The sequence below is a fragment of the Mycoplana dimorpha genome, assembly GCF_003046475.1.
Classification (GTDB): Bacteria; Pseudomonadota; Alphaproteobacteria; order Rhizobiales; family Rhizobiaceae; genus Mycoplana; species Mycoplana dimorpha.
This window is the reverse complement of sequence record NZ_PZZZ01000009.1, coordinates 1-55343: the sequence shown is the minus strand read 5'-3', so window position 1 is coordinate 55343 and position 55343 is coordinate 1. Positions and strand designations below refer to the sequence as shown.

Here is a 55343-nt window from a genome sequence, read left to right as displayed (position 1 = left end):
CGGGCCAGTCGGTGATCTTCCCGGAAGGCGACGTCACCGTCGTCGGCTCGGTCGCCTCGGGGGCGGAAATCATCGCCGGCGGCTCGGTGCACATCTATGGAACGCTGCGGGGGCGGGCTCTGGCCGGCTCGGTCGGCAACGCCGCGGCGCGGATCTTCTGCCGCAAGCTCGAGGCGGAACTGCTGGCCATCGACGGGGTCTACAAGACTGCTGACGACATGGCGCCCAACCTTCGCGGACAGGCCGTCCAGCTCTGGCTCGAAGGCGATTCAATCATGGCAGAGAGACTGATGTGAGCAAGCGGGCCGGTCAGGACAAGGAGAGCGAGATGGCGAAAGTAATCGTGGTAACATCGGGCAAGGGCGGCGTCGGCAAGACGACCTCGACGGCCGCCCTCGGCGCCGCGCTGGCGCAGCGCAACGAGAAGACGGTCGTCGTCGACTTCGACGTCGGGCTGCGCAACCTTGACCTCGTCATGGGCGCCGAGCGCCGGGTCGTCTACGACATCGTCAATGTCATCCAGGGCGACGCCAAGCTGCCGCAGGCGCTGATCCGCGACAAGCGGCTCGAAACGCTGTTTCTCTTGCCGGCCTCCCAGACCCGCGACAAGGACGCCTTGACCCCGGAGGGTGTCGAGCGGGTGATGGCGGACCTGAAGCGCCATTTCGACTGGATCATCTGCGACAGCCCCGCTGGCATCGAGCGCGGCGCGACGCTCGCCATGCGCCATGCCGACGTCGCCGTGATCGTCACCAACCCGGAAGTCTCCTCGGTGCGCGATTCCGATCGGATCATCGGTCTGCTCGATTCCAAGACGGCCAGGGCCGAGATCGGCGAGCGGATCGAAAAGCACCTGCTCCTGACCCGCTATGATGCCCAGCGCGCCGAGCGCGGCGACATGCTGAAGGTAGACGACGTGCTGGAGATCCTGTCGATCCCGCTGCTCGGCATCGTGCCGGAAAGCTCGGACGTGCTGCGTGCCTCCAACCTCGGCTCCCCGGTTACGCTCGCCGATGCCCGCAGCGCCCCGGCGCTCGCCTATCTCGATGCCGCCCGTCGGCTCGCCGGCGAGACCGTGCCGATCACCATTCCGAACGAGAAGCGCGGAATTCTGGGCAAGATTTTTGGACGGAGGGCAGCATGAGCATATTCCGTTTCTTCAACAAGCAGAGCTCGGCGCCGCTGGCGCGCGAGCGCCTGCAGATCCTGCTCGCCCATGAGCGCGCCACCGTCGGCGGCCAGTCGGACCTGGTGGCGAAACTGCGCGAGGAGATCCTCGCCGTCATCGCCAAGCATGTGCAGATCGACAGCGACAAGGTCGTCGTCAAGATGGATCGCGGCGAGAACGTTTCCACCCTCGAGGTCGACATCGAGATCCCGCTCGACGCCAACGTCAAGGCGGCCTGAATTTCGCCGAAGAACTGCGGGCGCCCTCCGGGGCGCCTTTTTCGTTGGTGCGCCCCGGGCTCTGCGCTGGTAGAGCGCTTGGCGGCGGGGGGCGCCAACACCGTGCCGGTGGCTCTCGCCTGCCTCTGCTTTCCGGTTACCATGAGCTGCCGCATCCGCGCGTAACCAACCGTCTCGCTATGCTGCCGCCCGATCGGCCTCGCGTAGCATCTCGATGATGGCGGAGAAATCGCGGTTGCCGTTGCCCTCCGCCTCGAAGTTCTTGTAGAGCGCCGTCGCGGCGGCGCCGAGCGGCGTTGCGATCCCGCTTGCCGACGCAGCCTCCTGCGAGAGGAGCAGGTCCTTCAGCATCAGCGCCGCGGCGAAGCCCGGCTTGTAGCCGTTGTTGGCGGGCGAGGTGGGGACAGGTCCCGGAACCGGGCAATAGCTCGAGATCGACCAGCACTGGCCGGACGAGGTGGAGGCGACGTCGAACAGCGCCTGGTGCGACAGGCCGAGCTTTTCGCCGAGCGCGAAGGCTTCGCAGACGGCGACCATCGAAATGCCGAGGATCATGTTGTTGCAGAGCTTCGCCGCCTGGCCGGCGCCGGCGGCGCCGCAGTGGACGATCTTCCTGCCCATTGCCTCCAGTAGCGGCCTTGCCCTGGCGAACGCCGCCTCACTGCCGCCGGCCATGAAGGTCAGCGTGCCTGCCGCAGCTCCCCCCGTGCCACCGGAGACCGGCGCATCAAGCGCCGCGCAGCCTGCATCTACCGCCATTGCATGGGCCTTTCGGGCGCTTTCGACGTCGATCGTCGAGCAGTCGATGAGGAGCGTGCCGGGCTTCACCAGGCCGACGAGCTCCCGCCAGACGGCGACGACGTGCTCGCCCTTCGGCAGCATGGTGACGACCGCTTCGGCGTCCTTTACCGCCGCGGCAAGGCTGGCTGCACGGCCCACTCCGGCATCGGCAGCAGCCGCGAGGGAGGGCTCGGAGAGATCGAAACCGGCAACCCGATGTCCCGCCTTGACGAGGTTCGCGGCCATGGGACCGCCCATGTTGCCGAGGCCGATGAATGCGATGCGGGTCATGCGGTTTTCCTTACTGGCGATGATGGCAGCGACGGGCCGCCGCCTTGAAGATGGTACCCCGGGGCGGCAGCCCTGCGGGAAGCAGCCACCGGGAACGGCGGCATGGGCAGGCGAGCCGGATCAGCGGGCGTCCGACAGGATCATCGAGGCAGCTTTCTCCGCGATCATGATCGTCGGTGAATTGGTGTTGCCGGAAGTGATGCGCGGCATGACCGAAGCGTCGGCGATGCGCAGCTTCCCAAGAGCTCGCATCCGCAGCTGCGGGTCGACGACGCTCTCCGGATCGGCGCCCATGCGGCAGGTGCCGGTGGGATGGAAGATCGTCGTGCCGATGTCGCCTGCGGCCCGCTCGAGATCGGCATCGGTCTCGAAGGCAGGGCCGGGCTTGTATTCCACCGGCTTGAACCGGGCAAAGGAGGGCTGCTGCACGATGCGGCGGGTCAGCCGGATCGCATTGACCGCAACGTCGCGATCGCCCTGCTCGCTCAGATAGTTCGGGCGGATCATCGGCTGCATGGCGAAGTCGGGGCCTTTCACATGCACGGAGCCGCGGCTGTCCGGCCGCAGGTTGCAGACGCTGGCCGTGATCGCCGGAAAAGGATGCACGCTGTCGCCGAACTTCTCCAGGGACACCGGCTGGATATGATACTGCAGGTCCGGCGTCTCCTTGTCGGGGCCGGAGCGGGTGAAGATGCCGAGCTGGCTCGGCGCCATCGACATCGGCCCCGAGCGCTTCAGAAGATACTCGAGCCCGATCGAGGCCTTTCCGAGGAGGGTGCTCGCCTTCTCGTTCAGCGTCGGAACACCAGATACTTTGTAGATGAGGCGCAGTTGCAGATGGTCTTGCAGGTTCTCGCCGACGCCGTTCACCTCCTTGACGACTTCGATTCCGGCTTGCTGCAGGACGTCGCCGCGGCCGATGCCGGACAGTTCGAGCAGGTGAGGGGAGCCGATTGCGCCGGCGCTGAGCACGGTCTCGCGGGCCGCATAGGCCTTCTTCGCCACACCGTCGTGCTGGAATTCGACACCCTTTACTTCGCCGTTCTCGATCAACAGCCTCCGGGCCTGGGCCTTGGTGAGCACGGTGAGGTTCGGACGCTTGCGCGCCGGCCGCAGAAACGCCTTCGAGGCGTTCCAGCGGATGCCGGAGCGCTGGTTGACGTCGAAATAGCCGGACCCCTCGTTGTTCCCGCAATTGAAGTCTTCGGTGCGCGGTATGCCGGCTTCGCTGGCCGCCTGCTGAAAGGCATCCAGCACGGCCCAGCGCACGCGCGCCTTCTCTACCCGCCACTCGCCGCCCGCGCCGTGCATGTCCCCGGCGCCTTTGTAGAAATCTTCGCACTTCTTGAAGAAGGGCAGCACGTCGTCCCATCCCCAGCCGGTACAGCCGAGCTGGCGCCACAGGTCGTAGTCGCGGGCCTGGCCGCGCATGTAGATCATGCCGTTGATCGAAGAGCAGCCCCCGAGCACCTTGCCGCGCGGATAGTTGAGCGCCCGGCCGTTGAGGCCGGCCTCCTTCTCGGTGGTGAAGCACCAGTCGGTGCGCGGATTGCTGATGCAGTAGAGATAGCCGACCGGAATGTGGACCCAGTGGTAGTTGTCGCTGCCGCCGGCTTCCAGGAGAAGAACCCGGTTGTTGCGATCGGCAGAAAGCCGGTTTGCCAGGACGCAGCCGGCGCTGCCGGCACCGATGACGATATAGTCGAACTGATCCATCTCGAACTCCGTGCGAGACCCTTCCTGCGCGCCGGCCGCGCTGCAGGACGGTTTCACCATTTCTTCAGTATTGAGCCGCCGGCCGGATTGAAGGCCGGTTCGGCATGCAGATCACCCTGGAAACCGTTTCAGGCCGGTCCCTCCAGCCCTAGAACCCGAGCTTCTTTCCAAGCCGCGAGGCATAGAACTCGCCGACGATGCCACGGCGGAACAGCAGAACGCAGGCCATGAAGACGATGCCGGTGATGATCGTGACCGGGAAGTCGGAGGTCGCCAGGTAGTTTTGCAGCGTCACCACCAGTCCGGCGCCGACCATCGGGCCGATCAGCGTGCCAATGCCGCCGAGCAGCGTCATCAGGATGACCTCGCCCGACATGTGCCAGCCGACATCGGTGAGCGTGGCGAACTGGAAGACCAGGGCCTTGACGCTGCCGGCAAGGCCCGTCAGGGCCGCCGACATCACGAAAGCGCCGAGCTTGTAGTTGCCGACCGAATAGCCGAGCGAGATGGCGCGGGCCTCGTTCTCGCGGATCGACTTCAGGATCATGCCGAAGGGCGAGTTGATGAAGCGCCAGATGATCGCGATGCCGATCACGAAGAGGGCCAGCACGAAGTAGTACATGTTGCTCGGGTCGTTCAGGTCGATCAGGCCGAACAGGTGGCCGCGCGGCACCGACTGGATGCCGTCCTCGCCATGGGTGAACGCCGCCTGCAGGCAGAAGAAATAGAACATCTGCCCGAGCGCCAGCGTGATCATGGCGAAATAGATGCCCTGCCGACGGATGGCGAAGAACCCGACCACCAGGCCCAGAAACGCAGCGCCGGCAACGCCGATCAGCACGCCGATCTCGGGGGTGACGCCCCATTCCTTCATCACGTGGGCCGTGAAATAGGCCGCCCCGCCGAAGAAGGTGGCGTGGCCGAAGGAGAGTAGCCCCGTGTAGCCGAGCAGAAGGTTGAAGGCGCAGGCAAACAGGGCGAAGCACAAAAGCTTCATCAGGAAGATCGGGTAGAGGAACATCGGCGCCACGAGCAGGCCGCCGACGGCCACCACCAGGATCGCGGTCTGCACCGTGGAGGCGCCTTTTTTCGTATTCATATTCTCGGAAAGCTCCACCATGTCACGCATCCCGTCCGAAGAGGCCGGCCGGCCGAAGCAGAAGCACGATCGCCATGATGACGAAGATCACGATGTTTGATGCTTCCGGATAGAACACCTTGGTCAGGCCCTCGGCGATGCCGAGCATGTAGCCGGTGAGGATCGCCCCCATGATCGAGCCCATGCCGCCGACCACCACCACCGCGAAGACGACGATGATGAGATTGGTGCCCATCAGCGGCGAGACCTGGTAGACCGGCGCGGCAAGCACGCCGGCGAAGGCGGCAAGGCCGGCGCCGAGCGCGTAGGTGAAGGTCAGGAGCAGCGGCACGTTGACGCCGAAGGCCTGCACCAGCACGGGGTTCTCCGTCGCCGCCCGCAGGTAGGAACCAAGCTTGGTCTTCTCGATCAAGAGCCAGGTGCCGAGGCAGGCGAGCAGCGAGACCACCACCACCCAGCCGCGGTAGTTCGGCAGGAACATGAAGCCGAGATTGGTGCCACCCGCAAGCAGCGGCGGCGCCGCATAGGGCTGGCCGGAGGCGCCGTAGAGATAGCGGAACGTGCCCTCGATGGTCAGCGCCAGGCCGAAGGTGAAGAGCAGCCCGTAGAGCGGGTCGAGATTGTAGAGCCGGCTCAGCATGGTCCGTTCGATCACCGCGCCGAAGAGGCCGACGACCAGAGGCGCGACGACCAGCGCTGCCCAGTAGCCGATGCCGAGATACTGCAGCAGCAGGTAGGCGACGAAGGCGCCGAGCATGTACTGCGCCCCGTGGGCGAAGTTGATGACCCGCAGCAGGCCGAAGATAACGGCCAGCCCGAGGCTCAGCAGCGCATAGAATGAGCCGTTGATGAGGCCGATGAGCAACTGCCCGAAGAGCGCCTGCATCGGAATTCCGAAAATCATGGTCATGGCGCGGTCAGACCCCCAGCACCTTGTGGAGCATCGGCATTTGGTTCGGCAGCTCCGCGACAGGGAAGTCCGCTACCATCTGGCCGTGGTCCATGAGATAGAAACGGTCGGCGATCTTGCTGGCGAAGCGAAAATTCTGCTCGACCAGCAACACGGTCATGCCGCGTTCCTTCAGTTTCTTCAAAACCTCGCCGATGCGCTGCACGATGACCGGGGCGAGGCCCTCGGTCGGCTCGTCGAGCAGCAGCATCTTGACGCCGGTGCGCAGGATGCGGGCCATCGCCAGCATCTGCTGCTCGCCGCCGGAGAGCTTGGTGCCCGGGCTGGTGCGGCGCTCGAGAAGGTTCGGGAACAACTCGTAGATCTCGTCGAGCGACATGCCGCCCCTGGCGACCACCGGCGGCAGCATGAGGTTTTCTTCCACCGTCAGGGTGGCGAAGATGCCGCGCTCCTCCGGCACGAAGCCGATGCCGGCATGCGCCGTCCTGTGCAGCGGCACGGTCATCATGTCGCGGCCGTCGAACAGGATCTGGCCCTTGCGCTCGCGCAGGATGCCGACGATCGTGCGCAGCGTCGTCGTCTTGCCGACGCCGTTGCGGCCGAGGATGGTGACCGTCTCGCCTTCGCCGACGGTCATGTCGACGCCGTGCAGGACGTGGCTCTCGCCATACCAGGTGTTGAGGTTCTTGACCTGAAGCATCGGTTTCATCTCAGGCCTCCTCCGTCCCCATGTAGGCGACGCGGACCTGCTCGTTCCGGCTGACGGTCGCGTAGTCGCCTTCGGCGAGGATCTCGCCGCGCTGCAGCACGGTGACGTGGTGGCAGATGTTGGCGACGACCTTGAGGTTGTGCTCGACCATCAGGATGGCGCGATCCTTCGCAAGATCGGTGATGAGATTGGCGATCACGCCGACGTCCTCCTGACCCATGCCGGCCATCGGCTCGTCGAGCAGCAGCACCTTGGGATCGAGCGCCAGCGTGGTGGCGATCTCGAGTGCGCGCTTGCGGCCGTAGGAAAGGTCGGCGGCAGTGTCGTTGCGCCATTTTTCCAGCCCGACCATCGCGATCAGTTCGTCGGCGCGCGCGTTCAGGCGGTTCAGCGACGACATCGGCCGCCAGAACTGGGTGGCCAGATTGTTGGGGCGCTGCAGCGCCACGCGCACGTTGTCGAGCACCGTCAGGTACGGGAACACCGCGGAGATCTGGAAGGAGCGGACCAGCCCCATGCGCGCCACCCTGTCCGGCGGCGTCCGGGTGATGTCGGTTCCGAGCAGGTTGATCGTGCCGTCCGTCGGCTGCAGGAATTTTGTAAGGAGATTGAACACGGTCGTCTTGCCTGCGCCGTTCGGCCCGATCAGGGCGTGGACGCGGGCATGATGGACGTCGAGGTCGACGTTCTTCACCGCGGTGAAGCCGCCGAAATCGCGGCGGAGGCCGCGGGCGGTCAAGACCACCCGCGGCTCCGGCTGCGCCTGTCGTTCAGACATCGCCATGGCTGTTTCCGGGACTTACTGCGTCACCAGATCGCAACCGCTCTTGGCAGGATCGATGAAGGCGTCCTTGCCCGGAATGGTTGCCAGCACCTTGAAGTAGTCCCAGGCGACATCGCTTTCGCCCGGCTTCTTCACTTCCAGAAGATACATGTCGTGGATCATACGGCCGTTCGCAGCGACCGTGCCGTTCTCGGCGAAGACGTCGCTGACCGGCATCTCGTGCAGCGCCTTCGAGACCGCGTCGGCATCGTCGGTGCCGGCCTTGTCGATCGCCTTCAGGTACTGGGTGACGGCCGAGTAGGTGCCGGCCTGCACCATGTTCGGCATGCGGCCGGTGCGCTCGAAGAAGCGCTTGCCGAACTTGGCCGACTCCTCGTTGCGGTTCCAGTAGAAGCCTTCCGTCAGCGTCAGGCCCTGTGCGGCTTCGACGCCGAGGCCGTGCACTTCGGCGAGCGTGAACAGAAGCGCGGCGAGGCGCTGGCCGCCGGCCACGATGCCGAATTCGGCCGCCTGCTTGATGGCGTTGGAGGTGTCGAGGCCGGCATTGGCGAGGCCGATCACCTTGGCGCCGGAGGACTGGGCCTGGAGCAGGAACGAAGAATAGTCGGTCGTTGCGAGCGGGTGGCGGACCGAACCCGCGACCGTGCCGCCGTTCTCCTTGACGAAGTTGGAGGTGTTCTCCTCGAGCGAATAGCCGAAGGCGTAGTCGGCCGTCAGGAAGAACCAGCTGTCGCCGCCCTGCTTGACGAGCGCGCCGCCGGTGCCGACGGCGAGCGAGTGGGTGTCGTAGGCCCAGTGGAAGCCGTAGGGGCTGCACTGCTTGCCGGTGAGCTCGGTCGTCGCCGCACCGGTGTTGATGGTGATCTTCTTCTTTTCCTTCGACAGCGCCTGCACCGCCAGTCCGACCGACGAGGAGGTCAGTTCCATGATGCTGTCGACCTGCTCGGTGTCGTACCACTGGCGGGCGATGTTGGAGGCGATGTCGGCCTTGTTCTGGTGGTCGGCGGTGACGACCTCGACCGGCGCGCCGGCAGCCTTGCCGCCGTAGTCCTCGACGGCCATCTTCGCGGCCTCGTAGGACCACTTGCCGCCGAAGTCGGCATAGACGCCCGACTGGTCGTTGAGAATGCCGATCTTGACCTTCCCGTCGGAAACGTCGGCGGCATAGGTCGCGGTGCTGGCGGCCAGCAGGATCGCCGTGGACGCAATGAGGCGGTTACGCATGTCTTTCTCCTCCCAGAGATAACAGAAGTGCAGATCTGTTCAAAAATTGGCCGATCCTCCCCAAGGTTGCGGCCATTCCTGCCAAGTTTCCCAAAAAGGGTGATTGACGCAAGGGCTGGGCCAAACTAATTCCAAACAGGGTCTGTTCATTTTTGAACAGAAGGAGCCTCGTGAGCACGAATCCGCACTTTACCTGGGACGACCTGATGTACTTCCTGGCCGTCGCCAGGACGGGGCAGCTGTCGACTGCAGCCCGGCATTTGCGGACGAGCCACGCCACGGTGTCGCGCCGCATCGACCGCCTCGAATTCGCGCTCCAGGTGAAGCTTTTCGAGCGCAATCCGCGCGGCTACGTGCTGACGGCAGTCGGCCAGCGGTTCATCGAGACGGCGGAGAAGATCGAGGCCGAGGCAGAACGGCTGCAGGCGGAGATCTCGGGGGGCGCCACGGCCCAACGCGGCGTCATCCGAATGAGTGCGCCGGAGGGTTTTGCGAATTTCTTCCTGACCCACCGGCTCGGCGACTTCGCCGCCGCCTATCCGAACCTGGCGCTGGAACTGGTGACGATCCAGCAGATCATGTCGCTGTCGCGCAAGGAGGCCGATCTTGCCGTGTCGCTCGACCCGCCGAAGGCCGGGCCGTACGATTGTGAGAAGATCGCCGACTACAGCCTGCACATCTACGGCTCGCGGCGCTATCTCGAACGGCATGGGCCGGTGCGCAGCCGCGACGAGCTGCTGCAGCACCCTTTCATCGGCTACATCGAGGACATGATCTTCGCGCCGGGCCTTGATTATCTCGGTGACGTACACCGCGGCATCAAGGCGCGCTTCCAAAGCTCCAGCATCTTCGCCCAGCTGACGGCAACGCGCAACGATCTCGGTCTCGGCATCCTGCCGCACTTCATCGCCAAGCAGTATCCGGAACTGGAGATCGTGCTCGCCGACGAGATCGAGCTGCGCCGCAGCTATTGGCTGGTCTGCCACCACGACCTGCGCAGCCTGCCCAGGGTGCGCATGGTGATCGATTTCCTGTTCGATACCGTCCGTTCGAATATGCCGAGCTTTCTGCGCGAGCTGGACGACAGGACGGTCAACATGCCGGCGGTCAACCAGTTGGAAAACGCCCAGCGGGGTCCCTAGGTCTTGGCGTCATCCCGTGCGGCCTCGGTGTCGGCGGCGATCGAGCCCGGAACGGTCGGGTCGCCCTCGGCGCGGTCACGGTGAAGTGCGGCCTGGGCGAGCAGCATGAGGGTGACCGGCGTCGTGACTGTCACGAATATGCCGACCAGCAGTTCGTGAAAAACCGGCCGCCCGCCGACGACGGAAAAGTAGATCATCGAGGCCATCACCACGCCGCCGGTTCCCCAACTGGTGCCGAGCGTCGGCGCATGCAGGCGCTGGTAGAAGCTCGGCAGGCGCGTGAAGCCAATCATGCCAATCAGTGCCAGCCCGGAGCCGAGCAGGAGAAAGGCCGAAACGGCGATGGCCGCCCACAGGGGCAGGTCCGCAGCATGGCTCATTCGATCACCTCGCCACGCATGAGGAACTTCGCCAGGGCCACCGTCGATACGAAGCCGAGCAGGCCGATGATCAATGCTGCCTCAAAATAGATCGTCCGCCCGCTGCCGATGCCGAACACCAGCAGCAGGAGCATTGAATTGAGGTAGAGGGCATCGAGTCCGAGTACGCGATCCTGCGCCCGGGGCCCGAACACCATGCGGAGCATGGCGAGCGCCATGGCGATCGAGAGCATCACCTGGGCGCAGGTCAGCGACCAGTAGAGGATCGTTGCGCTCATTCGAAGATCTCCCTCAACAGCCTTTCATAGCGGTTCTTGACGATGTCGATCCATTCGGTCTCGTCCATGACGTCGAGAATGTGCATCAGCAGCGTTCCCTCGGAAGAGTTGTATTCGATCCAGGCGGTACCGGGCGTGCTCGTGATGATCACCGCAAGTAGCGCCAGTCCGGTCGGATCCTTCAACTCGAGGGGGACCGCGAGAAACGCGGAGTGGTGCCCGGGCCGCCGGCCGGTGAGGATGAGCCGGACAACGGCGATGTTCGACTGGATGATGTCGTAGAGCACGATCACGAGCAGCCGCGCGAGAAGGTCCCAGCGGCGGATGCGCGGCTTGCTCGGCCGCAGGGCCGCCATCGACCAGGATGCGAAGACCGCGATGGCGCTGCCGAGGAGGAGATGGCCGACCGAGAAACTGTTGAGGATCAGCCACATCAACAGCAGCGACAGCGCCAGCAGCGGGTAGGGCAGAACGCTCATTGCTGGACCTCCGCGCTGGCGGGCCCGACCTGGCGGGCATTTCTCACGGCGTCGATATACTGGTGGGGTGCGCTCAGTGCGCGCGCCGTCGCGTCCATGTAGCGCATGGCCGGGCCGGCCTGCACCGTCAGGAGCAGGGTTGCCAGCAGCAGCAGCAGGACGGGCGCCACCTCGATCACGAGCACGCGGGGCTTGGTTCCTTCCATCGATGCCCAGAAGGTGCGGATGCCGGAGCGTGTCATCGCGATCAGCGCCGAAAGCCCCGACAGGATGATGAGGAAAACGACCAGCCACATGATGGCCGGCACGACGGCTGCGCTGCCGCTGCCGGTGGGCTCGAGCATGGCCGACAGCATGGCGAACTTGGCCACGAAGCCGGAGAGCGGCGGAAGCCCGGCGAGCAGGATGCCGCAGGCGGCAAAGCAGATGCCGAGCACCGCCATGGTGCCGGGCAGGGCCACGCCCTCACCGCCTTGCTCCGGTTCGTCCTCATCCGCATCGCCGTAGACTTCCATCGTCACGGCCAGCACGCTCGCGCCGGCGTCCTGTCCGCGCTCGACGAGTTCGATCAGCATGAAGAAGGCGCTGATCGTCAGCGTCGAGCTCGCAAGATAGAACAGCGCCCCGGTCGTGATCGCGCCGCTGCCGAGGCCGATGGCCATCAGCAACGTGCCGGAGGAGACCAGCACCGAGAAACCAGCGAGCCGGCCGAGTGCCTGCGAGGCGAGCACGCCGATGGCGCCGAAGGTGATCGTCGCCATGCCCCCAACCAGAAGCACCTGCAGTCCGAAGCCCGACGAGGTCGACGTGCCTTCGCCGAACACCAGCAGCGATAGCCGGAGCACGACGTAAATGCCGACCTTGGTCAGGATCGCGAAAATGCCGGCGACCGGCGCTGCGGCCGCGGTATATGCCGGCGGCAGCCAGAAGTTCAGCGGCCACATGCCGGCCTTGATCAGGAAGGCCACTCCGAGAATGCCGGCACCGGCTTCAAGTAGCATTCGCTTCTGGGGTTCGACGCTTGCCACGCGCTCGGCGAGGTCGGCCATGTTCAGGGTACCGGTGACGCCGTAGATGAGGCTGACGCCGATCAGAAAAAGCAGGGCGGCGGCGAGATTGACGGCGATGTAGTGCAATCCGGCCTTGACGCGCAAAAGCCCCGACCCGTGCAGCAGCAGGCCGTACGAGGCTGCCAGCAGCACCTCGAAGAAGACGAAGAGATTGAACAGGTCGCCCGTCAGGAACGCCCCGTTCAGCCCCATCAGCAGGAACTGGAACAGGCTATGGAAGTGCGAGCCGGCCGTGTGCCAGCGGGCAAGCGCGAAGATCAGCGCCGGCAACCCGAGGGTCGCCGTCAGGACCAGCATGAGTGCGGAAAGCCGGTCGACCACCAGCACGATGCCGAAGGGAGCGGCCCAGTTGCCGAGAAGATAGACGCCTTGACGGGCTGTTTCCGGACCGTCGATGCCGTCGGCAAAGCGGAAGAGCGCGACCGCAACGACGAGCAGGATGATGGTGGAGGCGAGGCCGATCATCGCCTTCTGGGACCGCCGGCGTTCGTCGATCAGCAGCAGCAGGGCTCCCGTGACCAGCGGAACCAGAATCGGGGCAATGATGAGATGCTGCCCGAAGCTCATTGCGACTGCTCCCGGCCGTCGACATGGTCCGTCCCGGTCAGCCCGCGCGCCGCGAGCAGCACGACGAGGAAGAGTGCGGTGGTGGCAAAGCCGATCACGATTGCGGTCAGCACCAGCGCCTGCGGAACCGGATCGGCCAGCGCGGCAGTCTTGGACCCGTCCGCCAGGATGGCGGGTGCGTTGACCTTCAGACCGCCGACCCCGAAGATGAAGAGGTTCACCGCATAGGAAAGAAGCGAGAGCCCGACGATGACCTGATAGGTGCGCGGCCGCAGGATCAGCCATACGCCCGATCCGGTCATGATGCCGATCCCAAGCGAAAGAACGAGTTCCATTATGTGTCCTCCGGCTTCGGCTCGGTCCTGATCCGGTAGGTGCGGATGGACTGGTGGGCGATCGCGATCAGGATCAGCACGGTTGCGCCGACGACGAGGCTGAACACGCCGAGGTCGAAGAGCAGGGCGGATGCGGTCGGGATCTTTCCGATCAGCGGCAGTTCCAGATATTGCGAGTGGGACGTGAGGAATGGATAGCCGAAGAACCAGGATCCCACGCCGGTCGCAACCGCGATGAGCAGCCCCAGTGCGATCCAGCGCAGCGGCAGGATCCGCAGGCGATCTTCCGCCCAGCGCGTGCCGCCGCCGAGATACTGCAGCAGGAAGGCGATCGCCATGGTGATGCCTCCTGCAAACCCGCCGCCCGGCAGGTCGTGGCCGCGCAGGAACAGGTAGATGGCGAAGGTGATGATCACCGGGAACATCCACTGCATGACGACCGAGGGGACCAGCAGGTAGTCCCTGACCGTGTCGCCCGGCTTGCGATCAGGCTGTGCCTTGTCGAAGGCATCCTGGAGCTCCTGCTGCTCGGTGGTCCCGATGCTTTCCGGCGCCGGCCGGAAACGGCGCAGCAGCGCAAAGACGGTGAGCGCGACGATGCCGAGCACGGTGATTTCACCCATCGTGTCGAAGCCGCGGAAGTCCACGAGAATGACATTGACCACGTTCTTGCCGCCGCCCTGCGTGTAGGCATTGTCGAGGAAGTAGTTGGCGATGGTGTCGGGCACCGGCTGCATCATCACCGCATAGGCGAGGATCGACATGCCGGCTCCGCAGATGACTGCGAGCGCGAAGTCGCGCAGGCGGCGCAGGCGGGCGGCGAGGGCGGTGCTCTCGTCGATCTTGCCGATACGCTTGGGCAGCCACCGCAATCCGAGCAGCAGCAGTACCGTCGTGACGATCTCGACCACCAGTTGGGTAATGGCGAGGTCCGGTGCCGACAGCCAGGCGAAGGTGATGCAGGTGACGACGCCGGACCCGCCGAGCAGCACCAGCGCGGCGACGCGATGATACTTGGCCAGAAGCGCGGCGCTGACCGCCGAAACCATGCCGATGACCCAGATCATCGCGAATGCCGGATCGACCTGCGCCAAGGGCGGGAGCTTCGCATCGAAGCCGGCGAGATAGAGCGGAACGGCGGCCGCAAGAAAACTGAACCCCGCGACGAGGCGCAACTGCGGCTGCAGCCGTCGGGTGCCGAGATTGGCTTCCACCCACCGCGCCCACTTCCACGACACGGTGACGAGGATGCGCTCGAAGATGCGCTGCCCGCGAAGATGCCGAAAGATCGGCGGTCCGTCCTCGCAATGGGAGAGGTATTTCTGCAGGGCGGAATAGAGGATCGTGCCGCCGACCATGGCGACCACGCTCATCAGGAGCGGGAGCGTCACCCCGTGCCAGACTGCCAGGCTGTATTGCGGCATGTCGGTGCCGAGCACCGAGACCACCGCGGTGCTGAGGAACGGACCGATAGACATGCTCGGCACGATGCCGACGATCAGGCAGGCCAGCACCAGGAACTCTACCGGAAAGCGCATCCACCGCGGCGGCTCGTGCGGGTGCGGATTGGGAATGTCGGACGGTGGCGGGCCGAAGAAGACCGTGTGGATGAAGCGGATCGAGTAGGTGACGCTGAAGGCGCCGTAGATCGTCGCGATGTAGGGCAGGGCGCGATCGAGGATCGAATCCGCATGGGTCTCGACGGCTTCGGCAAAGAACATCTCCTTCGACAGGAAGCCGTTCAAGAGCGGCACGCCTGCCATTGCGGCGCAGGCCACCATCGCCAGCGTCGCCGTGTGGGGCATGAAGCGGTAGAGCCCGCTCAGCTTCTGCATGTCGCGCGTACCGGTCTCGTGGTCGATGATGCCGGCCGCCATGAACAGCGACGCCTTGAACGTGGCATGGTTGACCATGTGGAAGATCGCCGCCACCGCTGCCAGCGGACTGCCGAGGCTGAGCAGCGTCACGATCAGCCCGAGGTGGCTGATCGTCGAATAGGCGAGCAGTCCCTTCAGGTCGCGCTGGAAGATCGCGAAATAGGCGCCGAGCACGAGCGAGGTGATGCCGGCAAGCCCCAGCAGCCAGAACCATTCGAAGGTCCCGGACAGCGTGGGCCAGAGGCGCGCCAGCAGGAACACACCGGCCTTCACCATCGTGGCGGAGTGCAGGTAGGCCGATACGGGCGTGGGCGCCGCCATGGCGTTGGGCAGCCAGAAATGGAACGGAAACTGTGCGCTCTTCGTCAGCGCGCCGATGAGGATCAGGATCAGCGTCGGAAGGTAGAGCGGATGGGCGCGCACCACGTCGCCTGCGGACAGGACCACGTCCAGGTCATAGCTGCCGGCGATGTGGCCGAGCAGGATCACGCCGACGAGGAGACAGAAGCCGCCGGTGCCGGTGATCGTCAGGGCCATGCGCGCGCCGTCGCGGGCATTGGCGTTGTGATACCAGTAGCCGATCAGCAGGAACGAGAAGATGCTGGTCAGTTCCCAGAAGATCGACAGCAGGATGAGGTTGCCGGACAGGACCACGCCCAGCATGGAACCCATGAAGGCCAGCAGGAACGCGAAGAAGCGCGGGATCGGATCTTCCGCGGAGATGTAGTAGCGGGCGTAGACGACGACGAGGAAGCCGATGACGGTCACCAGCATGGCAAACAGCCATGCAAAACCATCCATTCGCAGCGTGAAGTTGAGTCCGATCTCGGGGACCCACTGGACTTCGTGGCGGACGACTTTGCCGGCGGTGACCGAAGGATAATAAAGTGCCGTGAGGATCGTTGTCGCCAGTGCGACCAGGCCAGAGAGCCAGGCGGGCAAGGAACGGGCGGCCGTACGCCATAACAGGGCGGTTGCGATGCTACCGGCGAAGGGGAGAACTAACAGAAAAAACAACAATCTTTCAGGCATCAGCTAACATATCGCTTCGAATCGGAACCTCATTGTCACGTTGGGATTACATGTCTAGCGCAGACCGATGCCGGTTGCGCGCAGAATGTCATAAAATTATTGTTATCCGTCAGGGGCGGCCGTTGCAATTGCCTATGCATCGTGCCCCTGGCCACGCAGCTGATTTTTTGACACGCCCGCAAGGCGAATTGACAGCGACACGCGCAGACGCGCCGCACAGGCGGCGTCGTCTTCAAGTGTTGGTTGCAGGGCTTGCTCTGCGATCCCGGTTCGGTCGCGTATACCCTCGCTGAAGCAGGAGAGCGGGCGGAACGTCAGCGCGACAGCTTCATGTGGCGATTGACGTCCTTGTAGAGCAGGTAGCGGAACTTGCCGGGCCCGCCGGCATAGCAGGCCTGCGGGCAGAAGGCGCGCAGCCACATGAAATCGCCGGCCTCGACCTCGACCCAATCCTGGTTCAGCCGGTAGACGGCCTTGCCTTCCAGCACGTAGAGCCCGTGCTCCATGACATGGGTCTCGGCAAAGGGGATGATGGCACCGGGCTCGAAAGTGACGATCGTCACGTGCATGTCATGGCGCAGGTCGGCCGGATCGACGAAACGCGTCGTTGCCCATTTGCCGTCGGTGTGGGCCATCGGCGCCGGCACGATATCCTGCTCGTTGGTGAAGATCGGCTCCGGAACGTCGATGCCGTCGACCTTCTCATAGGCCTTGCGGATCCAGTGGAAGCGGGCGGCTTCCGCGCCATGGTTGCGCAGGCGCCAGCCGCTCGAAGGCGGCAGGAAGGCAAAGCCTCCGGGGCGCAGCACATGCAGTTGTCCACCAAGTTCGACGGTCACCTCGCCCTCCATGACGAAGAGCGCGCCTTCGGCACCCGGGTCCAGTTCCGGCCGGTCGCTGCCGCCGCCGGGGCCGACCTCCATGATGTACTGGGAGAAGGTCTCGGCGAAGCCGGACAGTGGCCGCGAGAGCACCCACAGACGGGTTTCGCTCCAGAACGGCAGGTAGCTCGTGACGATGTCCATCATCACGCCCTTCGGGATGACGGCATAGGCCTCGGTGAACACGGCCCGGCCGGTCAGCAGTTCCGTCTGCGCCGGCGCGCCGCCCCGGGGTGCAAAATAAGTTCGTTCGGCCACGCTGGTTCCTCCGCCATGATTCCCTAGTTCGCCGATCGATAGCGCATGTCGCCGCAAAAAACAGCAGTGCAACGATGCCGGATGATTGGCGCGCCCGAGCGTCCCCATTCGAACTGGGCTGTCCGCTAGGATGCACACCGCCCGTCCAGAAAATAGCGGGGGAGACGCCATTCCCCTGAAAATTTTGAAAGTCTCGAAGGATCGGCGTGGTACACAAGGGTAATCAGTTTTAAGATACTGAAGGATACACGCATAGGATCTGGAGGAGATCGTTCATATGCAGTCTGGGGCAAGAGGCGACGGTCGTCTGACGACGCATGTGCTGGATACCGCGCTTGGCAAGCCGGCCGACGGGCTTCGTATCGATCTTTTCCGGATAGACGGCGATCGTGCCGAGCAGATCGGCTCGACCCGGACCAATGAAGACGGCCGCTGCGACGCGCCGTTGCTTGCGGGCGAAGCGATGAAGGCCGGCACCTACGAACTGCGCTTCCATGCCGGCGACTATCTCGGCCGCAAGACGGATGGCGTGCCGTTCCTCGACGTCGTCCCGATCCGCTTCGGCATCGCCGACGCGTCCGCCCACTACCACGTGCCGCTGCTGCTTTCGCCCTTCGGCTACTCCACCTACCGCGGGAGCTGAGCATGGCAGCCGAAATCCGCAATACGATCCGCTTCCTGCTGAACCATGAATTCGTCGAACTGTCGGACGTCTCCCCGGTCCAGACCCTGCTCGATTTCCTCCGCCTCGACCGCAGGCTGCGCGGCACGAAGGAAGGCTGCGCCGAAGGCGACTGCGGCGCCTGCACGGTGCTGGTCGGACACCTGGCCGACGGGCAGCTGAAATACGAAACCGTAAACGCCTGCATCCGCTTCGTCGGCTCCCTCGACGGCTGCCATGTGGTGACGGTGGAAGCGCTCGCAGCACCCGGCGGGCCGCTGCATCCGGTCCAGCAGGCGATGGTCGACACCCACGCCTCGCAATGCGGCTTCTGCACTCCGGGCTTCGTCATGTCGCTCTATGGACTGTGGATGGAAAATCCGCGGCCGACCGTCGAGGCGATCGAGAGGGCGCTGCAGGGCAATCTCTGTCGCTGCACCGGCTATGCCCCGATCATCCGCGCCGCGGAAGTCGTTTCGACGATCGGCGAGGTCGGCAAGGATCCGCTGGTCGCGGAGCGGGAGGCGATCGGACGCAAGCTGCAGGCTCTGAAGGACGGCAAGAGGGTCGTCGTCGGCGAAGGCGGGGAGCGGTCTGTGCTGCCCGCCTCGGTCGACGACCTTGCAGCCGTCTACGAGGCCGAGCCGGATGCGCGTCTCGTCGCCGGCGCCACCGATGTCGGTCTGTGGGTGACCAAGTTCATGCGCGACATCGCGCCGGTCATCCATCTGGGCCATCTCGACGAACTGCGCCGCATCTCGGTCGACGCGGCGGGCGTCACCCTCGGCGCCGGTGTCAGCTACACCGAGGCTTATCCGGCCATCGTCGAACACTTTCCGCAGCTTGCCGAGCTATGGAATCGCATTGGCGGCGAGCAGGTGCGCAACATGGGTACGGTCGGCGGCAACATCGCCAACGGCTCGCCGATCGGCGACACCCCGCCGCCGCTGATCGCGCTCGGCGCGTCGGTGACGCTGCGCAAGGGCGGCAACCGCCGTTCTCTGCCGCTCGAAAATTTCTTCATCGATTACGGCAAGCAGGACCGGCAACCCGGCGAATTCGTCGAGAGTGTCCGCATCCCCTTCCTCGCCGCCAACGCGCGGTTCGCCGTGTACAAGATCACCAAGCGGCTGGACGAGGACATCTCCGCCGTCTGCGGGGCGTTCCGGATCGACCTCGATGTTGGCGGCCGCGTCGCCGACGTTGTTATCGCCTATGGCGGCATGGCGGGCACCCCGAAGCGGGCAACTCATGCCGAGGCGGCACTGAAGGGCAGGGCTTGGGACGAGGTTTCCATCGAGGCCGCGGCCGCTGCGATGGCGACAGACTATACGCCGCTGACCGACTGGCGCGCCTCGGCGGCCTATCGCCTGCTGGTGGCGCAGAACCTCTTGCGCCGCTTCCACCTGGAGACGACGGGCACGGAAACGGTGCGACTTGACCGCAAGGTCGGAATGGCGGTCTGAGGAGACAGGTCATGAATGTGATGCAACCCATCGACCGAATCCGCGGCGGCGTACACGAAAAGGAGCGCCACGAATCCGGCCACAAGCACGTGACCGGCAGCGCCGAATACATCGACGACATGCCCGAGCCCGCCGGCACGCTGCACGCCTATCTCGGCCTGTCGCAGCGGGCGCATGCGGAGATCGTCTCGATCGACTTTTCCGAGGCTTCCTCAAGCCCCGGCGTCGTCGGAATCCTCACGGCTGAGGACATTCCCGGCGAGAACGACATCAGCCCGGTGCACCGGCACGACGATCCGGTCTTCGCCGCCGGCAAGGTCGAGTTCCACGGGCAGCCGATTTTCGCCGTCGTCGCCGGCACGCGCGAGGCGGCGCGGCGCGCTGCGGCACGGGTGAAGGTCGAATACCGGGACCTGCCGCACGCCATCGACGTGCTCGAGGCGGCGGAGGCGGATTACCCGCTGGTGTTCGATCCGCTGAAGCTGGAGCGGGGGGACATCGAGACAGGTTTCGCCAAGGCCCGGAACGTCATCGAAGGCGAGATGCGGATCGGCGGGCAGGACCACTTCTACCTGGAAGGCCAGATCGCGCTCGCAATCCCCGGCGAGGACGACGAGATCGTCGTCCACTCCTCGACCCAGCATCCGAGCGAGACGCAGCACATGGTCGGGCAGGTGCTGGGCGTCGCCGCGCATGCCGTGACCGTCAATGTGCGCCGCATGGGCGGCGGCTTCGGCGGCAAGGAGACGCAGGCCAACCTGTTCGCCGCGGTTGCAGCCATTGCCGCGAAGAAATACGGCCGCGCGGTCAAAATTCGCCCCGACCGCGACGACGACATGACGGCGACCGGCAAGCGCCACGATTTCCATGTCGGCTATCGGATCGGCTTCGACGACGAGGGGCGCATCGAGGCGATCGATGCGACCTATTCCGCCCGCTGCGGCTTCTCCGCAGACCTGTCCGGCCCGGTCACCGACCGGGCGCTGTTCCATGCCGACAACTGCTATTTCTTTCCGCATGTGCGGCTACGCTCGAAGCCATTGAAGACCAACACCGTCTCGAATACCGCCTTCCGCGGCTTCGGCGGGCCGCAGGGCATGGTCGGCGGCGAGCGGATGATCGAGGAGATCGGCTACGCGCTGGGCAAGGATCCGCTTGAGATCCGCAAGGCCAACTTCTATGGCGACGAGGGGCGCAATCTGACGCCGTATCACCAGAGGGTCGAGGACAACATCATCGGCCGCATCGTCGAGGAACTGGAGACCTCCGCCGACTATGCCGCCCGCCGCAAGGCGGTGCTGGCCTTCAACCGCGACAGCCGCATCGTCAAGCGCGGCATCACGCTGACGCCGGTGAAATTCGGCATCTCCTTCACCAAGACCGAGTACAATCAGGCTGGCGCGCTGGTGCATGTCTACGCGGACGGCTCGATCCAACTCAATCACGGCGGCACCGAGATGGGGCAGGGGCTCTACACGAAGGTCGCGCAGGTGGTGGCCGACGCGTTCCAGGTCGACCTTGACCGTATCCGTGTCACCGCCACCTCCACCAGCAAAGTCCCCAATACCTCCGCCACCGCCGCCTCGTCCGGCTCGGACCTCAACGGCATGGCGGCGGCCGACGCGGCGCGGCAGATCAAGGCGCGGCTCATCAGGTTCGCGGCGGAGTGCTACGGTGTTGCGGAGAGCGATGTGGTGTTCGAGCCGAACGTCGTTCGCGTCGGCGCCGAGCGCATGGCATTTTCCGCCTTCATCAAGGCGGCCTATGGCGCGCGCGTTCAGCTTTCGGCCGCCGGTTTCTACAAGACGCCGAAGATCCATTGGGATCGTGCCGAAGGCCGCGGCCGGCCGTTCTTCTACTATGCCTATGGTGCCTCCTGCTCCGAGGTGAGCGTCGACACGCTGACAGGCGAATACCAGGTCGACCGCACCGACATCCTGCACGACGTCGGCCGCTCCCTGAACCCGGCGATCGACATCGGCCAGGTCGAGGGCGGATTCGTGCAGGGCATGGGATGGCTGACGACGGAAGAGTTGTGGTGGGACGACAAGGGGCGGCTTCGCACCCATGCGCCCTCCACCTACAAGATCCCGCTCGCCTCCGATCGCCCCCGCATCTTCAACGTCAAGCTGGCCGAGTGGTCGGTGAACCGCGAGGAGACGATCGGCCGCTCCAAGGCCGTTGGCGAACCGCCTCTGATGCTGGCCATTTCCGTGCTGGAGGCGATCTCCATGGCGGCGGCGAGCGTTGCGGATTATCGCATCTGCCCGCGCATCGATGCCCCGGCCACGCCCGAGCGCGTGCTGATGGCGATCGAGCGCCTGCGCGCCGCTGCAAGGAAGGAATGAGGCCATGGCCGCCCGCGCGACCCTGCGGGACTTCCTGCACGAGGAGCCGGAATGCGTGCTCGTCGAGGTCACGGGTGCGGATGGCTCCACCCCGCGCGATACCGATGCGTGGATGCTGGTGTCGACGCGCCGCACCTTCGGCACGATCGGCGGCGGTCAACTCGAATACATGGCGATCGACCATGCCCGCCTCGCCCTGCAGCAGGGGCAGCCGGCGGATCCGATGACGATCCCGCTCGGGCCGGAGATCGGCCAGTGCTGTGGCGGCCGCGTCCGGCTTGCGTTCACGGCCCTGACGCCGGGCCTGGCCGATCGGCTGGTCGACCGCGACAACGTGGAAACTGCGGCACGTCCGAATGCCTACATTTTCGGCGCCGGCCATGTCGGCGACGCGCTGGCCACGGCGCTGTCGCTGGCGCCGGTCCACACCGTGCTGGTCGATACGCGTGAGGCGGAGCTTGCGGCTTGCCGCGCTGCCGGCATCGAGACATGCCTGACCGCGGTGCCGGAAGCGATCGTCCGCGACGCCCCGCCCGGCAGCGCGTTCGTCATCCTGACGCACGATCACGCCCTCGATTTCCTGATCGCCGCCGAGGCGCTGCGCCGCGACGACGCGGCTTACGTCGGCATGATCGGTTCGAAGACCAAGCGGGCGACCTTCAAGAACTGGCTGTCGCGCGAAATCGGCCGCCCGGAGTTGTTGCCCCGTCTCGTCTGCCCGATCGGGGGGAGCGTGGTGAAGGACAAGCGGCCCGCCGTGATCGCCACCCTTGCGGCTGCGGAAATTTTGACGGCGGTGCTGGCCCCGAGAGCCCCGGCGGAGGTGCCAGCAGGGCGGGACAAGACCGCCAGCGTCAGCCCCACGGGTTGATGCAACTGAGGCCGAAGGCCTCGAAATCGGCAGTATTCCGGGTCACGATGGCAAGCCCGTGGGCGAGGGCGGTCGCGGCGATCATGCCATCGGCGGACGGGCGCCTGTTGGGTATCGGCAACTTGCCGGCGATCGACGCGGCGACCAGGTCGAAAGGCAATATTCGGGCTTCAAAGTTCGGCAGGACAATCTCGTTCAGCCAGCGCTCTAGGTCCACCGCGAATAGCGGATCGCGCCCGCGCTCGCGTTGGATGCCGAACTCAATTTCCATGATCGTGATGCTCGAGAGGTGCGCATCGTCGAGATCGAACGTGCTCATGAACGTTCGAAATGACTGAGTTTGCCGCTCCGGGCGACGTGCGGCGGAAACGACGTTCGTGTCGAGCAGAAACGCCATCAGAGTTCGACGTCACGCCTGTCGAAATCGAGACGCTCAGGCTCGAATTCGGCATCGCTATCCGGCGACGGATCGCGCAGTGCATCAAGCAGGCTTTTCGATTTACGCCAGTTGGCCTCGAAGTCGCTGTAGCGAACGAGAACATAGCTCGCCTCACCGTGCTCGGTGATGACGAGCGGGCGCTCGTTCGCTTCCTTCTTGGCCCTGCTCGGGTTCTGGTTGAAGGAAGCGCTGGTCATGAATGAGAACTTCATCGGCGGCACCGAAAATAGTACATTAAGTGAAAAATATACTAGAACATGGCAGCCGGCAAGGTCCGCTAGTCCAGCATCTTGCCGATCAGCTGCTGGCAGCGTTCCGCCATGAAATCGATCATCAGTCGCACCTTGGGGTCCTGGAAGCGCTTGTGCGGATAGATCGCGGCGAGTTGGATGCCGGGCGGCGGCGTCTCCTTCAAAATCACCGCAAGCCTGCCCTCGTTGATGTACTGCTTCACCTCGAACAGCGGCTTGTTGACGATGCCGCGGCCTTCGAGGGCCCATTCGGTCAGGACATCGCCGTCGTCGGAATCAAAGGGTCCGGCGATTTCGAATTTTCGCAGTCCCCGCGGTGTCTGCAGCATCCAAAAATATTCCTTCGAGCCGGGATAGCGCAGCAGCAGGCAGTCGTGCCGATCGTCGATCAGAGCCTCCGGTGTTGCGGGGATGCCGCGTCTCTCCAGATAGGAAGGAGCCGCGCAGAGCACCCGCTCGCAATTGAGAATGCCGCGCATGCGCAGGTTCGAATCCTCTAGGACACCGAGCCTGAAGGCGATATCGACACCCTCGCTGAGGAGATCGACATTGCGGTCCGTCAGCCGGAGCCGCACCTCGATCGCCGGATACTGGTCGTGGAATTCCGGAATACCCGGCGCGATCAGCCGCCGGCCGAGGCCGAGCGGCGCGGTGATCCGGAGCGATCCCTTCGGATTGCCGGACAGGTCGGCGATGGCGCTCTCGGCCTCGTTGACCGCCTCGATGATCTTGACCGCGCCCTGGTAGAAGACGTGACCGTGCTCGGTCGGCGAGAGCTTGCGGGTGGTGCGGTTGAACAGCCGTACGCCGAGATGCCGCTCCAGTTCCTTGATGCGGTTGCTGGCGACGGCCGGCGTCACCCGCTGGTCGCGGCCGGCGGCGGAGAGCGTTCCGAGTTCGACCACCCGAACGAAGACGCGCACATTGTCGAGATAGGACATGGGCCCCCTCATGTCACAGCAGATTGCCGACGAACCGCGCGGGATATTATATATTTTTTTGAAAGTGTTGAGGGTTATCCATCGCAGATCGGGGTAATCGTTCGGTGAACCCCCCGCGCCAGTGATAAGACCAAGTGGCCCGGCCGTCCGCCGGCCGCATGTGGTCGCCGCGCTCCCCTGAGGCGGATCGTCTTTTCAGTTGCGCGCACTTTCCACCCCGGTTGGAAACGGTCGCCAACCGGCGCGAACGTGACGGCCTTCAATCTGTCCGCCGCCGCGAAGCTAGCTCGGCAGCTTGGACGCGAGCACGTCCAGCTTGCGGATCTGCGGCCGACTGGCAAAGAGCTCGTCGGCCTTGCCCATCAGCGCTGCGGCGACCTTGCCGGAAAGATGCGCGTCCCGGGAGGCTTCGTCGTCGAAGGCGTCGAAGATCGCAAAGGAGGAAGGGCCCGTCTGGATCGCGAACCACGCGACCGTCCCGGCTTCGGCTTCGACCAGGGGCAGCGCAGAGCGCAGGAAATCGGCGACTTCCTGCTCCTTGCCGGGTCTGGCTTCCAGGGGAACATACAGCGCAAGTTTCGTCATCACGACCTCCCGTTATCAGTTGGCGGCGAAGCAGTAGAACAGGCCGTCCCCACCGGTGCTTGCAAGCGCCTGCAGTGAGCATCCGCCGCGCGTCGCATGCGAGGAGTTCCAGGACTTCGCCGCGGCCGAATCGTCCAGCCCGGTTCGGTCGCTATGGCCGACGATCGCGGCGCCTTCCGCTCCGCCCATTGTCCAGTTGCCGCAGGTTTCGGGCGCCGCGGTGCCGTCGGGCTTCGAGCCGGTGAGCATGTCGTGGCGGTTCGGCGTGTCGCCGCGACCGTTGATGACCTCGCCCCTTTCGTTGAGCGCCGTCTGTTTGGTCAGGTTGTTGGCGTCACTGTGCAGGGAGGCGACGTCGTCGGCGATCTTCTCGCCCTTCACGTTGTACCACGGGCCCTTGCCGATCCGGTCCCTGGCGTTCTCGGTGTCGGTGGAAAGGTAGGCCCTCCAGGTCTTGCCCGTGCCGCCCGCGGCGGTCGCGAGCTTGTTGCAATAGGCGTCGGCCCCTGCCAGGCCGCCGAGATCGCCTCCCTTGCCCGGATTGACGCTCGTGACGAAGAAACTCATCGACGTGTCCTGAGCATTGGCCCCGGCGATCGAACAGGCGAGGGCGGCCGCTGCAACTGCAAACCGGAGTATCATGGTTTCTCTCCTCGTCGCGGATGGAGGGGAAAAACTATTGTGAGAGGCCGCCGGAGTAAAATCGAATTCGCGTGATGGACTGCTTGTCAGCAGGCATGCTACCGCTGCCTGCGTGCTCCATTCTGTGGCTGCGGCACGCGGTTGCCCGCGTCGCAATTTCGGTGGATTGTACCCGAATTGCCGCCCTACGGCACCGATGTGAACACAGGAATGCCGGAATTGCGCTGTGACTGTCGCGGGCCCGAAAAGGCGGCCGCGCACGGAGTTGGGCACGACCCCAGCTGGGGCTTGAGGCGGAGGGCCGCAGCTTATAGGAAAAGAGCGGGGCCAACGTCGGACTTGCCGGAGACGGGTGAAACAGTGATCGATCCCTATGACATTCTCGGTGTGGCGCGTGACGCCAACACGGCGGCCATCAAGGCCGCCTACCGGCGCCGCGCCAAGACGGCCCATCCGGACTCCGGCGGCGACGTCGATACCTTCGGCCGGCTGAAGGTCGCCTATGAGCTGCTGCTCGATCCGGTGCGGCGAAAGGTGTTCGACGACACCGGCTATGATCCCCAGTTGGCCGACACCAAGGATCTCAAGGGCCTGATGGTGCTGGAGAAGCTCATCAACGAGGTCATCCTCGACGAGCGCGAGCCCGGCAGCTTCGACCCGATCGCCTCGATCCGCCGCAAGCTGACGAACGAGATCGTCAACGCGCGGTTCCACATCATGGAGATGGAACGCCACCGCGCCCGCATCCGCAACCACATGGACCGGGTCGGCAAGCGCCCGAATACGGACGTCTTCGGCAGCATGCTGCGGGCTCGCAGCGAGGCGATCGCCGAGGCGATCGCGAAGGCGGAGGCGCAGATCAAGGACATCGAGCAGGCTTACGGGATGCTCGACGGCTATTCCTACGACGTCGAGGTCGAGACCGAAACCCGCAACGCCGCCGAGTAGGGGTGACGTCGACGGGGCCTACATGTCCTCGTCGGTGGAGCACTCGTAGAGCTCCTCGCCGGTTTCGGCGTCGAGGCCGATCAGGCTGACGTCATAGCCCCAGAGGTGGCGGATGTGGCGCAGCGTGGCGTCGCGGCTTGCCTCCTCAAGCATAACGCCGTTCTTGACATTGTGCTGCAGCCGCAACTGGCGATCCCCGAGAAGGTCCACGTCGATCACCTGGATGTCCTGCTGGTTGGCGCCGACGTCGTAGCTGCGGGCGAGTGCGGCGCGCACGGCCTGATAGCCGCGCTCGTTGTGGATGGACGCGACTTCCAGGTAGTTGTCGCCGGCACTGTCGGTCAGCAGGAACAGCCGGAATTTTCGGATCAGCGTCGGACTCAGGTACTGCAGGATGAAGGACTCGTCGCGATGGTTCGCCCAGGCGTCGAGCAGCGTCGAGCGCCAGTCGCCATTGCCGGCAATCTCGGGAAACCAGTCGCGATCCTCCGCCGTCGGCTCCGTGCAGATCCGCTGGATGTCCTGCATCATCGCAAAACCGAGCGCATAGGGGTTCATGCCGGAATAGCGCGGATCGTCGAAGCCGGGCTGGAACACGACGTTGGAATGGCTTTGCAGGATCTCCAGCATCGCCCCCTCGCTGATGCGGTCCTTGTCAAACAGCCGGTTCATGATGGTGTAATGGACGAAGGTCGCGCATCCCTCGTTCATCACCTTCGTCTGCCGCTGCGGATAGAAGTACTGCGCGATCACGCGCACGATCCTCAGCAGTTCCCGTTGCCACGGCTCCAGGATCAGGCTGGTCTTCTCGAGGAAGTAGAGCAGGTTTTCCTCGGGCAGGTTCAGTGCCTTCTTGCGCTCGCGTGCGTCGCGCTCCGCCTCCGCCCGATTGTGATGCGCCGTCGTCCGCGGCAGGGTCCGCCACAGATCGTTGAAGGTCTGTTCCTCGTACTCCAGCCGCTCGCGTGCCCGCTCCCGCTCCCTTTCGGAGGACAGGCGCGGCGGCCGGCGATATCGGAAGACGCCTTGGTCCATGATTGCATGCGCCGAATCAAGGATCGCCTCGACGGCGGCCGTCCCGTGCCGCTCCTCGCATTTGGCGATGTATTTCTTGGCGAACTCCATGTAGCTCAGGATGGCGCTCGCATCGGTCCATTGCCGGAAGAGATAGTTGTTCTTGAAAAAATGGTTGTGCCCGAAGGCGGCATGGGCGGTCACCAGCGCCTGCATTGCCATCGTGTTCTCTTCCATCAGGTAGACGATGCAGGGGTTAGAATTGATCACCAGCTCGTAGGCGAGGCCGCGCCGGCCCTTGCGGTAGAGGTGGTCTTCGAAGACGAAGCGCTTGCCGAACGACCAGTGCTGGTACATCAGCGGCATGCCGACCGAGGAATAGGCGTCCAGCATCTGCTCCGAGGAGATGATCTCCATCTGGTTCGGATAGACATCGAGCTTGAGCTCGCCGAGCGCGATCGCCTCGATGGCGTCATAGGTGCGCGAGAGCGTATCGAAGTTCCAGTCGGAACTCTGGAACAGGAGTTGCCCGGCGCCCTTCGTCATCGTGCTCTGCCCTCTCACTTGCGTAGCTGGCGGGATTGGGACTGTCTGGCGAAGAGCTTGCGGAAGACGGGATAGATGTCAGCCGGCTTGGCGATTCGGGTCATCTGGAAATTTGGCCATTCGCCGTCGATGGTGCGGTAGGCTCGCCAGAGCGAGGTGCCGTTGTCGGTGCGGGCAAAGATCTCGCTTTCCCGCTCGTCGATGATTTCGACATAGGCGTAATACTGGCAGAGCTGCATCACCCGGCTCAGGAGCCTGACGCAGCGTTCCGAATCGCCGGAGATGTTGTCGCCGTCCGAGGCCTGGGCGGCATAGATGTTCCAGTCGCTGGGGGGATAGCGCTCCTCGATCACCTGCAACATTTCGGCCAGAGCCGTGGAGACCATCGTGCCGCCGCTCTGGGTGCTGTAGAAGAAGGTCTCCTCGTCCACCTCCCGCGCCTCGTCGGTGTGGCGGATGAAGACGATCTCGATGCGTTCGTAGCGCCGCTTGAGGAACAGGTGCAGCAGCACGAAGAAGCGCTTGGCGAGGTCCTTCTCGCGCTCCCCCATCGAGGCGGAGACGTCCATGAGGCAGAACATCACCGCACTCGCGTTCGGAAGCGGCTGCTGCTCGAAGCGGTTGAAGCGGATGTCGACGGTATCGATGAACGGAACCCGCCGGCGGCGCCGCTCCAGCCGGTCCAGTTCCGCCTTCAGCATTGCGATACGTTCCGACGCCTGGCGACCGGGCTTCTTCTCCAGTTCGGCGAGCTCCTCAAGCAAGGCATCGATCTCGGACTGCTTCGGGCGTCGCAGCGCGATGCGCCGGCCCTGGCTGTTGCGCATCGTCCGGCCGATGTTGATGTTGGTCGGAGAGCCGGTGATGGCGAACCCGGCGCGCCGCGGCTTGAAGGTCATCGTTTCCTTCAGCGACAGCTTGACCATGTCGGGAAGCTCGAGGTCTTCGAAGAACAGGTCCAGCACCTCGGCGCGGGACAGCACGAACTGGAAGTCGTCCTCATCTTCGCCGGTGCCGGCGCCGGCTTTGCCGCCGCCACCGCCGCCTTGCGGCTTGCGCAGCCGGTCACCCGGCATGAATTCGCGATTTCCCGGCAGAACCCGCTCCCGGTCGCCGGTATCGGCGGCGGGCTGGAAGGTCGGTTCGCTGACACCGCGGGTGGGCATGGAAACTTTCTGCCCAACCCCGACATCGGCGATCCCGACCGATTTCACCTGCTCCTTGACTGCCCGCTTCAGCTCCTCCCGCGCCCTGCGCAGGAAACGCTGCCGGTTTCCGATGCTCTTGTCTTTCGGGTTCAGGCGCCGGTCGATGAAATTCGCCATGTAGCCCCCTCGGAGCGCCTCAGCCGGCCTTGTTCACACGCATGTACCAGTCGACGAGCCGTCGGACCTGCCTCTTCGTATAGCCGCGCTCGATCATGCGGTGGATGAACTCGGCGTGCTGCTTCTCGGTGGCACTGTCCTTCTTGGAGCCGAAGCTGATAACCGGCAGAAGGTCCTCGACCTGGCCGAACATCCGCTTTTCGATTACTTCGCGCAGCTTCTCGTAGCTGGTCCATGAGGGGTTCTTTCCGCCGTTCCGGGCACGGGCGCGGAGGGTGAACTTCACGACCTCGTTGCGGAAGTCCTTCGGATTGGCGATGCCGGCCGGCTTTTCGATCTGCGACAGCTCGCTGTCGAGGATCTGCCGGTTGAGGATCTGCCCGGTATCCGGATCCTTGAAGTCCTGATCCTCCAGCCAAGCATCGGCATAGGCGATGTAGCGGTCGAACAGGTTCTGCCCGTATTCGCTGTAGGATTCGAGGTAGGCCTTCTGGATTTCGTGCCCAATGAACTCGGCATAGCGGGTGGCGAGCTCCGAGCGGATGAAGTCGAGATAGGCGGCTTCCGTTTCCTTGGGGAATTGCTCCCGCTTGATCGCCTGTTCGAGGATGTACATCAGGTGAACCGGATCGGCTGCCACCTCCTTGGTATCGTAGTTGAAGGTCTCCGACAGAACCTTGAAGGCGAAGCGGGTGCTTACCCCGGTCATGCCCTCGTCGACGCCGGCGGCGTCGCGGTATTCCTGCACCGACTTCGCCTTAGGATCGATGTCCTTGAGGTTCTCGCCGTCATAGACCCTCATCTTGGTGTAGAGCGGCGAATTCTCGTGCGGCGCCAGCCGCGTCGAAACGGTGAAGCGGCTGAGGTTTTCCAGCACTTCCGGCGCACACGGATTGTTGGCGAGCTCGCTTTCGCGCAGCAGCTTCTCGTAGATCTGCCGCTCTTCGGTGACGCGCAGGCAATAGGGCACCTTCACCACCAGAATGCGGTCCAGGAAGGCTTCGTTGTTCTTGTTGTTCTTGAACTGCAGCCACTCCGACTCGTTCGAATGGGCAAGCACCATGCCCTGGTAGGGGAAACCACCGAAGTTCTCGGTGCCGTTGTAGTTGCCCTCCTGCGTCGCCGTCAGCAACGGATGCAGCACCTTGATCGGCGCCTTGAACATCTCGACGAATTCCAGGAGGCCCTGCGTCGTGCGGTTGAGGCCACCCGAATAGGAATACGCGTCTGGATCGGCCTGGCTGTAGTGTTCGAGCTGCCTGATGTCGACCTTGCCTACGAGCGATGAAACATCCTGGTTGTTCTCATCCCCGGGCTCGGTCTTGGCGATGGCGATCTGGCGCAGCCGCGACGGCACCAGCTTGACGACGCTGAACTTCGAGATGTCTCCGCCGACTTCGTCCAGCCGTTTGGCCGCCCAGGGCGAGATCAGACCGGTCAGACGCCGCCGCGCGATCCCGTACTTGTCCTCGAGAAGGTCGGCCATGCGCTCGGGATGGAAGAGGCCGAGCGGCGATTCAAAGATCGGGCTGACCTTGCCGTCGACCATGAGCGTATAGATCGGCCGCAGCTCCATCAGCTTCTTCAGGCGCTCGGCCAGCGAGGACTTGCCGCCGCCGACCGGGCCGAGCAGGTAGAGGATCTGCTTGCGCTCCTCGAGGCCCTGTGCCGCATAGCGGAAATACCCGACGATCCGCTCGATCGTGTCCTCCATGCCGTAGAAATCGGAGAAGGTCGGATAGACCTTGATGGTGCGGTTGGAATAGATGCGCCCGAGCCGTTCGTCCGCGCTCGTGTCGATAAGGGTTGGCTCGCCGATCGCGTCGACCATCCGTTCCTGCGCAGTGGCGTACATGCTTTTGTCGTCACGGCACGCGAGCAGATATTCCTGAAGACTCATCTCCTCACGCGCAGTGCTGGAGTAAATCTCAGAGAAGAGGTTGAAGACGTCGGATTCACCCCGTTGCATGGTCGTCTCCTACGACAAGCCGCTGTGGTCGTATGGAATGTTTGGCTTCGAAATCATTATACAGGAAAACGAAATCCTTGGATCAAAGTTCCCTTCACGAAATTGGCATCTTGGGCGATTTGCGTGATTGCACAGCCGTTCAGGGGAGCTCTGTCAGACGCCGCGCCAGCTAGCCCGGCCTCTCCGCCAGGCACTCCGTCAAGCCTCGTCTTGATCGTGAAACTTTTCCGCCGAAGGAAAGTTCTTTCGGCGAGGCTTCACGGCATTACGACGTCCAAGGGAGTGTACCGGCGATGCATATATTCACCGCCTTTTCCAATCGCGTTGCGGAGTTGGCCGGCAGGCCTACAACCTTCATCCTTGCCGTTGCCGGCGTGGTCATCTGGGCCATAGCGGGACCGTTTTTCGACTACTCGGAGAATTGGCAGCTCGTGATAAACACCTCGACGACCATCATAACCTTTCTGATGGTCTTCATCCTGCAAAATACGCAAAATCGGGACGGCAAGGCGCTCCAGGCAAAGCTGGACGAACTGATCCTCACCAGCAAGGTCGCGGAAAACCGGTTTGTCGGGGTCGAGCGGCTGGAGGAGCACGAACTCCGGCGGCTCAGCCAGGCGCTCGCCGAGCGGGCGGAGCAGAAGGCCGAGGGCGAGCACGTCGACCCGCTCCACATTGCGGACACCGCCGCGGGCGTTCAGCCGGTGCCTTCCGATGAGCCAAAGAACGCCGCTGGGGAGCCGAAGAACGGCGTGCGGTTAGAGGACCATTAGATCAGGCTGGCGCACTAAGCCGCAGCGGCGGCTCTCCGTGCAATATCAAGGCTGCGGGTCAGTTTGCTGGTATCGCCGCCCACCTGCATGACTTGCACAAGATTGTCGTGGAGATCGGCCAACTTCACCGAGCGGGCCAGCGGGTCGGCCATGGCCCGGCAGACGAAATGTGGCTCATCTTCACCGGGGGCCCGCGTCAGCGATCGAACCGCGTGCACGATAGGCGAGGGAAAGCCTTCCTTCTCCAGTCGCTCGAACGACCACGCGCGCGTCTTTTCAACGACGTCGTGCAGATAGGCGACCACCTTTTCTTCAGCTGTATCGACGTCCTGGGCGACGCGCTGGCAATGGCCGAAATACGGCTGCCCGGTCTTGTCCAATTGTCCCTGGTGCGCCGTCCGGGCAATCTCGATCGCCCGGACGAGTATATCACTGGTGTTCATGCCTGCACCCGATGCCATCAATTGATTTGTGATTTGCGAACGCCGTGCGGCTCGTTAGGTTCCGCCCCACTTTCCACCCTGGGAGACGGAAAGGGCGCGCTGGTCAGTCGTTTTTTGCATCCGTACGGCCCGCCGGAATGGCGCTGGTGGTGATGGATACCGGGTCGCTCGCCGGGAAAGACGCTTCCAGCCCCTCATCCAGTTCCTCCTCCATGGTGTCCGTATCGCCCGTTGCGCGGGCGCTGCGGCGGCAGGTCATTTCGTCGCTGCATTCCGGCATGTCACCCTCTTGGGTTGCGACCTGCAACAGCATCGCCTTGGCCTTGTCCACGGCGTTCAAGCGGTTGAGGTCGCCGTCCTCGCTGGCCTGCAGCCGGACGCTGATCACTTCGCCACTCTCACCGACAAACTCGACGGTAAACCCGGCCTTCCCGCCCATTTCGGGATGGACCTGTGTGCCGACAACTCGCATCTGATTGCTCCTTCTATGACTCCGGTTTAAGAAACGCGACGCTGCTGGCGATGGTTCCGCGCGCCTCCCCGGATTGCCGCTCGGATAAAATAGCTTCGACCGTCGGCGTCGACCGCTTGACTTGCCGCCGGACATATCGGAGGTTTCGCTCCCTTTCCAGCTCAGAGGTCTCGCCGCATGCCCGGTCCCTACGTCGTTCCCGTTCATGGCGATGCCGAACTGCCGAAGGAAGTGGACGTCGTCGTCATCGGCGGCGGCATCATCGGTGCCTCGACGGCACTGGAGCTTGCCGAACGCGGCCTCCGTGTCGCGCTGTGCGAAAAGGGCGGAATCGCACAGGAGCAGTCGAGCCGAAACTGGGGCTGGGTGCGGATCGCCTGCCGTGACCCGCGCGAGGTGCCGCTCATGGCGGAAGCGCTGCGGATCTGGGACACGCTTGATCAGCGGACCGGGCGTGATACCGGGTTCAAGCGCGCCGGCATCATCTTCGCATCCTCGACCGACCAGGAATTTGCCGATCACAGCAACTGGATCAAGAACCTGGAGGGCTACCCGATCGAGGCGCGGATGCTGAGCGGGCAGGAGTTCCGGTCCATGTATCCGGGTACGACGATGACCCTGAAGGGCGCGCTGTTTACGCCGACCGATGCGCGCGCCGAGCCGCAGAAGGCCGCCCCTGCGATCGCCGAAGCGGCCCGCGCCAATGGCGCAGCGATCCTGACCGAATGCGCGGTGCGCGGTATCGAGACCCAGGCCGGTGCGGTGTCCGGCGTCGTCACCGAGCGCGGGCCGATCGCCTGCCGGGCTGTGGTGCTCGCCGGCGGGGCGTGGTCCAGCCTTTTTGCCGGAACACTCGGCATCCACCTTCCCCAGCTGAAGGTCCTGAACTCGGTCCTGCGCACCAGGTCGCTGGAGGGCGGGCCGGAACAGACGATGTGGGCCAGCAACTTCGCCTTCCGCAAGCGGCAGGACGGCGGCTACACGATCGCTTCGGGCAACGAAAACATCGTCGATATCGTGCCCGATTCCTTCCGCTTCGCGCTGGATTTCGTGCCGGCGCTGCGCAAGGAGTGGCGAGCGCTGAAGTTCCGTGCCGGATGGCGCTTCTGGGACGAAATGCGCATCCCGTCTCGCTGGACCCTGGACGAGCCGAGCCCTTTCGAATACTGCCGCGTCCTCGATCCCAGGCCATCGACGCGGATGTCGGACAACGCCCTTGCCAGTTTGCGGCGTGCCTTTCCGGTCTTCGAGAAGGCGCAGATCGCCCAGCGGTGGGGAGGATACATGGACGTGACGCCGGACGCGCTCCCGGTGATCTCCGCCGTCGACCGTATTCCCGGGTTTCACATCGCCACCGGCTTTTCGGGCCATGGGTTCGGCATCGGCCCGGGCGCTGGCCGGCTCATGGCCGATATCGTCACCGGCCAAACTCCAGTGGTTGATCCGGCGGACTTTCGTCTGTCCCGCTTTACCGACGGCTCGAAGATTGAACTGATTTCCGGCTATTGAACCCGGCGCCTTCGGCCCTGCTTGAAGCAATTCCGCAACCCAGGTCGGTAAATTACGCTGTAAATAGTCCTTTCGTCGTACATCGGTAACAGAGCCTTAATACGTGTATGAGCGTTATCGTACGAACGGTAGCGTGCATATTTGCTTTGGGGGCGGACGTATGGACGGGCGGAGAGACCAGGAAGAGATCAGCGAACGACTGGCTTTTGTCGGCCTTGGGCCCGACGAGAGCGACATCCTCAGGCAAACTGCGCCGGTTGTCATGGCGAACATGGATGCCGCGCTGGCGGCCTTCTACCAGAAAATCCGCGCCACGCCTCAGACGCGTGTCTTTTTCGGCGACGACGCCGCGGTGGCGCGCGCCGGGAGCAGGCAGAAGCAGCATTGGGCGATGATCCTGGGCGGAGAGTACGGTCGCGACTACCTGGAGGCGGTCCGCACCGTCGGCTCGGTACACGCCCGGATCGGCTTGGAACCCCGCTGGTACATCGGCGGCTACGCGCTCCTGATGGAGCGGCTGCTCGCGGGGCTGTTTCAAGCCCGCCAGACGCAGAAACCCAAATCGCGGTTTGGGATCGCAAGGGGCCGCACGCCACCGCCGCAGGACGAACTGGCGAGCGAGGTCGTCGTTCTCGTCAAGGCGGCAATGCTCGACATGGAACTCGCAATCTCCGTCTATCTCGACAATCTCGAGGAGCAACGTCTCAAGGCGGAGCAGCAACAGATCGAGTCACTGGATCAGGTGGCCGCCGCACTGTTGCGGCTCGCCGACGGCGATCTCGGAGTGTCGGTCGATCCCAAGGTGTCCGAGAAATCGGAGCGGCTGGTCCATGGGTTCAACGAAGCGGTCGCCAGCCTCCGGCGCGTGATTGCCTCGGTGCGCGAGGCCGCGGCAAACGTTCGGTCCGGTTCGATCGAAATTGCCACGGCGTCGGAAAACGCAAACCGCCAGTGTGAGCGGCAGGCGGCCGCACTGGAGGAAACCGTCGCCGCGGTCCGGGAACTGGCCGCCGCGATCGAGAGCACGGCGGATAGGGCGCAGGATGCAAGCCGCACGGTTTCCGGCGTGGTCGAGGCGGCGGAACAGGGCGTCTCGATCGCACAGCGGACGGCGGATGCGATCCGCGACGTCGATGCCTCGTCGGCGAAGGTGACGAGCATCATCTCGGTCATCGACAAGATTGCCGCACAGACCAATCTTCTCGCGCTCAATGCCAGCGTGGAGGCCGCGCGGGCCGGCGAGGCCGGCAAGGGCTTCGCGGTGGTCGCAAGTGAAATTCGCTCGCTGGCGCAACGGTCGGCGGACGCGGCGAGAGAAATCGCCGGCCTCATACAGGCAAACTCGGAAAGCATTTCCGCCGGCGTCGACCTGGTCGGCGAAACGCAGGCCCAGTTGACCGGAATTGCCGACGCCATCCGCCGCACGGGGGATCTCGTTCACGGCATTGCCCAGTCGGCCCGCGCGCAAGCCGCAAGCATCGCCGAAATCTCCGTCGCGACCAGCCAGATTGATGACGCCACGCAAAGAAATGCTGCCGAGATCGAGGAGAATGCCGCGGCAAGCAGGTCACTGGCTTCGGAAGCAGAGGCGCTCGCGGAGGTCATTTCCGGTTTTCGAGACAGCACCGAAGGCCCGGCCGCGTCACGAGGCCTTGAAGGACGCAAGCCCCTCCATGCCGCGTGAGCGCAGACCGCAGCCGCCGATGACCGCCGGCTGCAGTCGGCGCCACTTCAGCATTCCGTTGCCTGACGGATCCGGTCGTAACAGGGGCAACTACGGGCATGCAGGGCGTTCGGGTCTGTGACGGTGAGGTGCCCGCGATTATAGGCGATCGCGCCTGTGTTCATCAGGTCGCTGCAGACGACGTTGACCGTCGCCCTGCGCAGGGCGAGCAGTTGCGAAAGCGCTTCCTGGGTTACATGGAATTCGTTTCGGCCGACCCGGTCACGGGCCTGCAGAAGCCAGCGGGAGACCCGCTGTTCGGCGGTGTGCAGGCTGTTGCAGGCGGCGGTATCCATCAGCTGGACGATCAGGGAATTGGCATAGTGCAGCATCGTCGACCGAACGCTGTGGTCCTGCCGCAGCGCCAGCCTGAAGTCGTCCGCGGCGAGCCACAGCGCGTTTCCGGGAACCTGCACGACCACCTTGCCCGGCGGCGCCTTGCCGTTCATTGCCAGGGAAAAACCAAGATAACCCTCGGCTCCGACGGAGGCCTTCTCGACGCTCCTGTGTCCGGGAAATTCGGCGATGAAGGAGATGATGCAATCGAGCGGGAATATCGCATGGGTCAGCGGTGTGCTGTCGTCGACGACGACATCGCCGTTCTGCATGCGGTGCATTTTGGCTCGGCGGAGGATGAGAGCGCGCGCGTCCGGTGGCAACGAGGCGAGAACCCGGTTGCTGAGAAAGTCAGTCGGACTGCCGATACCGGCCAAGACGCGCCCCGCTTTGAACTCTCCATGCTACTCATATCACGATCGTCTGATGTTTGAATTCGTACATTAGGAGAAGGCGAACTCACCGGTTCTACGTCATCGCGGCAGCCAGGCGTCGATGCCGAGGGCTGCCGCGCGGCCGGTCGCCAGGCAGGCCGTCAGGAGATAGCCGCCCGTTGGCGCCTCCCAATCCACCATCTCACCGGCGACGAAGACGCCCGGAAGCGCCTTTAGCATGAAATTTGGCTCGATCGCGTCCCAGCGGATGCCGCCGGCCGAGGAGATCGCCTCGGCGATGGGGCGAGGGCGCAGGACCGGAAGCGGCAGCGCCTTGATCGTGCCGGCGAGATCTGCCGGCGCCATTCGTGCCACTCCTGGAACGATTTCCCGCAGCAGCGCCGCCTTGACGCCGGTCAGGCCTGCGCCCTTGCGAAGCCGGTTGGAAAAACTAGCCTTTTCAACCTGCCGGCCGAGCTCGCGGGCAAGGCGGTCGACGGACCGACCCGGTGCAAGGTCGAGTACCAGATGCGCGTCTTCACCCGCGGCGAGTTGGTCGCGCAGGCTGGCGGCGTGGGCATAGACGAGGCTGCCCTCGATGCCGTGGCGGGAGATGACGAACTCGCCGGGAAGGGTGCCTGCGGTACTGGTCGCGGTGACCGCCTTGATCGGCTCGCCGGCGAAGCGCTCGACGAAGGGCTGGCTCCAGGCGACGTCGAAGCCGCAATTGGCCGGCTGGAACGGTGCAATCGGCACGCCCCGGTCGGCAAGTGCGCCGCCCCAGGCGGCGTCCGACCCGAGCCGCGGCCAGCTCGCCCCGCCGAGCGCCAGCAGGATGGCACGGGCACGGATCGTCTTCAGGCCCTCCGGGGTCTCAAACAGCAGGCCGTCGCCGTCGAAGCCCACCCAGCGATGCCGGGTTCGCAGCGTCACGCCGTTGGATTCAAGGCGGCGCAGCCATGCGCGCAGCAAGGGCGAGGCCTTCATCGCGGTCGGAAAGACACGCCCCGACGAGCCCACGAATGTCTCGACGCCGAGGCCGGTCGCCCATTCGCACACGGCGTCCGGCCCGAACGCGTCGAGCGCCGGCCGCAGCCGCCCCGACGCGTCGCCGAAGCGCTCGGCAAATCGGGCATAAGGCTCGGAGTGCGTGATGTTCAGGCCGGATTTTCCCGCCAGCAGGAATTTGCGGGCGGCGGTCGGCATCGCCTCGTAGACCGTCACCGCTCGGCCGACGCCGGACAGCACCTCCGCAGCCATGAGCCCTGCCGGTCCGCCGCCGATGATTGCGACCTCGTCTTGTTCCATGCGTTCCGTCCGATATCCCGATTACCGGCCGCACTCTTCGCCCGCGCGGCGGCCCGGCGCAAGAGTTCGCGGGTCGCGGATCGCCCTGGATGTGCCGCCGACGGGCTGTGGACCTGCGATGGAGCGCATTGGCACCCGGATGGCCATTCGGTAGTTTGATCGCCGGCGAGAGGAATGTTTCGATGACGGATGACGCCTCGGCCGGCTTGCGCGTGGTGCTGCGGATCGACTTTCCGCATGCCGAACGGCTCGGGCGCGGCAAGATGATGCTCCTGGAGAAGATCCGCGAGACCGGCTCCATTTCCGCGGCCGGCCGCTCGATGGACATGTCCTATCGACGCGCCTGGCTGCTGGTCGATGCGATGAACCGGATGTTCGCCTCGCCAGTCGTCGAGTCGCAGCGCGGCGGCAAGCAGGGCGGCGGCGCGGCCGTCACCGCATTCGGCGAGGAACTGCTGGCGCGGTTCCGGGCGATGGAGCAGAGGGCGAGGGACGCGCTTTCCGGCGACCTGGAATGGCTGGAGGCCAACCGGTCCACGGACACGCAGGCCGGCGGTTGATCAGCGCGGATCGAGCGCGACCGTCTTAACGATTGCGTAGACCGGCTTGCCGGCGTGCAGGTGCAACCGCGATCCCGAGAGTTCGGTGATGCGGGCATGGATCGCATCGCCGGCGCAATCGACCCGCACCGTGATCATGCCTTCGCCATCGGCTGCGATCGATTCGATCTTCCCTTCCAGGATGTTCAGAGCGCTCAAACCTTCCGGCCTCACCACGGCCAGCATGACGTCGCGCGCGGCGATATGGACGCGGACGCTCTTCCCGGTGCCGATATCGGCGTTCGGCACGTGCAGTTCGCACCCCTTCAGTTGCACCGTCGCCAGCCGATGCGGCGCATCGAAGGCGGTGACGACGCCGGTCAGCACGCTGCCCGCCTCGCGCCTGTCGACGGCGGCGGAGAGCAGCGATCCGCTCAAGACGTCGGCGACGGCGCCGATCGCCTCGACCCGGCCGTCGTTCAGCACGACCACGCGGTCGGCGAGCCGGGCCACCTCGTGGACGGCGTGGCTGACATAGACGATCGGCACCTTCGTGTCGTCGCGCAGCCGCTCGAGGTAGGGCAGGATCTCGGCCTTGCGCTCCTCGTCGAGGGCGGCGAGCGGCTCATCCATCAAAAGCATCCGCGGCGCGGAAAGCAGCGCCCGGCCGATCGCGACGCGCTGCCTTTCCCCACCGGAGAGATTGGCCGGCCGCCGGTCGAGCAGGGCGCCGATGCCGAGGAGATCGACCACGTGCGAGAAGTTGTCGGCCCGCGTCCCGCGCGGCGCAAACCAGCGGCCATAGGCAAGATTGCTGCGCACCGTCAGGTGCGGGAAGAGCCGTGCCTCCTGGAACACATAGCCGAAGCGCCGCCGGTGTTTCGGCACAAAGATGCCGCGGGCGGTGTCGACCAACACGTCGCCGTCGAGCGCGATCCGGCCTTCCTCCGGCCGGATCAGTCCGGCGATGGTGCCGATGAGCGACGTCTTGCCCGAGCCGGAGCGGCCGAACAGTGCAGTGACGCCGCCTTCCGAGGTGAAGTGCGCGTCGAGGCGGAAGGCGCCGAGCCTGTGGCGGACTTCGACGACCAGGGTCATTCGAAATGCACCCGCTTGCCGATGGCATGCGCCATGAACTCCGAGGCGAGCAGAGCCGCCATGGAGATGCCGATCGCGACGATCGTCAGCCGCATCGCCCCCAGGTCGCCGCCTGGCACCTGCGTGAAGGTGTAGATCGCCGAGGAAATCGTCTGGGTCTCGCCGGGAATGTTGGAGACGAAGGTGATCGTCGCGCCGAACTCGCCCATCGCCTTGGCAAAGGACAGGATCATGCCGGCGATGATGCCGGGCAGGATCAACGGCAGCGTGACGGTGACGAACACCCAGGTCGGATTGGCGCCGAGCGTGCCGGCGGCGTCTTCCAGCTTGCGGTCAACCGCATCGATTGAAAGCCGGATCGAGCGCACCAGCAGCGGAAAGCCCATGACGGCGCAGGCGAGTGCCGCCCCGGTCCAGCGGAACGAGAAGACGATGCCCAGGTGCGCCTCCAGGAAGGCGCCGACCGGGCCCTTGCGGCCGAACAGGATCAGCAGCAGGAAGCCGGTGACGACCGGCGGCAGGATCAGCGGCAGGTGGACGATGCCGTTCAGCAGGGACTTGCCCCAGAAGCGGCCGCGCGCCAGCAGGAGCGCGACCAAGATGCCGAGCGGCAGGCTTGCGGCGACGGCGACGGTGGAGACGAGCAGGCTCAGCCTGATCGCCGTCCATTCCGCCTCGTTGAGGGCCAACCAGTCCATGCCAGAACTCACGGTTTCCACGACAGGCCGCGCAGTTTCCCCGCTGCGAAAGCCACGAGCCCCGTCGATCGGGAATCGGATTGCAATGAAATTACTGCAAAGTTTCAAATAATCACAACGCCACGCGCCATTCGCGGCGCGCGGCGCGGGGGGAACTCATTTCAGGATCGTGAAGCCCTGCTCGGTGAAGAAGCGGGCAGCCTTGTCCGATTTCAGGAAGTCGAGATAGGCGGCGGCGTTGGGGCTCTTCGATTCCGTCAGGATCGCGATCGGATAGATGATCGGCGGATGGCTGTCTTCCGGGAAGGTGCCGACGATGGCGACGCCCGGGTCGGCGGCGGCATCGGTCTGGTAGACGATGCCGTAGGGCGCCTCGCCGCGGGAAACGAGCACGAGGGCCGCGCGCACGCTCTCGGCGCCGGCGACCTTGCCCTCGACCGACGACCAGACGCCCAGCTTCTCCAGTGCTGCCTTGCCGTATTTGCCGGCGGGGACCGAGTCCACGGCACCCATGGCAAGCTTGCCGTCGCCCACGAGACCGGCGAGGTCGAAGCCTTCCTTGATGTCCACCGGCTTGGCGGCATCCTTGGTTGCCACGAGGACGATGCGGTTGCCGAGCAGGTTCGAGCGCGTGCCGTCCTTGATCAGCTTCTTCTCGGCGACGTAATCCATCCAGGCAAGATCGGCCGAGATGAACACATCGGCCGGCGCGCCGGCCTCGATCTGCTTGGCAAGTGCCGAGCTTGCGGCATAGGAGACCGTCGTCTCCGTGGCGGTTTCCTTCGTCCAGGCCGCGTTTGCGGCGTCGAGCGCGTTCTTGAGGCTGGCCGCGGCGAAAACGGTGATCTTGTCTGCCGCGGATGCTGGTGCTGCGAATGCGGATATTCCGAGCCAACCCGCCAGTGCGGCTACCGCAATCCTGAACAGGTGCCGGCGATCGATGTTCATTCTGCCCCTCCATAACGATCGAGATATCTCGTGAGATATAACGCCGCGCCGGACTTGGCTAGGGATATATTTCAGAAAATATATCGATAGGCCTACGGGGTGGGCAGGGACAGGCCTTGCGGATAGTCAACCGGATTCCGGAGTGAAAGCCCGCTACATCTGCGCCGACATGCCGCCGTCGACCGTCAGTGTAACTCCGTTGACGAAGCTTGCGGCGGGCGAAGCGAGGAAGAGGGCCGCCGGTGCGATTTCCTCTGGCCGTCCCCAGCGCTTCAGCGGAATGCGCACGTCGATGAAGGCCTGTACGCGCGGGTCTTCCGACAGCGCCCGGTTCGGATCGGTGACGAACCAGCCGGGCGCAATCGCGTTCACCGTCAGGTTGTCCGCCCCGAATTCGACCGCGAGCGAGCGCGCCAGCGCCTCGAGACCGCCCTTCGAGGCGGTGTGGGCGGGGTCGGGCGAGCGGGCGATGCGCGCGGCGATCGAGGTGACGAAGATCAGCCGGCCGGCGCTGGATTGCTGCAGCCACGGAAGGGCGGCGCGCGCGAGGCGATAGGATGCGGTCAGGTTGACGTCGAGCAGCGCTGCGAAGGCGGGGCCGTCGAGGTCGTCGGTGCTGCGGCGGTCGCGGATGCTGGCGGCATGGACGAGGACGTCGAGGCCGCCGAGCGTGTCGGCCGCGCTCCTTGCGATCGCCTCGGGATCGTCGCCGAGGTCGGCGGCCAGGGCCTCCGCGAAATGTCCCTCCCGCCGCAGTTCGGCACAGCGGGCTTCCAAGGCGGGTCCGTCACGCCCGTTGAGAACGACCTTTTGCCCCTCGCGCGCAAATGCCCTGGCGATCTCGAGGCCAAGGCCGCGGGTGGCACCGGTGACGAGCACCCGTCGTATATCTTCGGTCATAAGAACTCCCGCAATCGTTTTGGTCCGGGCCACGACCCGCAAAAGCGTCGGCTTTTGCAGTTCCGTCTATGTAGCCGCTGCGGATCGGGATTTGAAGATTTGCCGTGGCGTGGGCTGGAGTGCGACCCGCCGGAGCTAAAGATCGGCGGCCATCTGGGAGGGCGTCGACAGAAGTTCGCCCGGTCGCGGCTGCCGGTCCGTTCCCGCGCCTGCGACGTGCTGAACGACCAGGATGCCCAGCACCGAGGCGACCATGAACGTGAGAACGAAAAACATTGAGCGTGCCGACATCGGATCTCCTTTCACGAGTTGAAACGATGCCACCGCGCAACCGGTTCCCGCGGCCCGGGGGGCGGTCGGCGGTTCGGCCGTGCCGTCAGAGGACCTTGCCCGGATTGAGGATTCCCTTCGGATCGAGCGCCTGCTTGATGCGGCGCATGGTCTCCAGTTCTTCCGGGCTGCGGGAGCAGCCGAGATGGGCGCGCTTCAGTGTGCCGATCCCGTGCTCTGCCGAGATGGACCCACGGTGCGCCTGCACCAGATCGTAGACGATCTCGTCAACGGCGTGCAGGTCCTGTTCCGAAGCGTCCCCGACGGAGACAGCGATGTGCACGTTGCTGTCGCCGATATGGCCGAAGAAGGACACATGGGCCGCCGGGAAGCGCTCCAAGAGTGCGGCCTCGCAAGTCTCGGCGAAACGGCCGATCTCGCCGATCGGCAGGCTGACGTCGAGGTTAATCAGCGACGGCAGGAGCCTGTCCATGTCATGGGCCTCGCGCACGGTCCAGAAGTTCCGCGCCTCCTTTTCGGATTGCGCCACCAGCGCGTCGACGATCAGGCCATCCTCGAGCGCATCGCCCAAAAACGCCTCGAAACGCTCGCGCGCCGCGTCCGAACCGTCGCCGTCTTCCTCGATGATCACCAGGAAGAGATGGTCGGCGTCGAACAGCTTGATCCCCGAAGCCTCGGTGTTGAAGCGGACGAATGCCTGCCACATCGCCTCGAAGGCGGAGAGCGCCACCAGGTCGCGCTGCGCCTTCTGCAAAAGCGCCACAACGGCCTCGTAGCTCTCCAGCGCTGCAAGCGCGGTGTTGCGGGCCGCCGGCAGCGGCTTCAGCTTCAGCACCGCGCGGGTGATGATGCCAAGCGTGCCCTCGGCGCCGATGAAGAACTGGCGCAGGTCATAGCCGGTGTTGTTCTTCGTCATCTTGTTGAGCATCGACAGAACGGTGCCGTCGGCGAGCACGACCTCAAGCCCCAGCACGTTGTCGCGCGTGACGCCGTGGCGGATCACCCGGACGCCTCCGGCATTGGTCGAGAGATTGCCGCCGATCTGGCAGCTGCCGCGCGCGCCGAGATCGACGGGCAGCAACAGGCCGGCGTCTTCCGCGGCGCGCTGCGCCACCTCCAGCACCGTCCCGGCCTTCACGGTGATGGTGCCCGCGGCGGCGTCGATTTCCTCGATGCCCGCGAGGTGTTCCAGTGAGATCGCGACCTCGCCGCCACGCGCATTCGCTCCGCCGGCAAGGCCGGTCATCCCGCCCTGCGGCACCACCGGTTGCCCGTGGGCATGGCAGATGCGCAGCGCCGCGGACACCTCTTCCACGCTGCGCGGCCGGAGGACGGCGATTGGCAGGACCCGGCCCGTCAGGCTGGCGTCGCTGCGATGGCGCTCGCCGATCTGCGCACCGGTGAGGACAGCGTCAGCGCCGAGCGCGTTTTTCAGGTCTTCGATGATGGCCATGACGACTGCCCTAAAGGTGATCCGGTTTCTTCCTGCTGATTATCGGTGGTCCCGGCGCAATGCAACGTCACGGTCCCCGGGGCAGCCGATATTCAACCCTGTGCACTTCATTCATTTTCAGGCATGAAGGGGAGCGGATTTCGGAGGAGATCACCATGGCATTGCAGGCAGGCAAATTCGACCGGGGTATCTTTGTCGGGCGCATCTGGCGCCCGGATCGCAACGGACCCTCGCTGGTGGTCGTTCGGAATGGCGACCTGCTCGACATCACGTCGAAGGCGGCGCCGACCATGCGCGATCTGCTCGAGATGGACGATACGGCCGGCTTCGTGCATGCCCAGGCCGGCGAGCGCGTCGCCTCGCTCGACACCATCTTCGCCCACTCCGTCGAAGGCGCCGGCGAACTTTCGCTGGCCCACCTGCTTGCACCCTGCGACCTGCAGGCGATCAAGGCCTGCGGCGTCACCTTCGCCCGATCGATGGTCGAGCGCGTCATCGAGGAGAAGGCGGCCGGCAATCCGGCGCTGGCGCAGAAGGTGCGCGAACGCGTAACCGCCATCATCGGCGACAGCCTGCGCGACCTGAAGGCCGGCTCGCAGCAGGCCGCCGCCGTCAAGGCGGCGCTGATCGAGGAAGGCGTCTGGTCGCAGTATCTGGAGGTCGGCATCGGCCCGGATGCGGAGGTCTTCACCAAGGCGCCGGTGCTTGCCGCCGTCGGCTGGGGCGCCTCGGTCGGCCTGCACCCGATCTCCAAGTGGAACAACCCCGAGCCGGAGATCGTCCTCGCCGTCGACAGCCGCGGCCGCGTCAAGGGCGCGAGCCTCGGCAACGACCTAAATCTCCGTGACGTCGAGGGCCGTTCGGCGCTGCTGCTCGGCAAGGCCAAGGACAACAACGCCTCGGCCGCGATCGGCCCCTTCATCCGCCTCTTCGACGAAACCTATGCGATCGACGACGTGCGCACGGCCGATCTCGAACTTCTCGTCGAGGGCGAAGACGGCTTCGTGCTGAATGGCCGGAGCACGATGCGCGAGATCAGCCGCGACCCGCTCGACCTCGTCTCCCAGACGATCGGCCGGCACCACCAGTATCCGGATGGCTTCATGCTGTTCATGGGCACGCTGTTTGCCCCCGTCGAGGATCGCGACGTGCCTGGCGAGGGCTTTACCCACAAGACCGGCGACCGGGTGACGATCTCGAATGCCGCACTCGGTTCGCTGACGAACACGGTCAGGCTCTCTACCGAGTGCCCGCCCTGGAACTTCGGCATTGCCGAGCTGATGCGCAATCTGGCAGGGCGCGGCCTGATCTGAGCCGCGTTGCCGCCGGACGAGCGAACGGCGGAAACGTGCGCCTCAATCCCGGTCGGGCGCTCCGAGGGGGAAAAGCTTGCGGTAGGGCCGCGCTTCGTCGACGGCGCGCGCAAAGGAGGGCCGCGCCAGCAACCGCTCGCGATAGGCCTTGAGATTGCTCAGCGCCGGGTCGATGGCATGCGTCCAGTCGGCATAGAAGAGGGCAGGGGCGGCGGCGCAGTCGGCGAGGCTGAACCCGTCGCCGGCGGCCCATTGGCGGCCGTCCATGTGCCGGTCGAGCCACTGGTAGGTGCGCTCGAGCATCGCTTTCGCCTCTGCGACGCCATGGGGATCGCGGTCCGCCTCGGGACGAAGCGTGTCGAACACGCACCTCTGTTGCGGCGTGCTGACGTAGTTGTCGAACACCCTGTCCAGCATGCGCACCTCGATCGCCGCCTGCGGATCTTCGGGGATCGGCCTGAAGCGGCCGGGATGCGCCTGCGCCAGATACTCGATGATGATCGACGCCTCGAGAATGGTCCGGCCGTTATCGACCAGCACCGGGAAGCGCTTGAGCGGCCACAGCGCCTCGAACTCGGCCATCACCTCGGCATTTTCCGGGCCGAGCATCCTGAACTCGAACGGCGTGCCGTTCTCGTACAAGGCAATCAGCGCCTTCTGGCAATAGGACGAGAAAGGATGGGCATACAGGATCGGCATCACGATCACCTCCAGTGTCGATCAGAACGTGGGGTCACGCTAGCAAAGCCGGTTGCATATTGCAATCAGATTTGCCGGAGAATGCGGCTGTCCGTTGACCCGTCTGTCGTCAGGTAAGCTTTCGGCGCCGTTCCAGCTCGGCTTCGGTCGGCTGGGCGAATTCAAACGAGCCGCGCCGGACTTCGCCACCGCGCGCATACCTGTTGAAGATGACGCCCGACGGCGTCGTCCGCGACGCGACGAGTTCCAGAGCGCGCGCGGGGATGTCGTCGCCGAACAGTCGCTTTCCGGTGCCGAGCACGACCGGGAAGATCAAGACGTACATTTCGTCGACGAGATCGTGCCTGAACAGCGTCTGCAGGAAGTCGGTCGAGCCCTGCGTCAGCAGGTCGGGTCCATCCTCGGCCTTCAGCGCCGTGAGTGCGGCGACCGCGTCCGGGCCGAGCGTCCGGCTGTTCTTCCAGGTCAGGTCCAGCTCGGCATTGCGGGTCGCGACGAACTTGGTGATGCGGTCGAAAAGGGTGCCGATCGGGTCGTCGGCGGGCTCATAGGGCCAATGGGCCGCGAAGATGTCGTAGGTCTTGCGGCCGAGCAGAAGGTCGAATGGCCGGGCAAACATCTCATCCACGGCCTCGCCCATCCGCTCGTCGAAATAGGTCACGGCCCAGCCGCCATGTCGGAATCCGCCGATCGGGTCCTCGTCCGGTCCACCCGGCGCCTGCATGACGCCATCAAGGCTGACGAACGCTCCGACGATGATCTTGCGCATGGGATGCTCTCCTCTCTTCGATCGGTTGATGCGGTGTGAGACGAGGACGTTCGAGGGCGGGAAGCCCCGACAGCGTGGTGCAGATTTCATGCACTTGTGGTCGAGCCGCCTCTTTGCCTGCTCAGCTCGTTCCGACTTGATCGACCGATGGCCGCAACGAAAAAGGGCCGACCCATGAGGAGGCCGGCCCTTTTCAAAGCTATGGAGCTTCTCGGTTTACTTCGCCCGCTTCAGCGCATCGCCGAGGATCGAGACGATCTCCTCGAAATGCTTCTTCTCGGCGATCAGCGGCGGCGAGAAGGCGATGATGTCGCCGGTGACGCGGATCAGCAGGCCCTTTTCGAAGCAGTCGACGAAGACGTCGTAGGCGCGCGCGCCCGGGGCGCCGTCGCGCGGCGCAAGCTCGATGCCGGCGATCAGGCCGATCGTGCGGATGTCGATGACGTGCGGCAGGCCCTTCAGCGAATGCATCGCCTCGTGCCAGTCGTCCTGCAGCTCGGCGCCGCGGGTGAAGAGGCCCTCGTCGCGGTAGATGTCGAGCGTGGCGATGCCGGCGGCGCAGGCGGCCGGGTGACCGGAATAGGTGTAGCCGTGGAAGAGCTCGATCGCCCCTTCCGGCCCGTGCATCAGCGCATCGTGCACCTTGCGGCTGGCGAACACCGCGCCCATCGGGATCGCGCCGTTGGTCAGGCCCTTGGCGGTCGTCACGAGGTCGGGAGTGACGCCGAAGTAGTCGGTCGCGAAGGCGGCGCCGAGGCGGCCGAAGCCGGTGATGACCTCGTCGAAGATCAGCAGGATGCCGTGCTTGTCGCAGATGGCGCGCAGCCGCTCCAGATAACCCTTCGGCGGGATCAGCACGCCGGTGGAGCCGGCCACCGGCTCGACGATGCAGGCGGCGATGGTCTCGGCGCCGTGCAGGGCGACCAGGCGCTCCAGGTCGTCGGCGAGTTCGGCGCCATGCTCCGGCTGGCCCTTCACATAGGCGTTCTTGGCCAGATCGTGGGTGTGGCGCAGGTGGTCGGAGCCCGGCAGCTGCGGGAAGACGCGGCGGTTGTTGACGATGCCGCCGACGGAGATGCCGCCGAAGCCGACGCCATGGTAGCCGCGCTCGCGGCCGATCAGGCGCGTGCGGGTGCCCTGGCCGATGGAGCGCTGGTAGGCGATCGCGATCTTCAGCGCGGTGTCGACCGATTCCGAGCCGGAGCCGGTGTAGAAGACGCGGTCGAGCTTGGCGCCTTCCGGACCGGGGGCGATCTCGGCCAGCCGCTCGGCGAAGTCGAAGGCGATCGGGTGACCCATCTGGAAGGACGGAGCGAAATCCATCGTCGAAAGCTGGCGTTCGACGGCAGCGGCGATCTGGCGGCGGCCATGGCCGGCATTGACGCACCACAGGCCGGCGGTGCCGTCGAGCACCTGGCGGCCGTCGTGGCTGGTGTAGTACATGCCCTCGGCCGCGGCGAGCAGGCGAGGGGCCGCCTTGAACTGGCGGTTGGCGGTAAACGGCATCCAGTAGCTGTCGAGCACCGGCGTGTTGGGCTTGTTGTGAACGTTCATGACGGACTCCTCTTTCTTGCCGATTGACGCCATGATTTGCATGCTTGAACAAGTCTTTTTCTGGCTTATAGGAAGTTGTTGATAAGTATGCGAGGCGACGGGCAAAATTTCGATATTTCGAACAACCGAAACAGTCGCAGCGCGTAAATCTCCGGGAGGGGCAATGTCGGTCGATATCGGCAACAGGTTGCGCAGTCTGCGAATGGCCCACAATCTGTCCCAGCGCGAACTGGCAAGGCGGGCGGGTGTCACGAATTCGACCATCTCGCTGATCGAATCCAATGCCTCGAATCCGTCGGTCGGCGCCTTGAAGCGGATTCTCGACGGGATTCCCATCGGGCTTGCCGAGTTCTTTGCCTTCCAGCCGGAGCGCTCGCGCAAGGCTTTCTATCGCGCCGACGAACTGGTCGAGATCGGCAAGGGGCCGATTTCCTACCGGCAGATCGGCGAAAAGCTGTTCGGCCGCAGCCTGCAGATCCTGAAGGAGTGCTACCAGCCCGGCGCCGATACCGGCAAGGTGCCGCTTGTCCATGACGGCGAGGAAGGTGGCATCATCCTTTCCGGGCGGCTTGAGGTGACGGTCGACGACGAGCGTCGGATCCTCGGCCCCGGCGACGCGTATTATTTCGAAAGCCGCCGGCCGCACCGCTTTCGATGCGTCGGCCCGGTGCCGTGCGAGGTGATCAGCGCCTGCACGCCGCCGACCTTCTGATCGCGGCCAAAGTGAGCAGCCGTTGGGCGCCGGCTCAGGGGCGCGACGATATCGTCCTGGGGTATTCGCCGCCCGCTTCGATCTCTTGCGCCGCGGCCGCTACGCCGATCACTTCGTAGAGTTCCAGCGCCGTTGCGCGTCCCTTTGCCTGGCCCTCCCCGAGGGGGCGGAACTGGATCCGGTCACGGCACTGCGCGACCACCGCGCCGCTGGCGAGGATGGTGGTGCCGTAGCCCTTGTTCATCCCTTCGAGCCGGGAGGCGACGTTGATGCTGTCGCCCATCGCGGTATATTGCAGCCGGTCTTTCGCGCCGACGCTGCCGACCACGGCCGTCCCCGTGTGAATCCCGAACCGGGTGCGGAACTCCGGCAGGCCGCGGTTGCGCTGCCTTTCATTGAAGACCGCAAGGCGCTCCTTCATGGCGAGCGCGCCGCGGCAGGCATTCTCCGCATGGTGCGGATCCGGCGCCGGCGCATTCCACATCGCGAAGATGGAATCGCCGAGGAACTGGATGATCGTGCCGCCGTGCGCGTTGACGGTGCCGTTGAGAATGTCGAAGTACTCCGACAGCATGCCGACCACTTCCTCGGGGGAATGCTGCTCGCTGATCGTGGTGAAGTCGTAGATGTCGGTGAAGATGGCGGTCACCTCCTGCCGCCGGGCTGTCCGGCCGGCAAAATCGCCGGACGCGATGGCGCGGCGCACCACTTCCCGCGGCACGTACAGTGCGAAGGTGAAGATCGCATCCCGGGCCCGGTTCATTGCGCCTCCGAGCGTTGCGATCTCGCTGACCCGCGTCGGCACTTCGATCGGGGTGCTGAAGTCCAGGTCCTGCATGCGGTTGGCGCTGGCGGTCAACTGGTGCAGCGATTTGGTGATCAGATGGGCGACGACAAGCGCGCCGGCGATGGCGAGCAGGACAATCGCGGCAGAAAGCAAAAGCCCCTGGTAAAGGCCCGCCCGCGCTGTCGCCATCAACTCGTCGACCGGCGCGGCGATGACGGCGATGTCACCGGCAAAGAGCAGTGCCGCATCCACCTGCGTCCCCATCACCACCCATTGCCGGCCGGCGACGTCGACGATGCCCATTTCGTTCAGCGCCGGCGGATTGGCCTTGATCGCCTCCAGGAGCGGGTCGCGCAAATTGGCCGGATCGAAGTCCCGTTCGGACTTCGATGCCGCGATCGCCTGCATCAGCCGGCGGTCGGAATGGAGGATCGGCTGGCGGTCGGCATCGATGACGAACGCCACGGCGCTTGGGGTCAGGCGCTCGCTGGCGATGAAGTGGATGATCCGGTCGAGCACCACGTCGGCGCCGATGACGATTTCCGGGTTGCTCTTGTGGGCCTGGGATATGGTCATGCCCAGCATTCCGGTGGTCGCCATGCGATAGGGGCCGGTCGCCGTCGGGCCCGTGCCGCCGGCGGCGGCGCGATACCAGGGACGCTGCCGGGGATCGTAGCTCCAGCCGGTCGTCGTCCGTTGCAGCAGTTGCTTGCCGGCGGCATCGAAGAACAGGATGCGCGTCAGCGGACCCTCCGCGGTCGGCGTCAGGATGCGCACGGCGATGGAGGCGTTCGGCGGCGCATCCAGCACGGTGCGCCAGTCCGCCGACGTCAGGTTCACCGCATGGAAGAAGCCGCCGTCCGGATAGCCAGCATAGACGCCGTCGATCTGTGGTGAGCGGGCGAGTGCGGCGCGCAGGATCGCGACCTTGTCCACGACCCGGTCCGACGGGGGCGCGAGGAAGGAATTGGCGATCGAAACGATCAGGTTGACCAGTCCGGAGGTGTCGCCGGACAGGGCTTGCATGCGCGAGACCAGCCGGTCCTCGAAGGCGCGCATGTGGCTTTCCGCCGTCTCGATAGCGGTATTGCGTGCACGGTAGTAGTCGAGCGTGATCAGCGAGCCCGAGACCGCCAGCAGCAGTCCCACCATGACAACGCCGAGCAGGGAGCGCAGCGAACTGTGCCAGCTCTTGCTGGCCGCCAGAGGGGCGATGTCCTTGCTGCTGCCCACCATCCTCCGTCCCTCGGCGTTTCTGGCTTGCCTATCCAACTCGTCTTGCGCCCGGCATCGACAAGGGGACTTCGCCACGGCTCGGCCGGTGCCGGGTTGCTAGACACGCAGTCTTATGACCCTAGCGCTCGCGGTCGCCCTGAGCAAGGAAGCGAATACCAGCGCGCCGGCCTCGCCGCATCACCTTTGCGCGTGTCCTCTTGCAAGGTCTGCAGCCGCTGACAGGCTAATTTTCCAGCACCGGCGCGGTCAGATGCCAGCCCCGGAAGGCCTGGTTTCGCCTGCTGCCGTACTGCCGACCTCTTCTGCCGGCAAGCCAGCCGCTATTGACCGGCGCTTTGGCGCGCCGGCCGGCTACTCCAAAAAAGCGCTGCCTCAGATGACGCCGAGCGCGTCCATCGCTTCGGCCACGCGAACGAAGCCGGCGATATTGGCGCCAAGCACGTAGTCGCCGGGCGCGCCGTATTCCTCCGCGGTGCCGGCGCACAGATCGTGAATGCTGTGCATGATGCCGGCCAGGCGCTTCTCGGTGTCCTCGAAGGTCCAGCTGTCGCGCGAGGCGTTCTGCTGCATCTCCAGCGCCGAGGTCGCGACGCCGCCGGCATTGGCGGCCTTGCCCGGGGCGAACAGCACACCCGCCTCCTGAAAGAGGCGCACCGCTTCCGGTGTCGTCGGCATGTTCGCACCTTCGCCGACGGCGATCACGCCGTTCTTCACCAGCACTCTGGCGTCCCGACCGGTCAATTCGTTCTGGGTCGCCGAAGGCATGGCGACATCGCAAGGCACGTCCCAGATGCAGCCGCCGCTGATGTAGTGGCTGCCGGCGCCCCTGCGGCGAGCGTATTCCGATATCCGCTCGCGACGGACCTCCTTGATCTCCTTGACGAGATCGAGGTCGATGCCGTGCTCGTCGACCACATAGCCGCCGGAATCCGAGCAGGCGACGACCTTGCCGCCAAACGACTGGACCTTCTCCATCGTGTAGATCGCAACGTTGCCCGATCCGGAAACGACCGTCCGCTTGCCTTCGAAGCTGTGGCCCTTCGTCGCCAGCATGCGCTCGACGAAATAGGTGGCGCCGAAGCCCGTCGCCTCCTTGCGCGCGAGCGAGCCGCCGTAGAGCAGCCCCTTGCCGGTCAGCACGCCCGCTTCGTAGCGGTTGGTCAGGCGCTTGTACTGGCCGAACATGTAGCCGATCTCCCGGCTGCCGACGCCGATGTCGCCGGCAGGAACGTCGGTGTACTCGCCGACATGGCGGTGGAGCTCGGTCATGAAGGACTGGCAGAACCGCATGATTTCACCGTCCGAGCGGCCGCGCGGGTTGAAATCGGAGCCGCCCTTGCCGCCGCCGATCGGCATGCCGGTCAGCGCGTTCTTGAAGGTCTGCTCGAAGCCGAGGAACTTGATGATTCCGACATTCACCGAAGGATGGAAGCGGATGCCGCCCTTATAGGGGCCGAGAGCCGAATTGAACTGGACCCGGAAGCCGCGATTGATCTGCACCTGGCCCTTGTCGTCGACCCACGGAACGCGAAAGATGATCTGCCGCTCCGGTTCGCAGATGCGCTCGATCAGGGCGTTGTCGGCATAATTTGGTCGTTTGGCGATGACGCGCCCGAGACTTTCCAGAACCTCTCGCACCGCCTGGTGAAATTCCAGCTCGCCTGCGTTGCGCCTGAGCACGTCGGTCAGGATCGGCTCGAGCTTCTCATCCACATTGACCAATTCCCATCTCCAATCACTGAGTCTGCCCGCAAGGAATGAATAGAGTGGCGGATATCTTAATTGCGGGGCGACGCAAAGATTTCGATGCGGTGAAATTTGCCGCCGACGGAACTTTTTGACAATCGGCAATCTGATCGGCAACACTGAAAAGATTGCGAGGGGGGCTCACACAACGCCAGATAGCCAAGCGACGATCGCCTGCTGAGTCGATTGCGACGGCTACCCGGGGCGGCTTAGGCCGGCGCAGAGCGTCGCTTGAACGACGGAAGGAGCAGGCGCTTGATGACGGTGGGATCGCGCTGGCCTTGGCTGTAAAGGCGGATGATGGCGCTTCCCAGCGCTTCCGCCGCCTCACACTCCCGAGAGAGGCTGCATTGCTCCAGGCAATCGTCGAAAAGGCTCTGAAGCCTGTTCAGGTCGTCCGGACCGAACATCCTGACGTGCCTATCGGCACCCAGAAGAGCCGTGAAGTGGTTGAAGGATTTGGACATAACACTCCCTCCCTCATTGGGGCGAGAGCTGCCATCTCCCTGTCGTTCCTGCCAAACACATGTGGAAGCGATAAGCCAGAGTGCGCTTTCTCCCGTGAGGAGTCCATCAGATTCATTGATCGAGCACGCGACGTGCCGAAGCGGCTTGCAACATGACGCGACATGAAACAGGCAAAGGCGGCGGGTGCGTAATCAGACGGCCGTATCGGTCAATGACCACGGTGGAACGGTTGCGCTCTTGCCTGATCCGGATTATCGCGCGGGCGTCGTACCCATGGAAGCGCTGCTCTACGCGCGACTTGGCCCAAGCATGGCGGAAAGCCTGAAGGCTGATGTCGAAGCGCTATATCGCGAAAACCCCTATATCAGCGAACAGGAGCGCGCGCTTTGTATCGTCGAGATCAATCGCAAGATACTGGATGCCGAGCTTGCGGAAGAGAGCATGATCCTCGCTGCAGAGGCGGGCGGCTTTCCTGTTCTTCGCCGGCGGGACGCTGATCGTCGCGCCGTGCTGGCGCATGACAAGGTACTCCCATGACCAGAAACGCCATGTTTCGGTGGAGCGCTTGCCCCCCATTCAGGGACCGTATCAGGAAAAGCCAGCCATACGGGAGCGCGCTACTGCGGGATTTTCCCAGTGCGCAACTTCGCAAGCGGTACACGGATGCACGTATGCACACGTGCTGCACGGATCGGGAGAACCGCCCGCCGTGCAGCCCTGTCCATGACTGTGATCTGTCACGACCAAGGGCAACTCATTCAGTTTTGCCAACGCCGCACATATCTCGATGCCTGCCGCGAAAGTGCCGTGTTCGGAACGCGAGTAGCTGATGGCGGAGAATGCCGAGCAAACGTCCGCAAAGAGGCATTAGCAGAAGTTATTACATTTGGAAGCGTCGAGCGCGCGGCCGAGAAGTTCACAGCCTGTCGGGACGATGCTCCGGGGCGGCTTCACCAATACGGGCCCTATGTGCCACTTTCTCTTGAATACCGAAACGCCAGGTGCGCTGGCGGAATCATTTTTCGCCGCTGCGCTCCAATGTGAGCAGGGTTGCGCAAAGGACCGCGGCGATGACCACGCATGCGCTGCTGGATCAGGTGACCGGCCACGCGCGCCGGATCTCTGCCGCTCTTGGTCGATCGAGCGCCAGGCCGCGTCCTTCATCTGCTCCGTTCCGATCGCTCGGCGGTCAGCCGCTCGCCTTCGGCGGCGCCTACCTTGGGTCACGAAAGGGGCCGGAAGGTGACTGTCCGGTTTTGGCACTCGTTTGCGTGAAGTGGACCTTCACCCACCGCCATTACTGCCCCACTCCGGCGGGCCTAAGTCCGACAGGGCGCAAGCGACTCGCGCTACCGCGCGGGAGGATTGTATCCAGACCGCCATAGGCATGCCCGCGCGCTATCAAGCATCCCGGGGATATCTAGCCGCATATCGGGCCGAGCTTGCCAATCGGCCACGTGGCGCGATATGTATTTATACACTGTATAAATATGAGGCGTACCATGAGTACCGGCCATGTATTTATTGCCACCAGCTTGGATGGGTTCATCGCCCTAGAAGACGGCACGATCGACTGGTCGCTCCAGCGCGACGATCCAGGCGAGGACCACGGCTATGACGACTTCATAAAGGACATCGACGCCATCGTCATGGGCCGAGGCAGCTTCCAAATGCTGCGCGACCACAGACCTTGGCCGTACAATCTCCCTGTGTTGGTCCTCTCAAAGACGCTCTCGGGCCAAGACATTCCTTCCGATCTTGAAGACAAGGTCCGCGTTTCGGGCAATTCGCCACAGCAGGCAATGGCAATGCTTGAAGCGGAGGGATGTGGCCGCGTCTATGTCGACGGCGGGCTGATCATCCGTAAGCGCTGGTTTTCCCCCACCTTCCGGATCAGCGTGTGATTGTTGATGTTGTTGCCGAACGAGGCTTCGACATATGACGATTACAGGGTTTACGCATGGCACCA

At 64.6% G+C, this 55343-nt stretch carries 55 protein-coding genes (1 of these 55 running past the window's edge); 17 read left to right on the top strand and 38 right to left on the bottom strand.

Annotated features, from left to right (window positions below; translation table 11 throughout):
• The 3 genes in view from minC to minE are tightly spaced (at most 32 nt apart) and all read left to right on the top strand, a layout consistent with a single transcriptional unit that may run on beyond the window.
• Positions 1-296: the final stretch of a septum site-determining protein MinC gene (minC, locus tag C7449_RS19160; RefSeq protein ID WP_108004520.1), read on the top strand. Its footprint begins 451 nt before the window's first position; the window shows 296 of its 747 coding nt (coding positions 452-747); the start codon falls outside the window, past its left edge; its stop codon occupies positions 294-296.
• 32 nt (positions 297-328) lie between these two features.
• Positions 329-1144 (top strand): septum site-determining protein MinD, encoded by an 816-nt coding sequence (gene minD / locus C7449_RS19155; RefSeq protein WP_108004603.1) that lies wholly within the window; start codon positions 329-331, stop codon positions 1142-1144.
• Entirely contained in the window at positions 1141-1407 is a 267-nt protein-coding gene (gene minE / locus C7449_RS19150) for a cell division topological specificity factor MinE (protein WP_108004519.1), read from the top strand. Before minD ends, minE begins: the two co-directional genes overlap by 4 nt.
• 177 nt (positions 1408-1584) lie before the next feature.
• Here the strand turns inward: minE and mmsB are convergent, their stop codons facing one another.
• The 7 genes from mmsB to C7449_RS19115 form a co-directional block, all read right to left on the bottom strand.
• Positions 1585-2478, bottom strand: a complete 894-nt coding sequence (mmsB, locus tag C7449_RS19145) for a 3-hydroxyisobutyrate dehydrogenase (protein ID WP_108004518.1) — start codon at positions 2476-2478, stop codon at positions 1585-1587.
• A gap of 120 nt (positions 2479-2598) precedes the next feature.
• Positions 2599-4194, bottom strand: a complete 1596-nt coding sequence (locus C7449_RS19140; protein WP_108004602.1) for a GMC family oxidoreductase — start codon at positions 4192-4194, stop codon at positions 2599-2601.
• Between the two features lie 148 nt (positions 4195-4342).
• The gene (locus C7449_RS19135) at positions 4343-5293 is read right to left on the bottom strand and encodes a branched-chain amino acid ABC transporter permease (protein ID WP_374828311.1); all 951 of its coding nucleotides are present in this window, start codon (positions 5291-5293) and stop codon (positions 4343-4345) included.
• Between the two features lie 22 nt (positions 5294-5315).
• Positions 5316-6203, bottom strand: a complete 888-nt coding sequence (locus tag C7449_RS19130; RefSeq protein WP_108004516.1) for a branched-chain amino acid ABC transporter permease — start codon at positions 6201-6203, stop codon at positions 5316-5318.
• A gap of 7 nt (positions 6204-6210) precedes the next feature.
• Positions 6211-6912: an ABC transporter ATP-binding protein gene (locus C7449_RS19125; protein ID WP_108004515.1), complete on the bottom strand. Its 702-nt coding sequence runs from the start codon at positions 6910-6912 to the stop codon at positions 6211-6213.
• Between the two features lies 1 nt (position 6913).
• Complete coding sequence (locus C7449_RS19120; protein WP_108004514.1) at positions 6914-7696, bottom strand: ABC transporter ATP-binding protein; 783 nt, start codon at positions 7694-7696, stop codon at positions 6914-6916.
• 15 nt (positions 7697-7711) lie between these two features.
• Complete coding sequence (locus tag C7449_RS19115; RefSeq protein WP_108004513.1) at positions 7712-8920, bottom strand: ABC transporter substrate-binding protein; 1209 nt, start codon at positions 8918-8920, stop codon at positions 7712-7714.
• Positions 8921-9126: 206 nt separating this feature from the next.
• On the opposite strand from C7449_RS19115, the gene C7449_RS19110 reads away from it, so the two are divergent.
• The gene (locus tag C7449_RS19110; RefSeq protein ID WP_210204761.1) at positions 9127-10062 is read left to right on the top strand and encodes a LysR family transcriptional regulator; all 936 of its coding nucleotides are present in this window, start codon (positions 9127-9129) and stop codon (positions 10060-10062) included.
• On the opposite strand, the gene mnhG is transcribed toward C7449_RS19110, so the two are convergent.
• The 7 genes from mnhG to C7449_RS19075 form a co-directional block, all read right to left on the bottom strand.
• The gene (gene mnhG, locus C7449_RS19105) at positions 10059-10442 is read right to left on the bottom strand and encodes a monovalent cation/H(+) antiporter subunit G (protein WP_108004511.1); all 384 of its coding nucleotides are present in this window, start codon (positions 10440-10442) and stop codon (positions 10059-10061) included. The genes C7449_RS19110 and mnhG overlap by 4 nt on opposite strands.
• Positions 10439-10720 carry a K+/H+ antiporter subunit F gene (locus tag C7449_RS19100; protein WP_108004510.1) on the bottom strand — a complete coding sequence of 94 codons (282 nt, stop codon included), beginning with the start codon at positions 10718-10720 and terminating at the stop codon, positions 10439-10441. Before C7449_RS19100 ends, mnhG begins: the two co-directional genes overlap by 4 nt.
• Positions 10717-11199, bottom strand: a complete 483-nt coding sequence (locus C7449_RS19095; protein ID WP_108004509.1) for a Na+/H+ antiporter subunit E — start codon at positions 11197-11199, stop codon at positions 10717-10719. The genes C7449_RS19100 and C7449_RS19095 overlap by 4 nt, the downstream gene beginning before the upstream one ends.
• A complete protein-coding gene (locus C7449_RS19090) occupies positions 11196-12836 on the bottom strand; it encodes a monovalent cation/H+ antiporter subunit D (protein WP_108004508.1) in 1641 nt (546 codons plus the stop codon). Before C7449_RS19090 ends, C7449_RS19095 begins: the two co-directional genes overlap by 4 nt.
• Positions 12833-13171, bottom strand: a complete 339-nt coding sequence (locus tag C7449_RS19085; RefSeq protein ID WP_108004507.1) for a Na+/H+ antiporter subunit C — start codon at positions 13169-13171, stop codon at positions 12833-12835. Before C7449_RS19085 ends, C7449_RS19090 begins: the two co-directional genes overlap by 4 nt.
• The gene (locus C7449_RS19080) at positions 13171-16080 is read right to left on the bottom strand and encodes a monovalent cation/H+ antiporter subunit A (RefSeq protein ID WP_108004506.1); all 2910 of its coding nucleotides are present in this window, start codon (positions 16078-16080) and stop codon (positions 13171-13173) included. Before C7449_RS19080 ends, C7449_RS19085 begins: the two co-directional genes overlap by 1 nt.
• A gap of 314 nt (positions 16081-16394) precedes the next feature.
• Entirely contained in the window at positions 16395-17219 is an 825-nt protein-coding gene (locus C7449_RS19075; protein WP_245414450.1) for a bifunctional allantoicase/(S)-ureidoglycine aminohydrolase, read from the bottom strand.
• Between the two features lie 277 nt (positions 17220-17496).
• On the opposite strand from C7449_RS19075, the gene uraH reads away from it, so the two are divergent.
• From uraH to xdhC, 4 genes are read left to right on the top strand one after another with little or no spacing between them, the layout of a single operon-like run.
• Positions 17497-17862, top strand: a complete 366-nt coding sequence (uraH, locus tag C7449_RS19070) for a hydroxyisourate hydrolase (protein WP_108004504.1) — start codon at positions 17497-17499, stop codon at positions 17860-17862.
• A gap of 2 nt (positions 17863-17864) precedes the next feature.
• Complete coding sequence (gene xdhA, locus C7449_RS19065; RefSeq protein WP_108004503.1) at positions 17865-19346, top strand: xanthine dehydrogenase small subunit; 1482 nt, start codon at positions 17865-17867, stop codon at positions 19344-19346.
• Between the two features lie 11 nt (positions 19347-19357).
• A complete protein-coding gene (xdhB, locus tag C7449_RS19060; RefSeq protein ID WP_108004502.1) occupies positions 19358-21694 on the top strand; it encodes a xanthine dehydrogenase molybdopterin binding subunit in 2337 nt (778 codons plus the stop codon).
• Between the two features lie 4 nt (positions 21695-21698).
• Complete coding sequence (gene xdhC, locus C7449_RS19055) at positions 21699-22565, top strand: xanthine dehydrogenase accessory protein XdhC (protein WP_108004501.1); 867 nt, start codon at positions 21699-21701, stop codon at positions 22563-22565.
• On the opposite strand, the gene C7449_RS19050 is transcribed toward xdhC, so the two are convergent.
• The 5 genes from C7449_RS19050 to C7449_RS19030 all read right to left on the bottom strand — a co-directional run bounded on the left by C7449_RS19050 (position 22549) and on the right by C7449_RS19030 (position 25423).
• A complete protein-coding gene (locus C7449_RS19050) occupies positions 22549-22962 on the bottom strand; it encodes a type II toxin-antitoxin system VapC family toxin (protein WP_108004500.1) in 414 nt (137 codons plus the stop codon). The two genes, xdhC and C7449_RS19050, sit on opposite strands and share 17 nt — an antisense overlap.
• Positions 22962-23201: a type II toxin-antitoxin system Phd/YefM family antitoxin gene (locus C7449_RS19045; RefSeq protein WP_245414449.1), complete on the bottom strand. Its 240-nt coding sequence runs from the start codon at positions 23199-23201 to the stop codon at positions 22962-22964. The genes C7449_RS19050 and C7449_RS19045 overlap by 1 nt, the downstream gene beginning before the upstream one ends.
• An 80-nt stretch (positions 23202-23281) precedes the next feature.
• Complete coding sequence (locus C7449_RS19040; protein WP_108004498.1) at positions 23282-24196, bottom strand: LysR family transcriptional regulator; 915 nt, start codon at positions 24194-24196, stop codon at positions 23282-23284.
• A 282-nt stretch (positions 24197-24478) separates the two neighbouring features.
• Positions 24479-24781, bottom strand: coding sequence for a putative quinol monooxygenase (locus C7449_RS19035; protein WP_108004497.1), 303 nt, complete (start codon positions 24779-24781; stop codon positions 24479-24481).
• A gap of 15 nt (positions 24782-24796) precedes the next feature.
• Positions 24797-25423, bottom strand: a complete 627-nt coding sequence (locus C7449_RS19030; protein ID WP_108004496.1) for a hypothetical protein — start codon at positions 25421-25423, stop codon at positions 24797-24799.
• 360 nt (positions 25424-25783) lie between these two features.
• Here C7449_RS19030 and C7449_RS19025 point away from each other — a divergent pair, with 360 nt between their 5' ends.
• Positions 25784-26371, top strand: a complete 588-nt coding sequence (locus tag C7449_RS19025; RefSeq protein WP_170115950.1) for a J domain-containing protein — start codon at positions 25784-25786, stop codon at positions 26369-26371.
• An 18-nt stretch (positions 26372-26389) separates the two neighbouring features.
• Here the strand turns inward: C7449_RS19025 and C7449_RS19020 are convergent, their stop codons facing one another.
• The 3 genes from C7449_RS19020 to C7449_RS19010 are packed head-to-tail and all read right to left on the bottom strand — an operon-like array spanning position 26390 to position 31225.
• Positions 26390-27931 (bottom strand): SpoVR family protein, encoded by a 1542-nt coding sequence (locus C7449_RS19020; RefSeq protein ID WP_108004494.1) that lies wholly within the window; start codon positions 27929-27931, stop codon positions 26390-26392.
• A 14-nt stretch (positions 27932-27945) separates the two neighbouring features.
• Positions 27946-29256, bottom strand: coding sequence for a YeaH/YhbH family protein (locus tag C7449_RS19015; RefSeq protein ID WP_108004493.1), 1311 nt, complete (start codon positions 29254-29256; stop codon positions 27946-27948).
• A gap of 19 nt (positions 29257-29275) precedes the next feature.
• Entirely contained in the window at positions 29276-31225 is a 1950-nt protein-coding gene (locus C7449_RS19010) for a PrkA family serine protein kinase (protein WP_108004492.1), read from the bottom strand.
• Between the two features lie 293 nt (positions 31226-31518).
• Between C7449_RS19010 and C7449_RS19005 the strand changes: the two genes are divergently transcribed.
• Complete coding sequence (locus C7449_RS19005) at positions 31519-31998, top strand: low affinity iron permease family protein (RefSeq protein WP_108004491.1); 480 nt, start codon at positions 31519-31521, stop codon at positions 31996-31998.
• 14 nt (positions 31999-32012) lie between these two features.
• Here C7449_RS19005 and C7449_RS19000 read toward each other — a convergent pair whose 3' ends face one another.
• The gene (locus C7449_RS19000) at positions 32013-32441 is read right to left on the bottom strand and encodes an HD domain-containing protein (protein ID WP_245414448.1); all 429 of its coding nucleotides are present in this window, start codon (positions 32439-32441) and stop codon (positions 32013-32015) included.
• Positions 32442-32544: 103 nt separating this feature from the next.
• Positions 32545-32913: a hypothetical protein gene (locus tag C7449_RS18995; RefSeq protein WP_108004489.1), complete on the bottom strand. Its 369-nt coding sequence runs from the start codon at positions 32911-32913 to the stop codon at positions 32545-32547.
• Positions 32914-33090: 177 nt separating this feature from the next.
• On the opposite strand from C7449_RS18995, the gene C7449_RS18990 reads away from it, so the two are divergent.
• Entirely contained in the window at positions 33091-34422 is a 1332-nt protein-coding gene (locus tag C7449_RS18990; protein ID WP_108004488.1) for an NAD(P)/FAD-dependent oxidoreductase, read from the top strand.
• Between the two features lie 160 nt (positions 34423-34582).
• Positions 34583-36106: a globin-coupled sensor protein gene (locus tag C7449_RS18985; protein ID WP_108004487.1), complete on the top strand. Its 1524-nt coding sequence runs from the start codon at positions 34583-34585 to the stop codon at positions 36104-36106.
• A gap of 47 nt (positions 36107-36153) precedes the next feature.
• On the opposite strand, the gene C7449_RS18980 is transcribed toward C7449_RS18985, so the two are convergent.
• Together C7449_RS18980 and C7449_RS18975 are read right to left on the bottom strand one after the other, a co-directional pair.
• Positions 36154-36762 carry a Crp/Fnr family transcriptional regulator gene (locus C7449_RS18980; protein WP_108004486.1) on the bottom strand — a complete coding sequence of 203 codons (609 nt, stop codon included), beginning with the start codon at positions 36760-36762 and terminating at the stop codon, positions 36154-36156.
• A gap of 192 nt (positions 36763-36954) precedes the next feature.
• Complete coding sequence (locus C7449_RS18975) at positions 36955-38163, bottom strand: TIGR03862 family flavoprotein (protein WP_108004485.1); 1209 nt, start codon at positions 38161-38163, stop codon at positions 36955-36957.
• Positions 38164-38345: 182 nt separating this feature from the next.
• Between C7449_RS18975 and C7449_RS18970 the strand changes: the two genes are divergently transcribed.
• Entirely contained in the window at positions 38346-38723 is a 378-nt protein-coding gene (locus C7449_RS18970; protein WP_108004484.1) for a winged helix-turn-helix domain-containing protein, read from the top strand.
• Here the strand turns inward: C7449_RS18970 and modC are convergent, their stop codons facing one another.
• From modC to C7449_RS18945, 6 genes are all read right to left on the bottom strand, one after another.
• Positions 38724-39800 (bottom strand): molybdenum ABC transporter ATP-binding protein, encoded by a 1077-nt coding sequence (gene modC / locus C7449_RS18965; protein ID WP_108004483.1) that lies wholly within the window; start codon positions 39798-39800, stop codon positions 38724-38726. It abuts the gene before it with no gap.
• The gene (gene modB / locus C7449_RS18960; protein WP_108004482.1) at positions 39797-40498 is read right to left on the bottom strand and encodes a molybdate ABC transporter permease subunit; all 702 of its coding nucleotides are present in this window, start codon (positions 40496-40498) and stop codon (positions 39797-39799) included. Before modB ends, modC begins: the two co-directional genes overlap by 4 nt.
• 156 nt (positions 40499-40654) lie before the next feature.
• Positions 40655-41446, bottom strand: a complete 792-nt coding sequence (gene modA / locus C7449_RS18955; RefSeq protein ID WP_108004481.1) for a molybdate ABC transporter substrate-binding protein — start codon at positions 41444-41446, stop codon at positions 40655-40657.
• Positions 41447-41599: 153 nt separating this feature from the next.
• Positions 41600-42346, bottom strand: coding sequence for an SDR family NAD(P)-dependent oxidoreductase (locus C7449_RS18950; protein ID WP_108004480.1), 747 nt, complete (start codon positions 42344-42346; stop codon positions 41600-41602).
• A gap of 135 nt (positions 42347-42481) precedes the next feature.
• Complete coding sequence (locus C7449_RS21850; protein ID WP_170115947.1) at positions 42482-42637, bottom strand: hypothetical protein; 156 nt, start codon at positions 42635-42637, stop codon at positions 42482-42484.
• Positions 42638-42722: 85 nt separating this feature from the next.
• A complete protein-coding gene (locus tag C7449_RS18945; RefSeq protein ID WP_108004479.1) occupies positions 42723-44090 on the bottom strand; it encodes an FAD-binding oxidoreductase in 1368 nt (455 codons plus the stop codon).
• A gap of 155 nt (positions 44091-44245) precedes the next feature.
• On the opposite strand from C7449_RS18945, the gene C7449_RS18940 reads away from it, so the two are divergent.
• On the top strand, positions 44246-45403 hold the full coding sequence (locus C7449_RS18940) for a fumarylacetoacetate hydrolase family protein (RefSeq protein ID WP_108004478.1): 1158 nt from the start codon (positions 44246-44248) through the stop codon (positions 45401-45403).
• Positions 45404-45445: 42 nt separating this feature from the next.
• Here C7449_RS18940 and C7449_RS18935 read toward each other — a convergent pair whose 3' ends face one another.
• The 3 genes from C7449_RS18935 to C7449_RS18925 form a co-directional block, all read right to left on the bottom strand.
• The gene (locus C7449_RS18935; RefSeq protein WP_108004477.1) at positions 45446-46102 is read right to left on the bottom strand and encodes a glutathione S-transferase family protein; all 657 of its coding nucleotides are present in this window, start codon (positions 46100-46102) and stop codon (positions 45446-45448) included.
• Positions 46103-46211: 109 nt separating this feature from the next.
• Positions 46212-46871: a dihydrofolate reductase family protein gene (locus tag C7449_RS18930; RefSeq protein ID WP_108004476.1), complete on the bottom strand. Its 660-nt coding sequence runs from the start codon at positions 46869-46871 to the stop codon at positions 46212-46214.
• A gap of 216 nt (positions 46872-47087) precedes the next feature.
• Positions 47088-48425, bottom strand: a complete 1338-nt coding sequence (locus C7449_RS18925; protein WP_108004601.1) for an aspartate aminotransferase family protein — start codon at positions 48423-48425, stop codon at positions 47088-47090.
• Positions 48426-48588: 163 nt separating this feature from the next.
• On the opposite strand from C7449_RS18925, the gene C7449_RS18920 reads away from it, so the two are divergent.
• Positions 48589-49137, top strand: coding sequence for a cupin domain-containing protein (locus C7449_RS18920; RefSeq protein WP_108004475.1), 549 nt, complete (start codon positions 48589-48591; stop codon positions 49135-49137).
• A gap of 34 nt (positions 49138-49171) precedes the next feature.
• Here the strand turns inward: C7449_RS18920 and C7449_RS18915 are convergent, their stop codons facing one another.
• The 3 genes from C7449_RS18915 to C7449_RS18905 all read right to left on the bottom strand — a co-directional run bounded on the left by C7449_RS18915 (position 49172) and on the right by C7449_RS18905 (position 53373).
• Positions 49172-51160 carry an adenylate/guanylate cyclase domain-containing protein gene (locus C7449_RS18915; protein ID WP_108004474.1) on the bottom strand — a complete coding sequence of 663 codons (1989 nt, stop codon included), beginning with the start codon at positions 51158-51160 and terminating at the stop codon, positions 49172-49174.
• 372 nt (positions 51161-51532) lie between these two features.
• Positions 51533-52882 (bottom strand): NADP-specific glutamate dehydrogenase, encoded by a 1350-nt coding sequence (gdhA, locus tag C7449_RS18910; RefSeq protein ID WP_108004473.1) that lies wholly within the window; start codon positions 52880-52882, stop codon positions 51533-51535.
• 233 nt (positions 52883-53115) lie between these two features.
• A complete protein-coding gene (locus C7449_RS18905; RefSeq protein WP_108004472.1) occupies positions 53116-53373 on the bottom strand; it encodes a hypothetical protein in 258 nt (85 codons plus the stop codon).
• Between the two features lie 274 nt (positions 53374-53647).
• Between C7449_RS18905 and C7449_RS18900 the strand changes: the two genes are divergently transcribed.
• Both C7449_RS18900 and C7449_RS18895 read left to right on the top strand, forming a co-directional pair.
• Entirely contained in the window at positions 53648-53911 is a 264-nt protein-coding gene (locus C7449_RS18900; protein ID WP_146165108.1) for a hypothetical protein, read from the top strand.
• Positions 53912-54876: 965 nt separating this feature from the next.
• Complete coding sequence (locus C7449_RS18895) at positions 54877-55278, top strand: dihydrofolate reductase family protein (RefSeq protein WP_108004470.1); 402 nt, start codon at positions 54877-54879, stop codon at positions 55276-55278.
• Positions 55279-55343 lie beyond the last annotated feature (65 nt).

Coding starts and splice junctions, on each gene's coding strand:
- minD (WP_108004603.1), top strand. CDS start 329: ATGGCGAAAGTAATCGTGGTAACATCGGGCAAGGGCGGCGTCGGCAAG.
- minE (WP_108004519.1), top strand. CDS start 1,141: ATGAGCATATTCCGTTTCTTCAACAAGCAGAGCTCGGCGCCGCTGGCG.
- mmsB (WP_108004518.1), bottom strand. CDS start 2,478: ATGACCCGCATCGCATTCATCGGCCTCGGCAACATGGGCGGTCCCATG.
- C7449_RS19140 (WP_108004602.1), bottom strand. CDS start 4,194: ATGGATCAGTTCGACTATATCGTCATCGGTGCCGGCAGCGCCGGCTGC.
- C7449_RS19135 (WP_374828311.1), bottom strand. CDS start 5,293: ATGAATACGAAAAAAGGCGCCTCCACGGTGCAGACCGCGATCCTGGTG.
- C7449_RS19130 (WP_108004516.1), bottom strand. CDS start 6,203: ATGACCATGATTTTCGGAATTCCGATGCAGGCGCTCTTCGGGCAGTTG.
- C7449_RS19125 (WP_108004515.1), bottom strand. CDS start 6,912: ATGAAACCGATGCTTCAGGTCAAGAACCTCAACACCTGGTATGGCGAG.
- C7449_RS19120 (WP_108004514.1), bottom strand. CDS start 7,696: ATGGCGATGTCTGAACGACAGGCGCAGCCGGAGCCGCGGGTGGTCTTG.
- C7449_RS19115 (WP_108004513.1), bottom strand. CDS start 8,920: ATGCGTAACCGCCTCATTGCGTCCACGGCGATCCTGCTGGCCGCCAGC.
- C7449_RS19110 (WP_210204761.1), top strand. CDS start 9,127: ATGTACTTCCTGGCCGTCGCCAGGACGGGGCAGCTGTCGACTGCAGCC.
- mnhG (WP_108004511.1), bottom strand. CDS start 10,442: ATGAGCCATGCTGCGGACCTGCCCCTGTGGGCGGCCATCGCCGTTTCG.
- C7449_RS19100 (WP_108004510.1), bottom strand. CDS start 10,720: ATGAGCGCAACGATCCTCTACTGGTCGCTGACCTGCGCCCAGGTGATG.
- C7449_RS19095 (WP_108004509.1), bottom strand. CDS start 11,199: ATGAGCGTTCTGCCCTACCCGCTGCTGGCGCTGTCGCTGCTGTTGATG.
- C7449_RS19090 (WP_108004508.1), bottom strand. CDS start 12,836: ATGAGCTTCGGGCAGCATCTCATCATTGCCCCGATTCTGGTTCCGCTG.
- C7449_RS19085 (WP_108004507.1), bottom strand. CDS start 13,171: ATGGAACTCGTTCTTTCGCTTGGGATCGGCATCATGACCGGATCGGGC.
- C7449_RS19080 (WP_108004506.1), bottom strand. CDS start 16,080: ATGCCTGAAAGATTGTTGTTTTTTCTGTTAGTTCTCCCCTTCGCCGGT.
- uraH (WP_108004504.1), top strand. CDS start 17,497: ATGCAGTCTGGGGCAAGAGGCGACGGTCGTCTGACGACGCATGTGCTG.
- xdhA (WP_108004503.1), top strand. CDS start 17,865: ATGGCAGCCGAAATCCGCAATACGATCCGCTTCCTGCTGAACCATGAA.
- xdhB (WP_108004502.1), top strand. CDS start 19,358: ATGAATGTGATGCAACCCATCGACCGAATCCGCGGCGGCGTACACGAA.
- xdhC (WP_108004501.1), top strand. CDS start 21,699: ATGGCCGCCCGCGCGACCCTGCGGGACTTCCTGCACGAGGAGCCGGAA.
- C7449_RS19050 (WP_108004500.1), bottom strand. CDS start 22,962: ATGGCGTTTCTGCTCGACACGAACGTCGTTTCCGCCGCACGTCGCCCG.
- C7449_RS19045 (WP_245414449.1), bottom strand. CDS start 23,201: ATGACCAGCGCTTCCTTCAACCAGAACCCGAGCAGGGCCAAGAAGGAA.
- C7449_RS19040 (WP_108004498.1), bottom strand. CDS start 24,196: ATGTCCTATCTCGACAATGTGCGCGTCTTCGTTCGGGTGGTCGAACTC.
- C7449_RS19035 (WP_108004497.1), bottom strand. CDS start 24,781: ATGACGAAACTTGCGCTGTATGTTCCCCTGGAAGCCAGACCCGGCAAG.
- C7449_RS19030 (WP_108004496.1), bottom strand. CDS start 25,423: ATGATACTCCGGTTTGCAGTTGCAGCGGCCGCCCTCGCCTGTTCGATC.
- C7449_RS19020 (WP_108004494.1), bottom strand. CDS start 27,931: ATGACGAAGGGCGCCGGGCAACTCCTGTTCCAGAGTTCCGACTGGAAC.
- C7449_RS19015 (WP_108004493.1), bottom strand. CDS start 29,256: ATGGCGAATTTCATCGACCGGCGCCTGAACCCGAAAGACAAGAGCATC.
- C7449_RS19010 (WP_108004492.1), bottom strand. CDS start 31,225: ATGCAACGGGGTGAATCCGACGTCTTCAACCTCTTCTCTGAGATTTAC.
- C7449_RS19005 (WP_108004491.1), top strand. CDS start 31,519: ATGCATATATTCACCGCCTTTTCCAATCGCGTTGCGGAGTTGGCCGGC.
- C7449_RS19000 (WP_245414448.1), bottom strand. CDS start 32,441: ATGAACACCAGTGATATACTCGTCCGGGCGATCGAGATTGCCCGGACG.
- C7449_RS18995 (WP_108004489.1), bottom strand. CDS start 32,913: ATGCGAGTTGTCGGCACACAGGTCCATCCCGAAATGGGCGGGAAGGCC.
- C7449_RS18990 (WP_108004488.1), top strand. CDS start 33,091: ATGCCCGGTCCCTACGTCGTTCCCGTTCATGGCGATGCCGAACTGCCG.
- C7449_RS18985 (WP_108004487.1), top strand. CDS start 34,583: ATGGACGGGCGGAGAGACCAGGAAGAGATCAGCGAACGACTGGCTTTT.
- C7449_RS18980 (WP_108004486.1), bottom strand. CDS start 36,762: ATGCACCGCATGCAGAACGGCGATGTCGTCGTCGACGACAGCACACCG.
- C7449_RS18975 (WP_108004485.1), bottom strand. CDS start 38,163: ATGGAACAAGACGAGGTCGCAATCATCGGCGGCGGACCGGCAGGGCTC.
- C7449_RS18970 (WP_108004484.1), top strand. CDS start 38,346: ATGACGGATGACGCCTCGGCCGGCTTGCGCGTGGTGCTGCGGATCGAC.
- modC (WP_108004483.1), bottom strand. CDS start 39,800: ATGACCCTGGTCGTCGAAGTCCGCCACAGGCTCGGCGCCTTCCGCCTC.
- modB (WP_108004482.1), bottom strand. CDS start 40,498: ATGGACTGGTTGGCCCTCAACGAGGCGGAATGGACGGCGATCAGGCTG.
- modA (WP_108004481.1), bottom strand. CDS start 41,446: ATGAACATCGATCGCCGGCACCTGTTCAGGATTGCGGTAGCCGCACTG.
- C7449_RS18950 (WP_108004480.1), bottom strand. CDS start 42,346: ATGACCGAAGATATACGACGGGTGCTCGTCACCGGTGCCACCCGCGGC.
- C7449_RS21850 (WP_170115947.1), bottom strand. CDS start 42,637: ATGTCGGCACGCTCAATGTTTTTCGTTCTCACGTTCATGGTCGCCTCG.
- C7449_RS18945 (WP_108004479.1), bottom strand. CDS start 44,090: ATGGCCATCATCGAAGACCTGAAAAACGCGCTCGGCGCTGACGCTGTC.
- C7449_RS18940 (WP_108004478.1), top strand. CDS start 44,246: ATGGCATTGCAGGCAGGCAAATTCGACCGGGGTATCTTTGTCGGGCGC.
- C7449_RS18935 (WP_108004477.1), bottom strand. CDS start 46,102: ATGCCGATCCTGTATGCCCATCCTTTCTCGTCCTATTGCCAGAAGGCG.
- C7449_RS18930 (WP_108004476.1), bottom strand. CDS start 46,871: ATGCGCAAGATCATCGTCGGAGCGTTCGTCAGCCTTGATGGCGTCATG.
- C7449_RS18925 (WP_108004601.1), bottom strand. CDS start 48,425: ATGAACGTTCACAACAAGCCCAACACGCCGGTGCTCGACAGCTACTGG.
- C7449_RS18920 (WP_108004475.1), top strand. CDS start 48,589: ATGTCGGTCGATATCGGCAACAGGTTGCGCAGTCTGCGAATGGCCCAC.
- C7449_RS18915 (WP_108004474.1), bottom strand. CDS start 51,160: ATGGTGGGCAGCAGCAAGGACATCGCCCCTCTGGCGGCCAGCAAGAGC.
- C7449_RS18905 (WP_108004472.1), bottom strand. CDS start 53,373: ATGTCCAAATCCTTCAACCACTTCACGGCTCTTCTGGGTGCCGATAGG.
- C7449_RS18900 (WP_146165108.1), top strand. CDS start 53,648: ATGGAAGCGCTGCTCTACGCGCGACTTGGCCCAAGCATGGCGGAAAGC.
- C7449_RS18895 (WP_108004470.1), top strand. CDS start 54,877: ATGAGTACCGGCCATGTATTTATTGCCACCAGCTTGGATGGGTTCATC.